Source organism: Bifidobacterium thermophilum (genome assembly GCF_002846655.1).
Lineage (GTDB): Bacteria > Actinomycetota > Actinomycetes > Actinomycetales > Bifidobacteriaceae > Bifidobacterium > Bifidobacterium thermophilum.
The window spans coordinates 57672-115342 of the sequence record NZ_PCGX01000008.1; the positions used below are offsets into that span (position 1 = coordinate 57672).

Here is a 57671-nt window from a genome sequence, read left to right on the forward strand (position 1 = left end):
ACAGGCGTCTCCCGCCAGTCATCCCGAGCGTCAACAAGAGACGCGTCGGGCAGCCGCGCGCCCGGAGCTGCATGTAGTCAAAAGCGAGCAGGCCGACTCCGCGTCCTCGCAAGACCGGTTACGTAGCTTCATCGAATGGACACGCTCACATACTGTTCCGGTGATCCAGGTGGGCATCGCTATCGCGTTCCTTGGCGCGACCGCGGTGGGGTCGTTGACCTTGCGTACCCAGATGGCGGAAAACTCGTTCGATTCGCAGCAGACTGAGCAGCAGATCGAAAAACTCCAACAGGACATCCAGACGGACCAGACAAAACTCGACTCATTACAGGCGTCCTTGCCGCAGAAGGCCCAGGATATGGGTATGGTTCCGCAGCAGGATTCCGTCACTATTGATTTGAACGGCTACCAACCTAGCGACGGGAGCAAATGACATGCGAAGAATCAGGCGTTTCTTCGATGCGCTTGGACAGTTCGGTACGCGCTGCCTGCTGGTTCTGGTGGCATTCGCTGTGTTGTCCGCGGCTTGCGTCGGCAAGTTGACGGTTCTGCAACTGGTCAATGACAAGGGACTTGCCGTGGCCGCCGAGGAGAATCGTACGAAAACGGTGACGGTTCAGGCCAACCGCGGCAAGATCGAGGATACGAACGGCACGGTGCTCGCACAGAGTGTCGAACGCTACAATGTCATCGGCGACCCGGTGCTCGCACAGTCGTTCAAGCCGACCGATTGCACGACGAACAACAAGGGCTATTGCCATTCCATCAACGGCAAACCGGTGGGAACGACCGGTGCGGCGGCCGTCGCGCGACTGCTGTCCAGCGTGATTGACGTGGATGCGAAAACCTTGGGAGCAAAGCTCAGCAGCAATCTGCGGTACGTGGTGCTGAAGAAGAATGTGTCCCCGGAAGTCAAACGAAAAATCGACAAGCTCAATATCGGCGGGTACGTGACCACGGAACTGTCCAGCATCCGAGAGTATTCCAACGGTGCGCTGCTGGGCTCGTTGCTCGGTGGTGTGGACGGCAGCGGTAAGGGCGTCAGTGGTATCGAATTGCTTGAGGACAAGACCCTGACCGGCACCAACGGCTCCAAAAAGTATCAAAGTGGTGGCGGCGGCCAGGTGATTCCGGGTACGCTGGTTGATTCGAAAGATGCCGTCAACGGTTCGGATGTCAAGCTCACCATCGATTCCGATGTGGATTGGTATGTCAAGAAGGCGCTGACGGACGGCGTAAGCCAGTACCACGCACAGTGGGGTATCGCGGTTGTTCAGGACGTGCGGACTGGTGCGATTATCGCGCTTGATGATTCCGACCAGATTGAGGCCGGCAGCACCGAAGCGATGCAAACCGCATCCCGTGCCGTCGCGCAGACTTTCGAGCCTGGCTCGGTCGGCAAGGTGTTCGCAATGGCGGGCATGTTACAGCTTGGCTTGCACAAGATGACCGACCAATTCAGCGTGCCGAGCACCATCACCGTGGACGGTCAGTCATACAAGGATTCGCACGAGCATGCTACGACCAATTGGACGCTCGCCGGCATTCTGCAACAGTCCTCGAACGTCGGAATGATCATGGCTGCCGACCAGTACACCAGCGAGGAACGCTATGAGTTCCTGAAGAAATTCGGCATCGGTCAGGCCAGCGGATTGAATCTGCCGGGAGAGTCCAGCGGTTCGCTGACCAGCGCGAGTACCTGGGACGGCCGTACCCGCAACACCGTGCTGTTCGGCCAGGGCTACTCGACCAACGCCATGCAGATCACAAACGCGATTGCGACCATCGCCAATAAGGGTGTGAAAAACCAGCAGTACATCATCAAATCCGTGACCGACGCCGATGGGCGGACTACAACACCGAAACGCGGGGAAGCGACCCGGGTCATCGATGAATCCGTGGCGAGCCAGATGCTCAACGCCATGGAGTCGGTCGGTGAATACTACCAGGCGCAGGCCGGTATCAGCGGGTACCGCATCGCGGCGAAAACCGGCACCGCGCAAGTCGCCGGCTCCAACGGGGCACTCACGTCGATCATCGCCGACTGGGTAGGCGTGCTCCCCGCCGACAATCCGCGGTTCGTGGTCACTGTCATCCTCAAGGACCCGGAAGGCACTTATGGTGGTATGACGGCTGGGCCAATCTTCAAGACCATCGGTGAATTCCTTATGCAGAAGTATCAGGTGCCGGCATCCACGCCGCGTACCGATGCTATCCCGGTGACGTGGTGACCGGCATGGTATGGTATTCGGTCTGCCCGACGGTACCGTGCAAACAACCGGGCTTACAACAGGGCATACCAACAGAAAGGGGCGTGTGATGAGCGTGGTGACTGAGGCCGTAGGACGGCGGATGACGCTGGGTGACATCTGCTCGCGTTACGGTTTCGAGCTCGTTCCCCAATTCGCTGGCAGTGTAACCATCACTTCAATCAGCAGTGATATCGATTCGATTATGCCTGGAGCGCTGTTCACCCCGTTGCAGGATGTGGATGCAGAGACCTTGCACATCGCCCATACTCGCGGCGCGTATGCGGCTATCGTTCCCCACACGAGCGAGCAGGTGGGCAGGCAGGCTGGATATCCGGTGATCATTGCGCAGCCGACACCCGAACAAATCGGTGCCCTTGCGGCTTCAATCGCGGGGGAGCCGTCCCACGCGCTAGCGGTATTCGCGGTCGGCGGGCAGGACGGCGATGAGGTGCAGGCTACAGCCATCCGCCTCGCCACATTCCTGCATATGCTTGGCAATCCCGTCGGACAGGTCAACGCCGCCGGCTCATCATCGCTGGAACGGCAGCTCAACCTGTCCTATCCACTTGACATCTACGATATTCAACACACGATGGCGGTATGCGCCGAAGACGGTGCAGCTGCAATCATCATCGCCCTTGAACCGGGTACCCTCGCGGATCACGCGCTCGAAGGTACCAGTGTTGATGTCGCCGGCAGCTGCGATGCGTTGACGCCCACCTTGCTCAAGACGACATTGGCTGATTGGACGCAGCGCTACGGCCTGTCCCTGGAAGGCAATAACCAGATGATTTATCAGCGTGACGCTGAAACCGATGAAATCGCCGCTGAAGCGGTTGATGGGTCGGCCGGCGTCGGCGATGCGTCGAGACTGAGCCTATCCATCGCGATGGTTATGGCCGCAGGCGTGCGCAAATCCAATATCCGCAACGCATTGCGCGTATCGAGCGAGATGCAGTGAATGGCAGTGGCGAGATATGGACACTGCACCGATACATGTGGCAGTATGCATGGTTTTTCGAGGTCGGATGATTTGACAGCATTGCCATAATCGGTGTGTCGTAGACGGACAATAAAGACATGGGCAGGGAACAACTCGTGCAGACGAGCAGGAAGGAACGAAAGATGACGCAGGAGACGGGCATGATGCCGGTGACCCTTGAACAGATCGCCGACGCCGTGGACGGCAAGCTGGTGGTACCCAGCCAGGTGCAGGTGCCGCAGGGGCCGTTCGAACCCGCAGTGGTCAGCGATTCGCGTCAGGCGGGCGCCGGGTCGGTATTTGTGGCGATTCCCGGTGAGCATGTGGACGGCCATGATTTCGTGGGAAAGGCGGCCCAAAACGGTGCTGTGGCGGCCATCGTCGAGCATGTCGTGGATGCGCCGGTCGCTCAGATCCTTGTCCATGATTGCGTCGAGGCGTTGGGGCGTCTCGCCGCCTACAACCTTGCGGCCCGTCGCAAGGCGGAAGGCGATTTCACCATCGTGGGGATTACTGGTTCGGTAGGCAAAACCACCACCAAGGACCTGCTGCACGCTTTGCTGGAAGACATGGGACCGACCATTGCGCCGGTGGGATCGTTCAATAACGAAATCGGTCTGCCGCTGACCGCCCTCAAAGTCGGCAGGAGCACCCGGTTCCTAGTCGCTGAAATGGGCGCGAACCATGTGGGGGAGATCGCACACCTGACCACGATCGCACCGCCTGACATCGCCGTTGTTCTCAAGGTCGGCGTGGCGCATCTTGGCGAATTCGGTTCGCCGGAGCGCATTGCGCAGGCGAAAAGCGAAATCGTGCGTGGCCTGGTGCCCGGTGGCACCGCCGTACTCAACGCGGGGGACGTGCATGTGGCCGCGATGCAGGCCATCGCCCCGGCCGATGTGCTGTGGTTCGGCATCGAGGACGTCCGGAAGGACGCTTCCACGCCGAAAATCACCGCCCGTGACGTGACTCTTGACGATTTGGGCCATCCGTCTTTCGCTCTGGTCGATGCCGACGGGCGCACCGCCCCGGTGACGCTGGGCATCACAGGTCGGCATAATGTGGTCAACGCGCTCGCCGCCGCGACGGTCGCACGCCGGTGTGGCATGACGCTGGAACGCGTTGCTGAAGTGCTCGGCAGCGTGCGACGCATCAGCGCGCATCGCATGGCCGTGTCCACCGTCCGTCGTGGGGAAGTCTCGTTCACTCTGATCGACGACTCCTTCAACGCGAACCCGGATTCCATGAAGGCCGGCCTCGACGGTCTGGCCGCATGGCATGCCAAGGAGGCTGTGCAACCGTACCGCATCGGCGTGCTCGGGGCGATGCTCGAGTTGGGGGACAGCGAACGCGAACAGCACCGTGGCATCGGCGAATATGCATTGAGCCACGGCGTCGATGAGCTGATTGCGGTCGGCAGCGCCACGGACAAGCATTTCGACGCGCTCGCCGAAGCCATGTCCCAAGGTGCCCGCGAGTACCTTGAAACATCCGGCCGTGCCGACGTCCCGATACACTGGGTACATGACACAGCCGAGGCCGATCGTCTTGTTGTGGCCGCCGCGGCGCACCATCCGGACACGGTGGTGCTGCTCAAGGGATCGCATGTTTCCGGGCTGAGCGCATTGGCTGAACGTTGGTCCGATAAGGCTCTGTGAGTCGCGCAGGAAGTGGAGTAGACAGTGATTTCGCTAATCATCGGCATCGTGGTTTCGCTGCTGGTCGTGTTCTTCGGCACTCCGGTGCTGATTGACATCGTGCACAAGCTGCATTACGGCCAGTACATCCGGCAGGACGGTCCGAAATCGCATCAGGTCAAACGCGGTACGCCTACCATGGGCGGGCTGATTATTGTTCTTGCCATTGTGCTCGGGTGGGGTGCTTCCGCAATCTACCGCTTCTGCACGGGCGGCTCGGTGCCATCATGGTCCGCGGTGCTTGTGCTGTTCGCCATGGTGTCGATGGGCCTGCTCGGGTTCATTGATGATTTCGCCAAGGTCCGCAAGAAGCAGAACCTCGGGTTGTCGGTGCACGCCAAATTCATCGGCCAGTTCATCTTTGCGACCTGCTACGCGGTGCTCGCGCTGATCATCCCCACAAAATCAGGTTTCCCGAGCGCGCAGGCCGGTATGAGCTTCATCGAGAAGCCGTTCTGGAACTTTGAATCCGCCGGAAAAGTCGGTGCGATGATCTTGTTCATCATCTGGGTGAACTTCCTCATGACGGCGTGGACGAACGCTGTGAACCTGACCGACGGTCTGGACGGCTTGGCATCCGGCTCATCGATGATCGCCTTCGCCGGGTATGCGATTATCGCCTACTGGGAGTGCTACCATCTCAAGGGTGCCGGTCATGAGGGGTATGCATATGCGGTATCCGACCCGCTTGACCTGTCCATCATCGCCGTATGTGCGGCGGTCGCATGCTTCGGTTTCCTGTGGTACAACTCCAATCCGGCCACAATCTTCATGGGTGATACCGGCTCCCTTGCGTTGGGTGGCCTGTTCTCCGCGCTGTCAATCGCCACGCACACGGAGTTCCTTGCGATTATTCTGGGTGGCCTGTTCGTGATTGAGGTCATGTCCGACGTCATCCAGGTCAGCTGCTTCAAACTCACCCACAAGCGCGTGTTCAAAATGGCCCCGATTCACCATCATTTCGAATTGCTCGGCTGGAGCGAGGGCAAGGTCGTCGTCCGCTTCTGGATGATCGAACTGCTGTTCACGTTGGTCGCCATCATGATCTTCTATGGCGATTGGGTGACCCGTTCCGGATTGTTGCTGTAGCCTGCGTCCCGTAACCGGAAGGCGTTAGGGTCGTGTCGAAAACCTGCGGATTGCGCGCAAGCGCGGAAAAGAGATGACATGAACGACGAATTGAGCGGCGAGACAGGTAACGGCGGCGCATCGATTGCCGACAAGACGGTCCTGGTCGCGGGGCTTGGTGTATCCGGCCGCAGTATGGTCGAAGTCCTCAGAGGGCGTGCCAAGTCGGTGATCAGCGTGGACGAGCACAAGCCCGAAGCCGATCTGCATTCCTTCGACGATATTGATTGGGACCGCATCGACCTGGTGATGACCTCGCCGGTGTTCACACCGAGAACCCCGTTCATTCTTGAGGCGCAGCGCCGCGGCATCCCCGTATACTCCGAAGTAGAGCTCGCCTGGCGGCTGCGGGTCAATTCCCGCCGTACCGGCAGCCCGGCGCCGTGGATCGGCATCACCGGCACCAACGGCAAAACTTCGACCACCGAAATGACGTCGGCCATGCTCACGGCGTGTGGGCTCACCGCCCCTGCGGTCGGCAACATCGGCAAAGCCGTCTCGCATGCCGCAGTCGATCCTGACAACGACGTGTTGTGCGTCGAATTAAGCTCGTTCCAGCTGCATTTCACGGATTCCTTGGCGCTGGAGTGCGCGGCCATCACGAATATCGCCGACGACCATCTTGACTGGCATGGCGGCATCGAAAACTATGCTGCGGATAAAAGCAAGGTCTTCCACCGGGCACGCAAAGCGCTCGTCTACAATGCTGACGACGCTCGGGTGACCGCTTTGGCCCATGCCGCACAGACCGCGCCGGGTTGCCACAGGATTGGATTCACCCTCCATGCGCCCGAAGAGGGGCAGATCGGTGTGGACGAGGGATGGATTGTCGACCGCAGCGGTGTCGCCGGAGCAGTGCCGGGTGTCGCGTACCGAGTGGCTAAAATCACCGAATTCAGTCATTTGTGCGAACCGGACGGTACAGTCTACCCGCATCTGCTTGCCGACGCGTTGACTGCCCTCGCGCTAGTGCTCGGAGCGGGAGCAGACCTTAATACGGCTTTGGACGCGCTGCGGTCCTTCGCTCCCGGCGGGCATCGCATCCAGAGGGTCGCGACCGCTCACGTGGAGGGCGGCGACATCCGCTTCGTCGACGATTCCAAGGCAACGAACGCGCATGCCGCGCATGCCTCCCTGTCCAGCTTCGCCCCGAAATCCGTGGTGTGGATCGCCGGCGGACTTGCCAAAGGCGCCCGGTTCGAGCAGTTGGTGCGCGACCAGGCCAAAACCATCAAGGCGGCCGTGATTATCGGCGTAGACCAGGAGCCGATGATTGACGCCTTCAAGACTTCAGCACCTGATATTCCTCTCACCCTCATCGACCCTGCCGACGCGTCCACGGTCATGCAGCGTGCCGTCGAGGCTGCGGGGGCGTACGCCAAGGCCGGTGACATCGTGCTCATGGCGCCTGCCTGCGCTTCCATGGACCAATTCCGTTCGTATGCGGACCGCGGCGACCAGTTTGCCCGCTCGGCACAACAGTGGTCCGCACAACATCAGGTTGATGCGCATGGCGAGCACTGACCCCAAGCGACGCGGCGAACGCAAGGGGCGCACAGCCCAGTCCACCGTGTTTCCCAGGCAACGGCGGGATGACGCCCGCGGCGCTGAGGATTTCGACATTCTCGCCCCGACCGGGTCGCAACCCGCCCAGCGGGCGTCCCGGCGGCCGTCCCGCAAGCTGGCAGACGGTGCCAGCGCCGATCCATACCGCGGTAAGACGGCGGTGACAGCGCGCAATCGGCAGGCCATCCCGTCCGGGACACCTAAGTCCAAAAGCGCTAAAGACCCGCAGACGCGTCACCGCTTGTGGGAACAAGTCAAAGACAGTGTGCTCCCCAAGCGCATTATGGCGGTGGAAAAAACCACCGCGGCATGCAAGCCGGTCATCGACCCAAGCACCACCGGCGACGCCCACGGCATCCGTATGCTCAAAAGCCCCCTGTGGTGCTACCACTGCTTTTTCGGCGCGGTCATGTTCCTCACCTTCCTTGGCGCGGTCATGGTCTTCTCCAGCTCGGTTATCAGCAATATCTCCAGTGGGAAAAGCCCGTGGTCGCAGGCGCTGACCCAAGGCAAATTCTGTCTGATCGGCCTGGTGTTCTGCTTCGGCGCGTCACGCTTGAAAGCTCCCGCCTACCGCAGGTGTTCCGGCGTGATTCTCATGATTGCATGGGGATTCCAGCTGCTGACCATGTCACCGCTGGGCGTCAACTATCAGGGCAACACCGGATGGGTCAACCTCGGCATATTCACCATGCAGCCAGCCGAGTTCATGAAACTCGCGGTATGCCTGTGGATGCCGCTGGGCGTGGTTATCGCCCAACAACGCAGCACCGACAAAGATCACCGGCCGTACGCCGTGCCAATCATCATGCTGATCATCTGCTGCGCACTTGTTATGCTCGGCCGCGATATGGGCACCGATATGGTCATTCTCATCATCGGCTTGATCGCACTGCTGCTCGGCGGCATGCCGAAATCGTGGTTCGGCATCATGGGCGCCGTGGTCGCAGTACTTGCCGGAGTGCTGGTCATCCAAAGCCCGAACCGTCTCGCTCGCGTGCTTTCGGCGTACACCTCGTGCGATACCACACAAATGCAAGGCACCTGCTATCAGAGCATCCACGCGAAATACGCGCTCGCATCAGGTGGTTTCGCCGGAGTCGGCTTGGGCAACTCCCGCGAGAAATGGAACTACTTGCCGGAAGCGCACAACGATTTCATTTTCGCGATCATCGGCGAGGAACTCGGCTTTGTCGGCGCAATCGTTATCGTCATCATGTTCGTGCTGATCGGATGGTGCCTCGCATGCATCGCCCTGCAATCCAAGGACCGGTACACTTCGATTGCGTTGGTTTCCATCGCGGTGTGGATTGTCGGCCAGGCGATTATCAACATCATGGTCGTTATCGGCCTGTTGCCGGTGATGGGCGTGCCGATGCCGTTCGTGTCGGCGGGCGGCTCGTCATTGATCATGTGTCTGACAGCAGCTGGCGTGGCCATCAGCATGATGCGCCAGGAGACGCAGATTGCTTCGGCGACCAACCCGCTCAATTCCTAATGGTGCGACCATGCCCAGCGCCTGTGTGCGGATGCGGGAGCTTAATTTGCCCGGCTTCGACAAGCGAGCCTGTTGCGGCGGGCAAGCTGAGCGGTAGAGTAGTGAGGATGGCCGCGTGTGGTATCCGCGGCATCGAAACCAGTACTGTACAGGACCATAAGGCAACCCACGAGGTGAGCTGAAAGCATGACGAATATCGTATTGGCCGGCGGCGGTACCGCCGGACATGTGAACCCGCTGTTGTCCGTCGCGGACGCCATCCGGCGGATTGAACCCGATGCCGGACTGAGTGTCATCGGCACGGCGGTCGGACTTGAGCATGATCTCGTCCCGCAGGCCGGCTACGAGCTGGATACGGTGGAAAAAGTCCCGTTCCCGCGCCGCCCGAACAAGGACGCGCTCACCTTCCTGTGGCGGTGGAGCCGTGAAAAGCGCAAAGTGCGTGCGATTCTGGAGCGCCGAAAAGCGCAGGTAGTCGTCGGTTTCGGCGGGTACGCCTCCGCACCCGTGTATTCTGTCGCCCACGCGATGGGCATCCCCGTGGTGATCCACGAACAAAACGCCCGAGCGGGCATGGCCAACAAGCTCGGCGCCCAATGGGCGTCCTTTATCGGCACGGCATACGAAAACACCGGCTTGAAGCCTGGCAAAGGAACCACGATTGAGCGGGTCGGCCTGCCGTTGCGCCCCGCCATCGCGCAGCTCGCTGCTCGCATCAGAACCGACTATCCTGCGGTGCGTGCGCAGGCTGCCGCACAGCTGGGCATTGACCCCGGTCGTCCGGTCGTTGTGGTCACCGGTGGTTCGCTTGGCGCGTTGAGCCTCAACACGGCGGTCGCCGGTGCGGCAGCCGACCTGCTGAAGCGCGCGCAGGTCATCCATTTGACCGGCAAAGGCAAAATCGCGCAGGTCGAAGCCAACGTGACAGCCAAGGCCGGGGCGGACGCCTTGAACGACCTTGATCCGGCCCACGCCGGGCAGGGTGATTATCATGTCGCGCAATACTTGGAACGCATCGACTTGGCCTTCGCATGCGCCGATTTGGTGATTTGCCGGGCGGGGGCCGGCACGGTGTGCGAACTGACCGCGCTTGGACTGCCCGCAATCTACGTTCCGTTGCCGATCGGCAACGGCGAGCAGCGCTTCAACGCGCAGCCAGTTGTCGACGCGGACGGCGGCATGATGGTCAATGACAGCGATTTCACCGCTGCATGGGTACACGACCATATCGCCGGACTGCTGGATGATCCGCAACGTTTGCACGAGCTCGGCGACCACGCCTGGCAGTATGGCATCCGTGACGCGGCCGACATCATGGCCCGGCACATCCTCAGCCTTGCAGCGGCGCGCAGGTAGGTCCGGGATACCGACGGCGGCATACAGGCCGCTACGCCATCATCACACATAATCATGCCATAATAGGGACAGCAACCAAGAGAAAGCGGTGCCTTCCATCATGAATACAGAGCCTATCGTGCTTGACCCGACCGTCGCGGCCTTCACTGAAGACCAGCAAGTCAGCGATTTGGGAACAACCCACTTCATCGGCATTGGGGGAGCGGGTATGAGTGTTCTCGCTGAAATGCTGCATGAGCAGGGTGTGAACGTCACCGGCTCGGACAGGGAGCGCAACGCGAAAACCGAACGGCTCGAAGCCCTCGGCATTCAGGTTGCGATCGGCCAGCGGGCGGACAATGTGCGTGGCGCGTCAACCGTGGTGTATTCCAGCGCCATCAAGCCGGACAATCCAGAGATCGTCGCCGCGGCGGCCCAAGGCTCGCATATCGTGCATCGCAGCGATATCCTCGCACTGCTCATGAACCATCATGATGCGGTCGCCGTAGCCGGTGCACACGGCAAAACCACCACCAGTTCGCTGCTGTCCCATATTCTCGTGCACGCAGGCACCGGTGACCTGGCTGATCCCAGCTACGCGATTGGCGGTACCATCCAAGGCCCAGACGGCCAGACCCTTGACGGCGGACATGCTGGCACCGGGCGCATCCTCGTCGCAGAAGCCGACGAGTCGGACGGCAGTTTCGCCAAATACAGGCCAGCCATCGCCATCATCACCAACGCCGAAGCAGATCATCTTGACCATTACGGCACGCCAGAGCGCTATTGCGAAGCCTTCGTCGCCTACGCTTCGCACGCGCGAGGGCATATCGTCATGACCGCCGACGACCCGGGTGCGCTCGATGTGCTGCGCAGCCTTGATGATTCGGTCATGCACCGCACGGTCATCTACACCACGCACAGCGCGCAGATGGTGCTCGACGCCGTAGCCCAGGCGGCAGGCGCAGCCATCGTCACCATCACCTCAGAAAGCGAGCAGGCAGGCGACGGTGAGGAACGGTTCACCATCGACATGCCCGCCGCGCTCACCGGAGAAGCGCACGCCATTCCAGTCAGCCTCAAGATTCCAGGCATCCATAACGCCCGCAACGCGACCGCCGCAATCATCGCCGCCACGCTGCTGGGCATGGATCCCGATGCCGCCGCGCAAGCCGCGGGAAGCTTCCTCGGTGCGTCTCGCCGCTTCCAAGTGCGCGGATGTGAGAAGCAAGTCACCGTCGTGGACGATTATGCGCATCACCCCACCGAAATCACCGCTCTGCTTAACGCGGCGCGTCGGCGCTACCCGGATGCCGTCATCCGTGTACTGTTCCAGCCGCATTTGTTCTCTCGCACCAAATTCTTCGCACGCGAGTTCGCTGAGGCGTTGGCGCTCGCTGATGATGTGATTGTGACCGGTATTTACCCGGCACGAGAAAAGCAGGAGGATTTCCCGGATATCACCGCGCAGACCATCGTCGATGCCGCCAAGGGGATCGACCATGAGCCGGCGGACTGGATTCGTGCGGTCGACGACATGCATACCGCGGCACTGATGATGGCAATGCGCGCGCATCACGGTGATGTGGTCTTCACCGTGGGGGCAGGTGATATCACCGCCATGGGACCGGTGCTGTTGCACGCGCTCGAGGCGCATCGCGAGAACTGCGGGGATTGATATGCCAGGACGCGTGGCACGAAGCGGGTCTGTCGGCGGGTCATCGCATGACGGGCGGCAACACACTGGGCGCGAACCGCGTTCTGTCGCAGGCCGTGTTCAACCCGGCGCTGGGCGTGCTGGATCCGGAGCCGGTACCGCGGCATCGAGAACGGTGACAGGGAACGCGGCAGCGGGGAGTATAGCATCAGGAAACGCCGCGTCAGGGAACAAGATGCAGTCAGGCAACGTGTCACGAGATGCTCGGATATCGTCGAGCGGTACTTTTCCGCGCGTCGCAAGGCAATCCCGGAGTGTGCCGGGTCCGACCATCCCCGGTATGCCATACGGCGGTGCCAGGGATGCGAACTCATCCAAGCCAGTGTCTCGCAGAGCGGCTTCCGGCCGCGCCGCCTCAGACCGTGGGTCGTCGGGTCGTTCCGTAGCATCCGGACGCGCCACCGTACCTGAACGACGTCCATCGTCATCGGACAATGCAGACGATGTCGGCAAATCCAGTAATACAGGCAATGCCGCGGAGCCTGCCACGAGCCGCCGGAAGCGGTCGTTGCGCGCGATCGTGTCCCGAAATAGGCGCAAGAACGCGGATTCGGATGCTGCCTCCAAGAAGGGTGGAACCCCGAAACAAGGCCGTGTGGCGAGTTCGGCGAAACGCAACAGGATGAACAAATCCACGGATGGCGGCGAACAGGGGAGCGGTTCTGATCTTGTAAGTCCAACGCGACGCGGAAGGAGAGTCTCCGTCGGCGGTGTGTCTGGCACGGGTACGTCCGGAACTGGTGTGTCCAGAGCGACTGGATTCGTGGATGCCAGAGCGTTACAAAGTGAGGACTTGGTCGCCAAAACGCTGAGAGAAAGCACCGGGCCGTTGGGCGTCGCCGCGCGGCCAAAAGTCGTGGATTTCAACGCGCGTGTCAAGGAACGTCGGCATGCCAACACGCTGATGGTTGTCAAACGCGTGGCAATCACCATTGTGTTCATAGCAGCTGTCGTGGGTGTCGTGTGGGCGCTGTTCTTCTCGCCCTTGTTGCGGCTTGACTCCGCGCAAATCACCGTGTCCGGGGCCAACGAATGGGTCAGCGGCAGCAAAGTGGAGTCCATCGCCTCGGCTCAGGCAGGGAAATCCTTGCTTCTGGTGTCGACCAATGACATCGAAACGCAGCTTGCTGCCATTCCTGGTGTCAGCAAGGCGACGGCGACGAAACAATACCCTCACGGCATGCGGGTCGCCATCAGCGCGCAGGAGCCGGCCGCCATGCTGAAAACGCCCGACGGTTCGCTGACCGCGGTCGACGGCAAAGGTCGGGTGCTGAACTCCGTGAAAAACGCCTCGACCGACGGCATTCCGGTCATCGAAGTGAACGATGTAACCAAAAGCCTGAAGAGCCGGTCCGTGGTGACTGCGGTGAAAGTCGTGGATTCACTGTCCGACGCGATGCGGGCGCGGGTGAGCAAAGTCACCGCGCAGACGCAGGATTCCGTCACCACCGAGCTGGACAACGGCAACTACACAATCATCTGGGGGAATGCCTCGCAGATGAAACTCAAGAAAGCCGTGGTCGACAAGATCATCAACGACCCGAATGTGATCGGTGACAAGCATTCAGTGGACGTCTCGGCGCCGCTGCGGCCGATAATTAAGTAGCCGGTTGGCTGCTTCGCGAGCTGGTGTGCAGGCGTGGGGACGACTGTGCTTCGGTGCATCGGTGTGTTGGTGTGTCGGTGTGCCGGTGTGCGGTTGTGTGAGGCAGTGCGGGGTTGTGTGAGGATTCGCTCGCACGGTGACCCATTGGGCTGCGGGAATCACCCTCTAGGGTCGGCTGGGCCGTCATCGTGTGAGGATTGGCTCACACAGTCGCCTGTCGGGCCTGGGAATCAGCCATCCTGATTGGCCTGGCCGTCATCGTGTGAGGATTGACTCACACGGTGACCCATCGGGCCGCGGGAATCACCCTTTCGGGTTGGTAGGGTCGTCATCGTGTGAGGATTGGCTCGCACTCTGACGGGCCGGTAGGCCCCGGGGTGGAGTGGGGGATTGAATGCACTTGGTTGTGTGAAATCAGCATTCGAACCACACCGATGCAGAGCTTGGGGATTCTGCACCAGTGTGTGGCCTGCCCGGTTCAGTCCTCCCGACTGTTTTCAGCGGGCATCTGGAGCCGAAGACGGTATATGCCGTTTTCCCGGTCGGCCTTCGAATTGGGGATGTGCGCCACCATCACTGCGCCTTCAGGTGGAACTTGACCGCGGTGACGTTCTTCTTGGAGCGCGGGGATTCGTCCGATTTCAACACCGTCAAGGGCAACGCACAACGTCGGATGCCCGGTGTTCTTGCCGGATTCGATGATGCCATGGCTGACTGTCACCCACAGCCACGCGTCATACCCGTATCGGCTGAGCACGTCCTGATGCACGGTGTCACCGGAAACGGTGACACCGCTCACAAACTGGTCGATTACCATGCCGTCAGGCTTCGCGTTGACCGGAGTGGTGTTCCGGTTGCTTAGGTACGAGCTGCGCATATAGGCGTTGGTGCGGCGTCGCTTTGTCATGGCATGACGACGGCGCGACTCTTCGACTTCATCGTCGGGCAGCACCACCGGATCTTTCATGTGTTTAAGCTGCTGCAAACACTGCCATGTCTGCCGGGCATCCGAGATTGCACGATGCTCTTCGATTTCATTGATATCGAGCAGTCGCATTACTTCTTGCAACGAGCAGCTGGGAGCGTTGGGGAACATGCGGCGGGACATGGTCATCGTATCGAGAAAAGCGTTGGAAATTTCGCGGCAGCCCAGCAGGCCACCCTCAATATTCAGCATCCTGATATCGAACGATACGTTATGCCCGATAAGCAGCAACGGGCGGATTGCGGTCAGGAACTGGGGGATGACGAATCCGGCGTCAGGCTGGTCGGCGAGATCGGACTCGGTGATGCCGGTCAGTTCCGTGATGCCTGCTGGCAGTCTGGTGGGAGGCTGGATCAGCTGGTCGTATTCGTAGATTGGGGCGTCGTCGCCGATCAGCAGCGCCCCGATTTCGATGATGCGGGCGTCGGCGCCGATGCCGGTGGTCTCCGTATCGAACACGACGGCATCGGCGTTGCCAGCTGCAGCGACGAATGACCACAGTTGCTCAATCGGATCAGCCGTCGACATGCCCCTGTCGGCGGCATGACGTCCATGACGATGCGACGCGCGAAGCCCAAGAGCACTCATGACCTGCCCCTCCAATCATCGCACTGTGACCGGCGTAACCATCGTTGCGATCACAGTGCGATTCCTGTGCAAACGTACACACCGTATCGTGACAATCAGACACGGCATTCGGGCTACAGTGAGCGAGCGGCGGGTGCCGGCTGGGAGCGGAGTATGACGGCGGATTTGCATGGTCCGTGATGCACAATCGCGGAAGGGCTACTCGCGCGGTGCGTGGTGAGATGGTTACAGGTTGCTGATTCGATTGCGATCACACCTGTCATTGCTCGTCTGCAATCACCGCCGGGTGCCGCTTGCTGAACCGCAGATAATACAGCACCGAGCAGATGAGGATTGACAGCAGCGAGCCGAGTGGTGAGGCGCATCCCATGGGGAACAGGTTGTCCGGCCACAGCAAGGATGCCGCATACGCCCCGGGGATGCGCACGAGCAGCACCGACGCAATATTGTGAGCGAACGTGTACAGGGATTTGCCGTAGGCGCTGAAGAACCCGCTGAAGCAGAAGTGAACGCCCGCCAGAATACAGTCGAAGGAGTAACTGCTCAGGTATTGCGCCCCGTACCTGACCACCGCTTCGTCGTCGGGGGAGAAGACGCGCACGATGTCGGCGCCCCAGATCTGGCTCGCGACACACACAAGCGCACCGTACGCTATACACATGGTGATGCCGTATCGCAGCGCCGTCTTGCTGCGCGAATGTTGCCGTGCGCCGGCGTTCTGCCCGGCGACCACCGACACGGTGGACAGCATTGCCGAGGGCACGAGGAACAGGAAGGAGATGATTTTCTCGACGATGCCGACAGCGGCGGAGATTTCCAGTCCGCGCCCGTTGGCGATGGCGGTGATCACGATGAACGAGACTTGGATGCACAGTTCCTGCAGTGCGATCGGCGTGCCGATGGTCAGGATCTGCCGTGTACCGGCCCAATCGTAGGCGAGGTCGGCTTTCCGGACGCGAACGCCGGTGTTTGCGAACTTGAGATAGATGAGGGCCGCCACCACCGAGAACGCTTGAGAGATGACCGTGGCGAGCGCGGCGCCTGCCGCTTGCATGTGTGCGCCGCCAATAAACGCGAGGTCGAGTCCCACGTTGAGCAGTCCGGCGAGGGCAACGAAATACATCGGGTGTCGAGAGTCGCCGAATCCGCGGAATATCGCGCTGATCACGTTGTATGCGACGATGAACGGGGTACCGAAGAAGCAAATGGTCACGTAGTCGTGCGCCTGGCTGAAGGCTTCAGGCGGCGTGGACAGTAGGTGCAGCAACGGGTCGGCGCTCGCTGTCAGGGCGATGGTGGCGATGATTGCGACAAAGGCGAACAGGCGGATGGATTGTCCGATCTGGCGTTGCACCTTGCCCATGCGTCGGGCGCCGATCGCGTGGCTGATGGTCACGGTGATGCCCGTGGTCAGACCGACGATGGTGACGGTCACCAAGTGGGTCATCTGGCTGCCCGTGGAGACGGCTGAGACGGAGTCCGCGCCGTTGAATCTGCCGACGATGAGCAGATCGGCCAGTTCGTAGCAGCTTTGCAGGAAGCAGGTGATGAGATAGGGGATTGAGAAGCGCAGCATGGTGGGGATCAGCGACCCACGGGTCAGATTTCCTTTGAGATTTCCTGTGGTGGAGCGTGCGTCGGTGGTTGCTGGGTGTGCTGAGGCTGGCTGGATGGAGTTGCTGTTTGTGGCGTTCGTGATGTTTGAGGTGCTTGATGCGGCTGTGGAAATTGCGGTGTTTGTGTCGCTTATTGTAGCTTCGGGAATCGCATTGTTTGCAGCGCTATTGGTATCGCTCACGTCGGTTGCGGTATGCCGAGTCTCGCCGGCCTGTGCCATGGTTGCCCTCTCCTCGCGATTTCCGCAGGTCGCGTGGCATGACGGCATGCGGTCGGCCGGTTGAAACCGGATGATTCCATAGGTAACGCCGGCTGTAGACAGGGGAAGGAAGTGGAGTGGCATTATTAAATGCCAAGGCAGTTGACCAATCACTGTTCACGGTAAACAAAAACGCCACCCCTTGCGGAATGGCGTTCGTTGTTCAGTGTAGCTGCGGGGAATTGAACACAAAACCCGAAAACGCAACCGGCGCAACGGCTAACGAGACACACGAAATATCTTTACCACTCTATTTACCACTCATGCAAACCGGCAAACGTGGCGATATCGCAGCAGGGCCACCGTGCCAGGCGTTTATCCGTATTGTGAAATGAAAGCGATTTTAAGGACACGAATCTTAGACCCCGGCGCTCGCAGTATGCGGGCAGCCGGGGTCATTTTTGTTGTTAGTTTGATGATGCCGTGAATTCTGGTTTTTTGAACCGCGGTTCAAGGAATCCGTATTTACGGCCTTCTTCTTGGAGTCCGTCAGCCCAGATGTCTAGGTATCGGAATGGCACGCCCAGTTTATTGGATACAGCGAAACTGTCGATTCGTGATTCCGTTGGGGATACGACCGTTCCGTAGGCTTGTCCTATCATTTGTTTGAATAACAGCGGCGATTCGACGCTGACGGCTACTGGTTCGTGTTTTTTCCAACCTCGCATGCTTATCTGGACTTGAAGTGATTTGGCTCGTTTGGGTTCGATGAGGTTCAGGGCCGAGACTCGCATGACCAGCGCGGATATGGATATTCCCCATCCGGCCTTTGCATCCACGAACGTGCTGATGCTGTCGTTCTTGGCGAAGATTGCTCTTGCGTCGTCTTCCGGCATCAGGAACGCTCCGGCGAATTGGTGGGCTTCGTTTTCCATCTGCTGCCGTGTGAGATGGATCCTGTATTTATGCAGAATCATGTGGCCTAATTCGTGTACTTTGGTGAAGCGGAGCCGGTCCCCGGTGTTGTTGCGTCCGAGATACCCGATCACAGGCACTGGCGTATCCAAGGTCGGGTCCGACACTCCCTCGCTCGTTGTTTTGTATTCCGATTCCTCACCGGAACTATGCATGGGCATCACCGCAATGCCGACGCGTTCCAACGCTCTCGTCACGTTACGGACCGGGCCCGTGTCGGCAAGATTGAGATAACGTCTCGTTTCCTGCGCGATATGGTTTATTTTTTCCATGGAAAGCGGGGTTTCGTCTCTGGGGGCTATATCATCAATCCACTGCAGGTGCGATTTCATCCGAAGGCGCTCCGCTATGCGGCGCACCGTTCCCGCCATGATCTCATATTCAGCGGAAACTGCGTTGATTTCACGGACAAGGGTTTTTGAGGATCTACGATAGGTCAGTTCCGTCGGTGGGGTAGGTGTGTCATCCATGGAGAAGAACGACAGCGGATAGTCCACACACGTGGCGATTTTTTCGGCATCCTCCTTGGCGAACGGGACGATTCGATTTTGGATTTTGCTGATTTTTGCTGTCGATATTCCCGTTCCCTTTGTCAGTTCGGCTTGCGTCTTTTTTTCCAACCTGCGCATGAGGACAATCCGATCTGGATTGTATTCAACCATGGTTGGTTCCTTTCGTTTTATTTGGGCGGACCGTTTCCTTCTCGTCAACCCTTGTTCTCTGCTTCGGTCTTCTTTTCCGAGTGCTTGGTTTCCTCGTCGATCAGGTTGGGGATGAGCATCTCGTTCTCCGGAGCGGCCTCGTACCGTATCTTAGATTGGTCCTCACGATTTCCTAGGAGTGGAATGTCGAGACACGATTTGAGTTTCTTGGCGTCGATGATCTTATGCAGAGTGATGGTTGCATGACCATCCACGATGGTCCATGCAGCAACCAGGTTGACATTTGAGAGGTCAGGGACTAATTCGCCGTCCGGAGAGAAGTTCTTCTGGATTAATTCCGCCGGTAGGCATTTGTGCTGGTTGTATCTTGCCCATGCCGCGACCGTGTTCGCAGGTTTGGGAACGCCTCCGGTGCGGCTGTCGATTGGATGTATCTCCATTCGCATTCGCGTGACCTCGTCTTGCAGATGTGTGTAGTTCGGGTCCACGGCTTTCCAGGTGTTGTTCTCTTGTTCGAGGTTCCATCGGTTGCGGGTCCGCATGTTCACGTTTTCGGCCCGCTTGAGCCGGTATTGCTCTTGCGAGAAAAACTTGGTTTTCTCCATGGTGAGAACATCGGCATAGGACTCTTCCAGAATCCGGATCAGGGGAGTCAGCTCCATCACTCGATCCTTGATGATGTCTTTCTCGTCCTTGCCATACAGATATGAGTATTTGTCCAAGTCGAATCCTTCCGCTGGAAAAACGTGAAAAATAACTGCCGTGGAAAATTATACACCCATTTTATAACTACGGTGTTCGGCCAGAGCGAGGCCGCTGTCTTCGCGCCGGATGCCATGGAACCCAAGAAACCTCTGATGCTCGCGGTATGCGGGAGGCCGGGGGTCTTTCTCTATTGCATGCACACGCCGGAATCGTACAGCAGCTGCCGGTAGTCGTCGATGACCTGCGCGGTCGCCCCCAATTCCACGGCCATGAGCCATGTATTCCCCTCGTAGACCTGTTCGGCGGCCGCGTAAGCGACCGGGCTGACCAGTCGCAGGGCGGTGCGTCTGCGCGCCCTCGCCTCGCCCTTGCCGCCGCACACGCGGTCAAAGTGCCGCACGTGCTCGAGCTCGTGGCAGAGGGTGCAGCGGGCTTGTATGGGTGTGAGCCCGTCATGCAGGACGATCCTGCAGCGAGTCCAGTCGTACACCCCGCAATACCCGGCCGGCAGCTCCTGCCAAGTGACGCGCACGCCCAGACGCACGGCCTCGTCCTCAAGATCCGGCAGAGTAGGCGGGACACCATCCGACGATGACGCCGGACAGTGCCCCACGCCTGCGGTGAAACGCTCCACGACACCGTTCATGTGCGGGACAGTATTCCGCTGTCTAACTGTAAGTGTCCCGCTCATGCGCTCGCCGGATCCCTGCCCACTCCGATGATCTTTTTCCAATCGCCGGGGAACCCCATAGGCGAAAGACTGACACCGTGGTGCGAGTCAATCACCTCGGCGAGCCTGCGCGCCATGCCGGGCCAATCGTCCGGCCATGTGCGTTGGAAAATCCTCATGATGATGACGATGCTTGTGAACACCCTTTTCGATGATCCGCCATGCTTGGTGTTCAGCACCGCCTTGTCGCTGTCCAGTAGTTTGGGGAGCGTGGTCATCATGCGGTTATACACGCGCCTGTGATGCGCGCAGAGGTTTCTCACGTATGTCAGGTGGCGAAGCCAGCTTTGCAGGTGGACTGGCGAGATGTCGAAGTCGCCTGCGATGGCATCGCGAACGGTTCTCCCGTCCGGGTAGCGGGCCGCGTCCGACAGGTTGCCGTACATCCGGGAGATCATGCCCATGGACGTGATCTCGACAACCGCCCACAACGGGAGCATGTGATATGTGTCCATATTGTGTTTGACGCATGGGACGCCTTCGTCGTATGCGCGGTCACGTTCCTTCTCGATAGCCTTCATCGCTCCTTCATGACTGGAACGGTTCTTGAAATACACTGGATTTTCGTATGCCATAGCGGATCCGGTCGCCATGGACAGGTGATAGGCGAGCGAAGTGCGGGCCTTGATCTCGATGCGTGAGATGGCTGTCCACAGCCATAACCGCAATTCGGAGTCAAGACCATAGACCGACTGGATATCGTCAAGCGACGTGCCAGGTATGAACGTGTCGCCGTGCTTGAAGGTGAGCCAGTAGCCGCTGGCCCTGTAATAGTTGACGTCGGACAGCCATGAGGCAGCGTCCTCGGTGTCGCGGATATCCATGCCGCGCGAAGCCATGATGCCGGCCTGCTCGATGAACGTCTTCGGCGGTTTCGGATAAATCGGCGGCTTCGTGTGGTTATGAAACGACCCCGCCTGGTTCGCTGCGCCAGAGGCGCTCGCGTGCGGGGTACTGTCGAGTGTCATAGTATCGGCTCCTTCTCTTGCCTGCAAGCGGTTCGGCGTGTCCATGGCTGTTACGCGGAATCACTTCCTGCCTGTCCCAGTCTGTTGGGGTTTCGGCTTTCATTCAGCCGGCCGGTGTCATTTGGTCGTGTTGGTCTCGGTATAGTACCGGTAGGCCGAGTCGAAGGATTCGGTGAACAGGAGGTGGAGCACTTCCATTGCGTTCTCATATGCGGCCTTGGTGGATACGCGTGAGGTGCTCCAGAACAAGGCACGGTAGACGGGCGCCTTGCGTTTCTCGAATTCGGTCGGGTCGGCCGCGTACTCGTCGCCGAAGTATTTGGCGAACGCGACCTTGTCCGAGTCGCTGGTGTTGAACGCCGCGAGTTTCGCCGCGAGGATGCTGAGTTGTTGGAGGCGGGTGAGCGCGTCCGGTGTGGAGAAGTACCCCGGCGTGTGCAGGGACAGGCCGAACACGAGTTTGAGCAGCCGTTTCGGCGAGTGGATTCTGCCGACCGATCCGGGCAGGTTCGCGATGGCCGTGATGCCGGTGTTCAGGTCGTTGATGTGGCGTGTCTGGTCGGCGGTGAGCGGCGGCATGTTCTCCACGAAGGAGATGACGGCCTTGTCGCTGGAGTTGAGCTGGATGCGGTCGAACCATGTGCCGAGCACGGAGTAGTAGGTCTTTTCGAGTTCGGCGCGTTTGAATCCGGTGCACCCCGTCTTGGCGAGGAACCTGTCGGCGGGTATCCTGGCGAAGTACTCGTACATCGGGTTGTCGGGCAGCGCGTTGATGATTTCGCCGGCGCGGAGTTTCTCCTGGTTCTGCAGGACCTTGAAGTAGTTGCGTATCTGGGCTGGGTCGGCGGCCTGCATGGTGTAGACGGGGATGTTGTATGCGTTGAAGTTCATGCGGATGCTTTCGGGCAGTTCGTGGAAGGACAGTCGTTTCGACGTGTTCATGCGTGCGAGTCCGTCTGGGTCGGAGTCGCCGACGATCCGGGTGATGATCTCCTTGGCTTCGGTGGTGGCTTTCCTGCCGAGCCTGCACCAGTCGTCGTCGCTGCCGATGGATTCGTCGATGTGGCCTTCCTCCATGTACCGGTAGATGGTGGTGAGGCGTTGTTTCCCGTCGACGAGTTCCTGCCGGGCGTTGCGTTCGTTGGGGTGGTCGAGGTTGTTGATGACGATGTTGCCGATGGGGTAGTTGAGGATGATGCTGAGGATGAGCTGGTCTTTGTATTCGTTGGACCAGATGTATCCGCGCTGGTAGTCGGGGGCGAGGTCGAGCCCGTTGGCGCGGACGTTCTTGATGGATGTCATGAGTGACATGATGGGTAGTGATGACGGGGTGATGTTGAGTCGTTGGAATACCATGCGCGCTCCTTGCTGATTGTGTTGCCTGCATCCATGATAACACTATAGATTCTATAGGTTAAAACGTTTCAGAATCTACAGCATCCACACTGGGAACGCTGACAAGTCAACAGTTTCGCGATTACATGCGAGAACAAGCAACACTAAGAATCTAAAGCATCACGACATGTCCTAATCCCTCGGCGTCTCTGCTTCGATGTCGCGGTCGACGTCGGTGTTGGCTGCGAGCGTCATGATCTCGGCTGCGGTCAAAGGCGCATCATCGCCCGCCTGGCTATCAGTCGTCGGTCCCTCATCGACACCGGCAACAGGCCGGCGCTCGCCATCGATGGAGATCGACTCGTCCTGTATCTCTGGGTCATGCGATAGGCGTTCCGTGTCGGCGATTATTCGAGAGAGTGGCATCCTGAGGGCTGTGACGATCTACGTCCTGACGCTCATTGCCAGCGTCATCGACCTCGGATTCATGTGCTTCGGCCATCCCGACATCGGAGGGTTCATCTCGACCGCCGCCGGCATCATCGCCGCCGGATTCGGCGTCACCTACAATCCGGTTCGCATGCAATCATGGGCCGAACATCACGTGAAAACGGCTTAAATCGTTGAAAACAGCGAAAAACACTGTTTTTGCGCGACATTCATCAATCGAAAACGCCACGCACTCTCAAACATGAGGGTGCGGGGCGTTTTCGTGTTTTCTGCGTGTTTACTTGTCGAGCACATACCGTGACAACATTTTGGCAACATTTTTTAGAAAACGACGTGATTTCCGTAATCTCGATAAACGTCGAAAACAGTCGAAAACCGTTGAAAATACAAGAAGAGCCGCAATTTCTTGCGGCTCTGGAAAAGTGGAGCTGCGGGGAATTGAACCCCGGTCCGGTGACCGTACCCTCAGTCTTCTACGTGCGTAGTCTGCTGGCCGTGCGGCAGTTTTTCTGCCCCCATCGATGTCGCAGACAACTGATGGCGAGCATATCCGCAGAAAAAGTCCCCCAGCCACCCTGCGGTGCAGTAGCCGGAGCAAGTCTCCTAAACGACGCTCAACATCTCCCCGAAGACGAGGGGGAGTGAACGGAGCGGCTGCTCACTGGTTAATCCTGGCGCGAAGCTCAGGCAGCGAGAGCAAACTCAGTGCGGTTAGATTTAGCACTTATTTGTTCGCGGAGGGCATCACGAGTGGACTCCGCGTTCTCGGCACGCTTCCCTGCGACGAACAGGTCACCGTCGAAACCGATCAGCCCCTTTTGAATTATCAAACCCCGGATTAGACCGGACTTTTCAGTATACGACATATCGGCGTTCGGCTCAAATCGGCTGCGAGCCGAACAGGTGATCGTGCAAACGAGCGGGGGAACAGAACGCCGAAACCAAGCAATACACCGCACGGACGTGACATCCAGCCATGGCCGCGAGATAGAGTATCGGTATGAGAATCGTATTGCAACGGGTAAGCGAAGCCAGCGTCGACGTGATCGACCCTTCCACGAACAGCGTCGATCCGACGTTCGCCAAGCAAACCATCGGCACCGGGTATGTGTTGCTCGTCGGCGTCGCGGATGCGGACGGCCAGCGGGAAATCGACTGGCTCACCGGCAAAATCGCCCGGCTGCGCGTATTCGAGGATGCGGGTGGCTGCATGAACGAGTCGATCACGCAACATGACGGCGAAATCCTCTCCATCTCACAATTCACGCTCTATGGCAACATCCGCAAAGGCAACCGGCCGAGCTTCATCGCCGCCGGTGAGCCCGAACACGCCAAACGCGTTTGGCTCGCGTTCAACGAAGCGTTGCGGGCGCAAGGACTCACCGTCAAAGAAGGACGATTCGGCGCGCACATGCGGGTGTCGTTGGTCAACGACGGGCCGGTGACGCTCGTGGTGGACACGGCGGAGGTGTTGGGGGAGTAGGGGGGTGTCCCTATGTAATTTGTCAAGTGCGTCTGATGCCGGGGTGTGTCGTGTCTTGTCGTGGTCTTGGGGCGTGTGCGGGGGTTGTCTCGGTTCGTGGTGGTGTCGTTGTGGTGGTGTGGGTTCCGCCGGGTTGGTAGAGCGTGCCGTTGCGCAGCATGCTGTAGATGACGTTGCATCGTCTGCGTGCCAGACACATGACCGCCGCGTTGTGGCGTTTGCCTTCGGCTCGTTTGCGGTCGTAGTAGGCGCGTGATTCGGGGTCCAGTCGGATGGCGACGAACGCGGTCTGGAACAGCGCGTTCTTCAGGCGTTTGTTCCCGCCCCTCGCGGGGCGTTCCCCGTGGATGGATGTGCCGGACTGGCGGGTGACGGGCGCGATGCCCGCGTATGCGGCGAGGTGGGCGGCGTCCTTGAACCGGCCGATGTCGCCGCCGATGGCGAGGAGTATCTGGCTTGCGGTCCTGGCCGCTATCCCCGGCATGCTGGTCAGGACCGTGAGAAGAGGGGCGTCGGCGAGCAGTTCCTCGACCTGCCGGGAGATGTCCGTGCGCCTGTCGCGCAGCCTTCTGATATCGGAGGCGAGTTGGGGGATGAGGGATTCCGCCGCCCGCGTGCCGGGCACGGTGACGGTCTGCTCGCCGACGGCGTCGGCGACCGCGTCGGTGATCGCCGTGCCCTTGAGCCCGTGCCTTCGCGCGTATTCGCGGATACGCGCCGCGCCCGCCCGGCGCAGCCCGTCGGGGCCTTTGTAGTGTTCGAGCAGTCCCAGGGCGGTGTCGCTCTTGACGCGGTCGCCGGCCAGCGCGCGTTCGAGCGCGGGGTGCAGGTGCAGGAGCAGGCCGCGCAGCCGGTTGACCGTCCGGGTGAGTTCGTGCGCGGTGTCCTCGTCCCAGCCGGACAGCAGGCGGAGCGCGGCCATGGTCTCATCGTCGGGTTCGCAGTCCCGGAGCGTTTCGGGCATGCGCAGGGCGGTGGACGCGATGACGCGGGCGTCTCTGCGGTCGGTCTTCGAGCCGCCCGGCAGCAGCTGGGCGGCCTTGCGCATCGCGCCCCCGGGCAGGTATGCCGTGCGGGCGCCCATGTCCCTGGCGACGGTCAGCGGGAGCGAGCCTATCGTGTTGGGCTGGTCCACGATCACGAGGACCGTGCCCCTGCGTTGCAGTTTGGCGATGGTCCTGCGCAACTGCTTTTCGTCCTGGTCGACCGGCGTGTCGAGGACGGTGTTGCCGTCGTGGTCGAGGGCGCATGCGTGATGCGAGCTTTTGCCTACGTCGAGGCCGAGCCAGACATCGATGTCTCCGGGTTGCATGTTGGTCTCCCGTCTGTCGGTTCGTTCCGGCCGCCGCGTCCCTGTCGGGGGACGGTCATGACGCCCGGCGCCGGCATCCACATTACAAGGAGGCCTCATCCGCGTCCCGTTGCCGTTTTCCTTCGGATGGGTCGTGTCCCTATCAGCGGTCGGGGGCGTCCCGTGTGCGGCGGCAACACCCCCCGGATCATGAACGACAGGGCAATTCGGCCATACCACACTCGGCGACCGGGCCCCGCGGCGCGGGACCCACTAACCAATGTAATGGGCAAGGCGTTTGAGTTGGCGGCATGTGGATTGTTACTAATGTGTTCATAGCGTCTCGTTTCTTGAACGGCGTTCCGGAATGAGGCAATGATGGGCTGACTGGAGCAAACGCAAAGTAAAAGAGAAACGTTGAACAATGCTATAGTGATTGGCGGGAATCCGCGCTTTCTGTAGTGTGTTCCCCGCGCATGCGGGGATGATTGCTTATCATCACGATGGGTGAAATCTGCGGAAACGACAAGAAAACGAGGAACGGGAATAACGGCAAGGGCTCCGAATAGACCAATTATCCGGAGCCCCCGGCCCCCGACCATACTGCACGAGGCGATATGAACAAGCAATCAAAGACATGGTGCACGCTGTCGGCCGTCGCCGGCGTCGTTTCCCTGCTCGCGGGCATCGGTGGCAACCCGATTGCAGCGGGGCTCGCCGGGCTGTCAGCCGGACTGCTGGCCGCCACCGCCATCATCACCGGGCGTAACGCATGAAACGGTATCTCAGCCTGACCGAGGTGGCGCAGCGGCTCGGCGTCACCAAAGGTGCCCTGGCACGATACAAGCTGCCGGAGCCGGATGTACTCGTCGGCAGCATCCGCGGGTGGAGTGAGCAGACCATTGACGATTGGAACGCAGCACGCCCCGGACATGGCGGCAGACCACGCAAGACCGCGTGACAATGCATGAAACGCCCCGCATTTGGTGAGCGTCACGAGAGGAAGTATTAGGAAGTATTCCCACGCGTGCGGAGATGGCACAACGTATGCAGCGTATGTTCTTTCCCTTGGTGTTCCATAGATAGAAGGACGTGCTCGTTGATGCGCCCAGGGATAGACGCTGTGATTGATTCGCTCGTTGCCGGTGTCGTTTTGTGTGATACTCACCGCATGTGCCGATTCATGAACCCACAGACCGGAGATTACAATGTGGCACGGTATTTCTTCGCCCCATGGTGGGGAAGGCAACTATGATTGAGAATCGATGATTGCGAGATGAATATCCCGGTCATCCGCAAGCTATGCGAGGAAGCGACGTAGATGGTCACATACGAGCAGGCGTGCGATATCGTCGCGGCAGTTTTCCCGGGTCACCATTATCCGATGCCTTTGAGTATTCAGATGGCTGGGTGTTCAACACGCAGGCTTCTGGCTGGATGGAGGGTCAGCCGAAAGACGAGTTCGGCGTGTCAATCATCGTACACAAGGCCGACGGCGAGTGGAAGTACTGCGACGTCGGTAACCCGGAGTTCTTGGATATCCTTGGCATAATGAAGCGTATCGCCTTGCCTGACAAGTACGCGCGATGATCCGCCCCAAGCACAATGCAGGATAGACAACCTGCAGAACCAATATCTCTATCCGCCTACGGGTGGCTTTTGCATTACTCGGCCCAGTGCAATGCGCTTGCATACTCATGCTGGGGAGGATGAAAAATAGCCCGCTTCAATACCACCATAGGGTGGTACCGAGACAGGCTCTAGCTGAAGGATATCAAATATTCGCATGCTTGCCAAACTTCCCGTTTCAACGTGAAAGTGTGATATCCCGGTCAGGGGTTGTGGGTAGAGGGAATGATTTCTCAGGCCCCGGGAAGATGTTGTGCTGATGCCGTATCACTGCCGCCTGATGGCGAGCAACCTGATTGTAGTCGGCAGGCTCCGTTTCCGTGGAGGATTGGATAATCTGCCGGTTCCCGGGGGTGTTGTTGTTATTTCATCAGTGACCGGGTGTTCCTGTGGATTCGTCGCGGAACCTGACGATGCGCTCGCCGCTAGGGCCGTGTGTACAACAATGACAGCTAGTCCGTGCTCCGCCGGCCGGTTGACGAGCCGGTGGGTAGGTTGACTTTATGACGATTCGCGTAGCTCGTGCTGGTGGGTGGCAACGGGAACCGCAGTGGTCTATTGTCCGCTGTTGTTTGCTCAAAGTGTATGCCCGAGTGACATGGACGCAGGAGGGGTTCGACGAAATCACCCGGCTGGTCGATTGCACGCTATTGAGAGTCCTCGGATGTCTTCATGCCGGCTCAATCGTGGGGCGAGCAGATGAAACGACTCACTGTCAAGGGGATGCCTGCCCAATGTGGATTCTGCATGATCAGCCGCAACTGACGATCCCGAGCGGTGTCGCACCTCAAACTAGAAAACGGGCGGCGGCCGCATCTGAGTGAACGGCTGTTATCTTGGTGAGGCGGCCGCGCCCGCCACCAGATGCAGGAACATACTCCGAATGCCGGCACGGCGAACAGTCCCGCCGTGTATCGAATGCTTTTTGGGAGCAGCCCCGTGCATTACAGAACCCCTTCGACTCTCCGATTGTGATGCAACCCGGCCATCGCCCGGGCTCCATAACAATCCCCGCGCAACCCACCACACAGGGCACAAACCCACGCCAGCAAGACTCGACATGACGCAGCACTCGCCCCGCGCGAGGTTCCTGGCTGGGATACGCGGCAGACCAACCGCTAATCACTCCATTGGCGAAGGGCATCTTCGAGGAAGGCAAGGAAGTCCCCATAGCGTACGGCATCGTCGAAAGTGCCACCTTCACGGTTATAGACCACCGTCGCCTCACCCGTCAGACTCACAAGCACGAGGTCGGTATCCGGCATCATTCCGACGACAAGCCAGCCGTCCTCGGGCGTATAAGGATCATCGAGCTCCAGCAGCGGCGGATGGACGACGCCATACAGCTCGATGCCCTCCGGAAAGAACAGACGCCCGCCGTCGCTGATTTCCAGCCAGCTTCTGAACGACACGGGAAGCACAACGCCATTGCTGCGCTCGAATTCGGAAATCTCCGCATCGGTCGCACCGGGATTCAGCTGCGTCCCATCCAGCTGCGTCAGATCCGCGGCGATTTGCCGCACCTGCGTCCTCTCCCTGTCGGTGAAGCCTTCCTCTGTGACCATGTCTGCTCTCCTCAAGACGCAACGAATCAGATTAGGATTACGTAACGCTTCCAATGGTACATGAGCGATGTCGTTCCAGACGTCATCCCGTTTTCAAAGTGCAAGTCAAAGTGCAAGTGCGACATCCCGATCAGGGGTTGTGAGTTGAGGGAAAGATTACGGGTCCCGGAGAAAGTTGCATTGATGTCGTTCTGCAGCCATTTGTTGGCGGACGAGCGGATCGTGATTTCCGGGCTGCGTATCCGCGAGAACCGGATGGTACGCCAGATTGCAGCGGTAATCGGTTGCAGCGCGTCCGTTGCCCGCCGCGAATTGAGATGCTACCTGTGAAATCCGTTCGATGAGGGCGAGTCGTGTCGCTCGTACTGTTCTGCGCGTCTGGAGACCGTTCAGAATGGATGATGAAACTGTCCAGAAAAAGTGACGACACCGTACAAGTCAAGTTGATAACAAACAACCTAGGAATGATGAGCTTGACGAAATTACCCTGCGGATCGGCACCACATCTCTGACGATTCTTGGCTGGCTCATGTCCGCAGAGGCGTGGAACGAGCGGATGACACGACTTGCCATTATCAGAACGCCTGTCCCCGGATACCACGTGCGATCAACCTCAGACTACAACCACGTGCAACGTTGCATTGCAAACTAGAAAACGGAGCCGGCCTGTCACAGACGTTGGGGAAAGACGAATGCGAGTCGAGTTTCATGGTTACGAATATTGACGATTGCGTTGATGCGTTCTCGCTTGGGAGCAGCGACAGTTAGGTGAGGTGGTCATTCGGCGATCAGCGCAGACAATTTCCACGGAGGATATGCCGGCCGTTGAGTATGAAGATGTGGAAGCTGGCAGAGGTGCTCTCGCAACAAGCTTTACCTTCAAAGAGGGGAAAAGTGGTATTCGTTTCGAGCCTGGTGATGTTCTGTACGGGAAGCTGCGCCCGTATCTCGGCAATCGATTGAAGCCCGATTTCCGTGGTGTTGCCGTTGGCGATTGGTGGGTTCTTGCACCTTCGAGTGTTGCCAGCTCTTTCTTGTTCTCTCTGATTCAGAGTCCCTGGTTCGTTACGGTTGCCAACCAGTCCTCCGGTTCCAAAATGCCTCGTGCAGATTGGAAATTGGTTGGTTCCGCTGCCTTCGGAGTTCCGTCTCTTCCCGAGCAGCGCCGCATCGGCGAGTTCTTCTCCGCCATCGACAACCTTATCGCCGCCGCCGAGCGACAAGAGGACCTCCTCAGGCAGAAGAAACAAGCATATCTGCAGCTCATGTTTCCGCAGGATGGTGAGACCGAACCGCGGCTGAGATTTGCCGGATTCAGTGGAGAATGGGAACGGCGACAGTTAGGAGATGCTATTTCTGCTGCTGGCATCAAGAATAAAGAGCGGCAGAATTTCCAAAGCTATTCCATCTCAAACCAGTCCGGATTTGTCCCGCAATCAGAACAATTCGATAATGGTGGGAAACCTCTCGACGCGGACAAAAGTTCATATTGGATAGTCGCGCCTCGTTCTTTCGCATACAATCCCGCCAGAATTAACGTAGGATCAATCGGATACTGGGACGGCGAAGAGCCTGTTATTGTCAGTTCGCTATACGAGGTATTCCAGACGCATGAGTCCGTGGATGATTCTTTCCTTTTGAACTGGTTCCAGACATGCTTGTTCACAAATCAAATCGCAAAACGACAGGAAGGCGGAGTACGACAGTATTTCTTCTTCGACAAACTCCAAGAAAGCCTGATCTCTATTCCCTCACTCCCTGAGCAGCGTCGCATTGGCGCTTTCTTCTCTGCCCTCGACAATCTCATCGATGCCGCCGAGAAACGAACCAAGTCTCTTCATACGCTGAAGTCCGCCTACCTGCAGCGCATGTTCGTATGAGGAGATGGTCTCTATCGTTTCTTTCCGGCCCGTTTCAATTCGAACCCATGCGGGTCGGAAAGGATTCACAATGTATCGCAACCAACTCTTGTCCAGGTTCTTCGCCGAATGGGTGGACACCTACAAGAAAGGCGCTGTCACACAGGTCACTCTGTGCAAGTACCGTATGACCCAACGTCAGCTGGAACTCCTTGCTCCGGAAACCACGCTCGCTGATTTGACGCGTCTCGAATACCAGCGCATCCTCAACCAGTATGCCGCCGACCACGAGCGGCAGACGGTGATGGACTTTCACCACCAGGTGCGTGCCGCTGTGCTGGACGCTGTTGAGGACGGTGTCATCAGACATGATCCAACACGCAAGGCCGTCATCAAAGGAAAAGACAAGGCTGAACGTAAGCCCAAGTTCCTCAATCAACATGAGCTTGCCAATCTTCTTGCTGCTCTAACGGTGGACGCTGATCACCCGACGGATTCGATGCTCATGCTGATTGCGAAAACCGGACTGCGTTTCGCCGAGGCACTTGGCGTGACACCTGGGGACTTCGACTTCCATCACCAGACGTTGAAGGTGTCGAAGACATGGAATTACAAGAGCCCCAATGGTGGTTTCGCACCAACCAAGAATGTGTCGAGCAACCGACTTGTGCGGCTCGACTGGATGCTGTGCATGCAGATGAAACAGCTGTGCGAAGGCCAATCCCAGGAAGAGCCCCTGTTCGTCAAAGAAGGTGAGCGGGTCTTCAACGCGACTGTTAACGATCGCCTCGCAGCCTTGTGCAGGAAGAATGAGATACCCGTAATCTCCGTGCACGGTCTGCGTCACACACATGCCTCGCTGCTACTGTATGCTGGGGTCTCCGTTGCCTCGGTTGCCAAGCGACTGGGGCATTCCAACATGACAACGACGCAGACCACGTACCTGCACATCATCAAGGAGCTTGAATCCCAAGACAATGACAAGGTGATGCAGTTCCTCAGCACGCTGTAAGAACTGTATGAGAGATGATTGTTTTGCCCCTGCAAAGCAGGGGCAAAACCTCAGGCGAACATGCGCTGTAGATAGGCGGACTTCAACGCACGGAGGGATTCGGCCCGCTGCTCGGCAGCGGCGATGAGATTGTCGAGGGTGGAGAAGAACCCGCCGATGCGGCGCTGCTCGGGAAGGGAGGGAAATGAACAATGTTGTTTTTTCAATATCGAAAAATGCCTCTTGTAACCTTCATTCGATGGCTTGTATCTCTCAAGCATCGCATATAGAAAATCATTTCCAGGAAAATCGCAAGAAAGTACTTTCAATCCGTCAGAGGCAAGCAGGAAAGGTGACTCCGGTCGGTACAACGAAAGTGTGTGATCTCCAAACAAAACAACATTTGAATACTGAAAATACGGTTCATCGCTCGAATAACCGGCGATCGGATGGTCACCTTGTTGAATAACAGGAAACCGTCCATGACGAGAATACCTTGAGACCGGTATGACCTTGATAGGTCTGATTACTTCTCCTAACTGATGCCGCTCCCAGCTATCGCTAAATTCTTGAAATCTCAGCCGCGGTTCGGTCTCACCATCCTGCGGAAACATGAGTTGCAGATATGCTTGTTTCTTCTGCCTGAGGAGGGTCTCCTGTCGCTCGGCGGCGGCGATAAGGCCGTCGAGGATGGAGAAGAAGTCGCCGATGCGGCGCTGTTCGGGGAGAGAGGGGAAGCATAGCGGTAGTTGCATGACTTGCGTTTTCGAGATGTTGAAACGTGATATTCCCTGTGCAAGAAGAATGATTCGAGAACGCATCTGGGGGCTTCGAAGAGATGACGCGAGGAAAAGCGAATCGAGTTGTTTACTGGGGCGGTAGCCAAAGCAGAAGCTGTTCAAGTATGTATCGGTTGAATTTCCAAGCCATACGGAAGAAAGGCCAACCTCATCAGGTGTCTCTGAACTACCGGTGAAGAACACGTCACCGTTCATCACCTCGTGCTGCCGATCATCTTTCTCAATCGCTTCGACTCCATCTGGATTCGCCACAGCATTCGAATACACGTTCATGTAGGTTACGAATCGTGCGTCGCCATGTCCGAAATCTTCCTTGGTTTTCCCCGAGAGCCCGGGATATGTCAATCCAACTTCCCCCAACTGTCGCTGCTCCCAAGGGTCAGTGAAGCCGCGGAAACGTAGATCTGGCACCGTTTTCTTGCTGTTCTTCTTAGCCATTATTACCTCGTATTCATGAAAATCAATGCACATTCTTGGGTGTGCTAAACCCGGTCGGGATGGAAGAAATCGTCATCAAGCACCCATGCCGTGACTTCTTGGGCGTGCAGATGGTAGCGCCTGACGAGTTCGGCGATTTTCGCGCCGTTGATCAGCGTGACCATCCGTGTGTAGGAGCGAGATGCTCTAACGGCATCCTGCGAAAAGTCGGACGTGGTGATGAAGATGCCGTATTCGGCATTGAACTTGTCCATCGCACCACGGAATCGGTCGATCTCCGGGCTAGACACTGTTCCCTGCCAACGCTTCGCTTGGATGGCGACGCGAGTGGTCCGAAAATCGTCGCCCGTCACGTAGCCGAAGCCGTCAATCCCGCCATCACCCGTTGCTCTGATGCCGAGGTCGGGGTCAATGGTGACGCCCATTTCCTTCACCAGCTCGCGGGCGAATTCCTCGAATCGTATCGGCGTCAGGCCCATGAGTGCGTTGTGCAACCTGGACTGGAACTCGGTTTCGGGGTCTTCGGATTCGGGAAGCGGCATCTCGGTTTGTTCGATGGTGTCACCGGTGCCTTCCGCCTGTTCCACGGTAGGCACAGGTGCTTCGGTCTCGACGGGTTGCGCGGAATTCTCCGAGTTGGCTTCGCGCAATTGCTTGTTGCGCTTCGCACGGCGGTTCCACTCCGCACGAGCCGGCTTGAACACCTCTTCCGTGAGATTCCACGAATCCATGTCCACTTCTCGTCCCTTGTCCGTCAGGGCAACCGTATGCCTATCTTCGTCACGCAGGTATCCAGTGAAAACGAGATCCTTGATGCTTATGTAGAAGGGGAAGTCGAATGGGCGGAACGTCTCACCGGGTCGGTTCGGGGAGTCCTTCTCCGCAGTGATTGTCTCCACGTCGATGACGCGTGAGGAATTCTTCAATTCCTCACGAATCTGAGCGCGCGTCGCACGTCCGCCCAACAGGCGAACGACGCGGATGATCTCCGGGTAGAGCAGTCTGCTCATTTCCGGGTAAGTCAGTCTGTGCTGTTCGTCTTGCTGCAGATTGTGGAATTCGGTCATTCCTGTGCCTCCGGCTTCGCGTCGCCGGCATGCTCCGACCCGGTGCCATTCATCGCCGACGTCGGCACGAGCTGGTCGATCATGGCCTGGAGCTCCTTCTGAAGGCGTTCCATCTCCTTGGCGTTGCTCTCGAGCTCGCGGTTGACCTCGTCGAGGTCGATGGGCTCCTCTTCCTCGAAGGTGTCGACGTACCGAGGAATATTGAGGTTGTAGTCGTTTTCCTTGATTTCGTCGAGTGTCGCCACGTGAGCGTACTTATCGACATCCTTGCGGGCAGCGTAGGTGTCAATGATCTTCTGGATGTCCTCATCGCGCAGATGATTCTGGTTCTTGCCTTTCTCAAAATCCTGAGACGCGTCGATGAACAGGATATCGTTTGTCGTCCTGTCCTTGCGGAATACCAGCACGACGGTAGGGATTGAGGTGGAGTAGAACAAGTTCGACGGCATGCCGATGACCGCATCGAGATAGTTCTTCTCGATGATTGCCTTGCGGATGGTGCCTTCGGCGGCACCTCGGAAGAGCACGCCGTGGGGGAGCACAATGGCCATGCGTCCGGTCGGCTTGAGATGGTAGATGCAATGCTCCACGAAAGCGTAGTCGGCCTTGGACTTGGGTGCAAGCTTGCCGAACGGCCTGAACCGCGGATCTTTCAGCTTGGCTTCCGCATTATCCCAATGCTGCGAATATGGTGGATTGGCAACAACTGCGTCGAAGGAATGCGGATGGTCGATGCCGTTGGCATCGCTGCCATCGGGCCAATCCTGCTCCAGTGTATCCGCATTGCGCAAATCCATCCACTGGTAGTCCACGTCGTGCATCATGAGGTTCATGCGGGCGAGATTGTACGTAGTGCGGTTGAGTTCCTGCCCATAGAAATGCACATGCTTATCTGCTGGCATGGTGCCGCCGTTTGCATTCTCCAGCTCCTGACGTACCGTAAGCAGCAAAGACCCTGAGCCACAGGTCGGATCATACACTTCGAAATCCTCGCCGGGCGAATGCACGGCGTCCTTCTCCTCGTCGCTTGAATCATCTGGGGTGTAAGTGACAAGCTTCGCAAGCACTCGCGAAACCTCGTGCGGAGTGTAGAACTCGCCTGCCTTCTTGCCGCTGTTGCCAGCGAACTGAGCAATGAGGTACTCGTAGACGTTGCCTAGAATGTCATGCCCGGATTCGTCAAGGAAATTCACCTCGTCGATGCGTTCGACGAGGTCGGCAAGGGCCTTCGTGCGTGCGGCGGTGGAGTTGCCCAGAGACGAGTTCATGAGATTGATATCATCGAACACATCCCTGAAGTCGCGGCTTGCATTTGCGTTCAGCTGTGCGTTCTGCTTGAAGTGATCGAAGATGTTACCGAAATCTTCAGGTCGTACCTGCTGATCCTTAACCTTGCGCACGAGTGTCGTCCACGTGTCATCCGGGTCAATCGCGTAACCCAGTTCTTCGGAGAGCGCTTGATGCCACTCGTCGATTCCTTCTTCCTGCACGTCGCGTGCGAAGGCGTCGTTGACAGTCTCGCCGTCGTTGATGATAAGCAATCCGGAGTCTTTGAGGAAGCGTTCCTGTTTGGCAGAAAGATAGCGGTAGAAGATGAAACCGAGGATATAATCGCGAAACTCGCTGGCATCCATCTTGCCGCGTAACGAGTTCGCCATCGCCCACAATTGGGATGTGAGTTCTTTCGCCTTGCTTTCGTCTGTTTTTACTGCGGCAGAATTGGCCAGTGTTGTTTCTTTCGAATCTGTCATGATGTTCCTTCTCATGTTTGATGCATGAACAATGAATGATTGTTACGCTGTTATCAGTAATCCCGAACCATTCGGTCGGCGAATTCCCGCAGCGCCCCGCTGAGCTTGTTGCGATATTGCAATCTGGAAAGGGAGCGGATTTCAGGATCTTCGGCATCATGCTGGTAGTAGCATCCGTTACCGTCGCGTGTGAGTGCGCCTTTGAGGAGTTTTTCCAGTTCGCTGCCTTGGTTCAAATCGTCGTTGCCTTCAACATGCCGATCGATGATATGGTCAATGAGAATCTGTGCTGTAGTAACATCGACCAGGCCCCATTTCTTCTTGAACTCAAGCACTTCATGGCGTCGGGTTTCCTGAGTGTGTTGGTTGATGACATCGTCCATATCTTCGGGTTTCGCCGGATAATTGACAATGCCATTATCGAGTTGTCCACTTATTGCTGCCTTCGCCGTGCTCAGCACACGGGTTGCCTGATGGCGATTGTCCATTGCGGCAGTCTGCTGTTCGAGTTCGTTATAACGTTGCTGTACGTCATCATCCCCGTTATGGACAGCATTCAGCAGGTCGGCTAGTAGCTTGGTGATGTAATCGTAGTTCACACGGACATCGGTGATATGTTCAACACGGAATACCAATGAGGGCATGACGGGATTTGGAGATGGCGGCTCTGGTGCAACCATCCGCCACAAGGTTGATACCGTCCATTCGTATTGTTCTTTTTCTACGTCGAGCAGATTGTACAGCTGTTCCGGATGGTCATAATCGAACTCGGGATACTGTTTCAATGCGGCGACGTCATCGCTGACCTGCATAATCAGCTGAGCGAGATGTTCCTTCTCGTTCTCGCTTGGCGGGCAAATCCGGAATCCATCGGTCATGTTGCTGATTTCAGCGAGCAAACCTGCTGTCTGCTTTGTTTTTTCCTTGAAGGCAGGCATGATGATGGGGTTGGGTTCAGGTGTCGGAGGTTCCGGTTCGGGCAGCGTATCCTGGACGACAACAGAGTCGCGGTTGGCATACACGCTGATTGCTTCGTCCATGAGTTTCTTCGCAACTACCGGATAGCGGTAGTTGACGATATGCCCGAATGGCTTGAGATGTGGGTCTTCGATGCGATTAGTGCGGGAATACGCTTGAATGAGGTTAGCGCCGGCGAGCAAGCGGTCGACGTAGAGCGTGTTGACTTTGGGGGCATCATATCCGGTGAGCAGTTGATCAACCACGATGACCAAGTCAAGCTTTTCGCCATCGCGCTGTTTGTCTGCGAGCCTTTCCATGATGTCAGTGAAATAGTCGTCTACGTTCAGCTCGTCGCCTGCAAATGAGGTGTTGAACAGACTGTCGTAATCTCGAATGGCTTCTCTCAATCCCTTATTGTCATCGAATTGGCGAGAGCTGTTGTCCGTTGCATATGAGAACGTCACCGCCACTTTGATAGTGCGTTTGCCTTCGGACGCAAGTCGGTTATTTGCCTTCTTGAACTCCCGGTAATAGGCGAGTGCCATAGGAATGGACGAGCCACCGCTACGCACATGCGTGGTCAGGATTGCATCATAGCGGAAGTTTTCAGACCGGTTGCGCCACTTCTTGACGATGTCCTCGACGACCTTTTCGATATGTTGTGGATTGTTGTCATAGACTCCGGAATCCACATAATCCTCCGCCTCGTCATTCGACATGCGGGCAATGGCATTGTCTATTTCTTTATCGGTCCATGACGGATACTTCTCTTTGAGAACGACAGGCAGTACTTTCTCACGGATTTCAGCATCCGGAAGCGTGTGCTCGAAATCAACATGGAAACCAAGAACATTCTTATCTGCTATCGCTTCGCGAATCGTATATGCGTGGATGAGATTGCCGAAAGCTGCTTGTGTGAGACCGCCGTCGAATGCCGGGGTACCCGTGTACCCGACCCATGCCGAGCGCGGGAATTTTTTCTTGATTTGAGGGAGCATTTCGCCGTTCGTTGAGCGGTGTGCTTCGTCCACGATGAAAACCACATTCTTATTGTCTTGTGCAGGGAACGCATCTGATTTGCAGAGTTTCGCGAGCTTCTGTATCGACGTGACGATGATTGAATGCCGCGTCGAGTTGCTTCTGAGCTTTCGCCTTAGATCGTTGACATTGGCGGTATCGGATATGATGCCCTGCTTGTCGTCGCTGCCTACTGCCTGTTCGGGATCATAATCGGGGTCATACGCCTGATAGTTGTCGAATGTCTGTCTGGTCAGTGCCCTGCGGTCAACAACAAACACGACCTTGTCAACATTCGGCAAGCGCGAAGCGAGCCAAGCAGTTTTGAAACTGCTGATGGTTTTTCCCGAGCCCGTGGTGTGCCAAATATAGCCCACCTCTTGGTTGTCGGTTCCGAATGTATGGTTGCGCAGACGCTCCAGTACGCGCTTTGTTGCATATACTTGGTAAGGGCGCATAACGATGAGATTCTTGTGATTCTTGGCATTGTCAAGAATCATATAACTTGTCGCCATTCGATGCGCTTGCGGAATCGACAAGAACGAGTTGCAGAATTCCTTCCATCCAAATACGGGTGTGCTTCGTTGCTCATCCTGCCAGTGGAATGCGAATGCAGTGTTGAAGGAATCGGCGTCGGTGTTTGCCATATATCGCACGTCCGTGGGCGTCATGCCGATAAGAATTTGAACTGTTGAGTAGATATCCCCGTACAGACCGCATCCGATATATTGGCGAATCTGGTTCAGCCCCTCAAGTGCATCGTGCGATGAGGTCTTTTCCTCGATTTGGATAATCGGCAGCCCGTTGATGAGTAGCGTGGTGTCGAAGCGGCAGTCTTTCGTTCCTGCTTGGACGTGGTGCCGCTGCACTTGGTTTACTATCTGGTAAGTAGTATTTCCGGCGCCGACTTGGTCTTGGTCGAACACCGTCAGATAAATGACGTTGCCACCATTGACGTCATCGCGTTGAACGGTGACCTGTGTTACGCCACCAACTCCGTAAATCCATTGTCCTGCTTTGAACGGTGATGAAAGGGCTTTGATCTCCTTTTGAATCTGGGCGAACTCCTGATCGCTCAGCGGTCGTCCTTGAAGCTTATCTGCATTATTGCGTTCAAGGATTTCGCGAAAATTCTTCCACAGCCCCGGAATGGTTTTGATATCCGGCCGATACTCCCACTGCTTGCTACCACCGATATGCTGCAGATAATCAATGAGGTTCTGTTCAAAATCCAGTTCGCTCTGTGGCTTTTCGATGAACTCCATAGTTCTGATGCCCTCTCCTCAGCATGACGATTCATGTCCGCTGTCGCTTCAAATAAGCGACAATACTGAGAAAAGCTTAGCACCGGTGCTTAGCGGCTTGGAGGAAGAAAGAAGGGGAATGACGATGACAGAGTGATACTTGGTCCATCGGAAAGGCAAGTACGATGTTTGGCAACATCTGATCGGGCGATATTTCCAACGCTGGTTGCGCCGGTGTAGGGATCACGGGCGGCAGCTGTCATTCTGAGCTGCCCGCGCCGAGTGATGACGGTATTTCATCTATCTGTGGTATCGAAGAGCGAGTATCTCGCCTATCTGTAGTACCTCGCGAACCGTATCTCCACTATCTGTGTTCATGCGTGCCCGATACCGCGAGCATGGCCCGCGGAATATCAACGACTATACTCGCGGTATCGCAGGTCGGCGAACCCCGATAAGCGAGATAGCCTCCGGCAGGTACTACAGATACCGCAGATACACGCAAATCGGCGTACAGTGTTCCGGTGTCGCAGCGCCAGTTCTCACTGTCAGCCGCGTCACTGGCTGCATCTTGATATGCTCGCGGCGGTAAGGGCGCAACGCCAGTGCCTCACTGTGAGCCGCGCCTGCCGCGTTCCTGCACGGTTGCCTGCCATGCCCAGTCGTATGGCCCAGGCAGACGATTATCGTAACAGCGTATGTCTGGAGTTTTTGCCTACGGGACAGGCAGATGGAACCATTGGCCGGTGTGATACACCCCACACTGCTGGCTCCAATTTCCCGTTGAAAAGTCTTGAAGTGTTGCGCTGCCATTGTGATAATGAACCTGCATTCAGCGTTTCTGCGTATCGCCGGGACGCGACTCGTGCAAGATTTGTCTCATACCGAATACAGAAAGAGAGGCATTATGGCCAAAACAACTGTTTCCGAATCTGTCGTGAGTACCGGAATCAACGAGAATCTTCCCATTCTTGATGACACGACCACCTCCCGCGTCGTGGTGAACAACCCGTTGTTGCGACACGTGTTCTTTACGTTCGGTGAAGGGCAGGTGCTCACTGATCACGCGTCAGCGCGCGCGGTGATTGTCAATATTCTTGAAGGCAAGTTTGATTTCACGGTCGGCGGGACAAAGAATATCGTCACTGCGGGCGACGTGATTTATCTGGCGCCGGGGGAGAGGCATGCATTGACCGCATTGGAGCCGAGCCGTATGTCGTTAACGCTGATTGACGTGGAATCGATGCGTCAGACGCAAGATGGCGATGCTCGCGATACGCAACCGGATTCGTGTGACCCGTCTCACCGGGGCCACCATGGAAGCTGCGGATGCCATGGGCATGAGGGTCATCACAGTGAACATCTTCAAGAACAAGGAGATTCACGACTCGAACAGCAGGACGGTGATCGGTGATCACTTCGGACATGTCCAACAATCCACATGCTTCGGGCACTCCTTCGAACAAGCAGAGCGTCATCGGCTCGCGGCATGCCCAAATTGCGCAAAGTGTCCACGGCCAGCGCTCCGGCCCCGAGGAGCAGCGCCTGCAAGGGCACTGGCTGCTCGCCAAGATGGGCAAACGCGTGCTGCGCCCCGGTGGCATCGAGCTGACTCGTGCCATGCTTGATGCCGTTGGCGTGAACGCTGACGATGACATTGTTGAATTCGGCCCCGGAGTAGGCAAGACCGCAGCGTTACTGCTCGCGGCGAATCCCCGCAGTTATACGGGTGTCGACCCGAATCCGGAAGGTGAAACGGCAATGGGTGAGATCGTCGGTGAACACCGTCAGGCGAGAATGGTCAAGGCGGATGCGGCGCGTACCGGTCTGCCGAACGCATCTGCGAGCCTTGTCGTCGGCGAGGCTATGCTGACCATGCTCCCACTTGAACGCAAGCGTGCCGTAGTGCGTGAAGCCGCGAGAATCCTCAAACCCGGGTGTCGCTATGCGATCCATGAGATGGGATTGAAACCGGAAGATGCCGACCGGCAATTGCGCAATGACCTGGAACGTGGAATCTCGCGGGCGATTCATGTCGGGGCAAGACCGTTGACGCTCCCCGAATGGGTGGACATGCTCGACGGCGAAGGATTTGACGTCACCGCCACATTGGAACGTCCGATGCACCTACTGGAGCCCGCCCGCATCGTCAGTGACGAGGGATTCGGCGGCGCGATGCGGTTCGCCGGCAATATGATACGCAATTCGGCGGGTAGAAAGCGGGTTCTTGCTATGCGCAAGGTGTTTCGCCGGTACGATGCGAACCTGTGCGCGTATGCAATCGTCGCCGTGAAGAGGCGTAAGACGGAAGGACGGTAATTCGCTGATGGTCGGATGATGACTTGCCGGGGGATGATTTGCCGGGTGATGCCGGTCGTATATCTCTCTTCAGCTGACATGTAGCTGATTGCGGTGATTGTGGTTTGACCGGTTACAATCGCTTTGCTTATTGTCATGGCCCGTTTGATGGTCATTGGCTGTCTGCTGGGCAGCGCATGGATTATTCTTGATGCTTGGATTACGCGAAATGTGACGGCGGTCACAATCAGCTCGTTGATTGTGCACTATCCGATGTACATAAGCTGTGAATCTGCGTCCGGTCAATCGCTGACCGGTCGGTCGAGGAATTCACGCGAGGGCTTCTGCGGAAACGCCCGAGGAATTCTTCCAAGGAAGTTTCAGGAAGCCCCGACGGAATTCATTCAAGGAAGTATCCCAAGGAAAGTCAATATCGAAGGAGATTGACGTGTCATCAATCATTCGACCATGGTCGCGGGTGTGCGCGGCGATAGCAGCCGGTGCAATGCTGGCCGCTGGGTGTGCGACAGGCGTTGCAACCGTGTCTGCACAGTCAGCTGCCGCAGCGCAATCCGCCGCAGCAAGCAGTGCGGATTACGCGCAGGTGATGAAATCCTACACCGCTGATGCCAGCGGCGACAGCCTCGCCTACCCGGTGACCGGCACGTTGAAGGACGTAGCCTACAAAGACACTCCGGTCGGCCAGCACGGCAGGCTGTCCATCGGCAAGGCGGCAGGATTCAGCGCGCCGACCGTACTCGACGAGCACGGCCAGCCCTTCCAGCTGCGCGGAGCGAGCACACACGGCGTGCAATGGTTCCCCCAGTACATCAACCGCGATGCATTCCAGTCGTTGCGCGACGAATGGGGCATCAACATGGTGCGCCTGGCGCTCTACCCGCGTGAAGGTGGCTACCTGCAGGGCTCACAAGCGAAGATGGATGCCAAAATCGAAGAAGCCGTCACCGCTGCCAACGAGCTCGGCATGTACGTCATCCTCGACTGGCATGTCCTCAACTACAACCCCAACGAGGACGCCGCCAAGGCAGAAGAGTTCTTCACCAAATATGCTGCCAAGTACAAGAATCTGAAGAACGTCCTGTACGAAATCGACAATGAGCCGACATCAACCTCCTGGTATGACGGGTCAGGCAACGACCTGTACACCTACAGCAAGCGTCTCACCAAGGCGATTCGCGCCACCGGCAACCAGTCCATCGTCATCTGCGGAACCAACACATGGTCGCAAGACGTGGACGCGGTCGCAGCCAAACCACTGTCCGCAGACGGGCTCACCAACGTGGCATACACGCTGCACTTCTACGCGGGCACGCATTACGACAACATTAAGAACAAGCTGCGTACGGCTTTGGCGGCCGGCACTCCGGTGTTCGTCACCGAGTTCGGCATCACCGACGCATCCGGCTGGGGCGGAATCGACATCGCGAACGCGAACGATTGGATGACGCTGCTGACGCGCAACAACATCAGCTACGCCGCCTGGTCGCTGTGCAACAAGGGGGAGGGGGCCTCCTACCTGAAGGAATCCACGAGCAAGACCAGCAAGTGGACCGGCAGCGAGCTGTCCACCAGCGGCATCTGGCTGGTCAACACCAGCCGTCGCATCCAGGCCATGGTCGATGGCTTGAGCCAATCAGGCGGCAGCGGCAGTGGTGAGACGCCAACCGATCCGACACCTGATCCGACGTCTGACCCCACGCCTGATCCGACGCCTGACCCAACGCCGAGCGAACCGACTGACCCAACCACCCCGACCGACCCCACCGAACCGAGTGATCCACAGACCACAACCACCGGGCTGACCGTCGAAGCGAAAGTCAGCAGCGATTGGGGTATGGGTGCGAACGTCAACGTGACCGTCAGCAACCCATCCGACGCCATGTACAAGGGCGGCTGGAAGGTCGAGTTCGACCTGGCAGGCACCATCACCAACCTGTGGTGTGGCAAAGTCGTGAGCCATACCGGCAATCATTACGTTGTCTCTGATGCCTCGTGGAACGCTTCGATCGCCCCGAAGCAGAGCACTTCCTTCGGATTCGGCGTGTCGAAGACACCGACAAGCAGTGCGTTGCCGACGAATCTGACGGTGAACGGTGTTGCCGCGGGTGCTTCGGGTGATTCCTCGAAGGTGTCGGGATCGACTGATTCGTCAGCGGATTCGTCCAAGGATTCGTCGAAGGATTCGTCGAAGGATTCGAACGGTCAGAAGACCTCCGATGATCAGAAGAACGATTCCTCGGATACCAAGCCTGCGGATACCAAGCCGTCCGACGGGCAGTCTTCCGACGGGCAACCATCCGATGGGCAGCCTTCCGACGCGAAGCCTGCCGCCTCCGCTCTGGCCGCTGAAGCCAAAGTCAACAGCAACTGGGCAGTCGGCGCGACGGTTCAGGTCGTGGTCAACAACAAGACCGATGCCGCACATGAAGGCGGTTGGACCGTCGAATTCGATCTCGACGGCGATATCACCAACCTGTGGAACGGCACCATCGCAAGTCACAAAGGCAATCATTACGTGATTACCAACGCTTCATGGAACGGCACCATCGCGGCGAAACAAAACGCGACACTCGGATTCACCATGTCCAAGTCGCTGTTCGCCAGTGCTGAACCGACGAACGTGACCGTGCGATAGGCGATTTCCTGGCCTGACGGAACCATTGGTGCGATGACGGCGGCAATGATGGTGGCGATTGCGGTGGCGGTGACGGGAAAAGTCATCGAATTCCGGGACGTCCCTGAATTCCCGTAATCGCGATGAAGTCTGCTTGGGAATGCTGACAGCCCGGGGTAACGCTTCTTGATGGGGCGTTCCCCGGGCTGACTTTTCGGCGCGACTGTCGTGGACGGTCTTCTCCGCCCATGTCGCTTACGTCGTTGCGAGACCGGACATACTGACCGGTCTGGTCGAACAAGCTGATCGTTGAGCATAGGCTAGAGAAGAGTGGACAGAGAGGAACCGACAAGAAAGGCGAATCATGGCAAGGAAACCTGACCCGGCTCCGGGGTGGCTGTTCAGATGCGACAAGCTGCAGTGGCAGCTCGAACTGCGTTTGTATGACAACCGCGTGGAGGCCGACATCCCCACATACTGGCTCCGCAGATACAAACGCACGGATGTGATATTCCTCAAAGACGTGCTCGGTGTGCAGGTACAGCGCAAGCAGGTCACCCTGTCGCTGTCCGGATGGCGGTCCTCGCTGTTCATCTTTCGACGTGCCGACGACGCGCTCGAGTTCTCACGGATGCTCAGCGGGCTGATTGGCCGTTGAATGCGATGGTGATTCAGGCTGGACATTCTGACCGGTCTGGCTGCGGGGGAGTGCCGATGGTCGTCGTGGCCTGTGTGGACGCTGTCGTTCCGGCTTGAACGGTGACGTTAATGGACGCGGGCTGCGTATGTTGTCGCGTGCGTATCGTTACGAACAGATGTCGCTCGGGCTTGGTCTGTCGCCGATTTGGCGGGTTGCTTATGTCGATACCTGCGTGGTTGGTCCTACCTCGTTCTTGCGGTGTCATCGTGTGAGGATTGGCTCGCACAGTCGGGGTGTGGTCATGTTGGAGGTGTCGGATTGTAAGTGCGCGACCGTCACTGTGTGAGGATTCACTCGCATAACGCCGGCCAGGGAACATCGGGGTGGTTGATTCTGGGTCGGTGGTCGTCATCGTGTGAGGATTGGCTCGCACAGTGACGGTCTGAGAGCGTCAAGACTATTGATTCTGTGCCGGGGAGCGTCACTTTGTGAGGATTGGCTCGCACAATGACACTATTCCCTGCACGGCCACAGCCACCCATCAGCCATCCACCCAATCCATATACAAAAAGGCCCGCTGCGCGAGCCAATCCTCGCACAGCGGGCCCTCAGACCGCGAGAAATCCCCGGACTCGGCCGAGTCACTGACCGGGCGGAACATTCGCCAACCTAGCGAACAGAGCGAATCGTCCCGCACAACCTCAAGCGGTTCCAGTCCGGGCGTCACGCGCGGTCATCACGCTCGGTCATCACTTACTTCTTCGCCGGCTCCATCGCCTTGTCATACGCCAGCGCAATCGCGAGCACGTAAATCGCGCCCACCGCAACGACGATAATCGAACCGGCTTGTCCCATCGCATCAGCGGCGGCACCCATGATCGGCGGGAAGATTGCGCCTCCGATCAGGCCCATCATCATCAGGCCAGACACCTCGTTCTGGCGGGACGGCAGGGTGTTCAGCGCATGCGACAGGCACAGCGAGAACACGTTCGCGTTGCCGAAACCAATCAACGCGACCGCCAGATAGAACAGCCACTGCGGCGGGTTTGAGGCGATGGTGGTGAACACGGCGAAGCACACAACGGACAACACCATAATCGCGCCGCAGATGCGCAACGCGGTCTTGTTATCCATCTTCTGCAGCACGATGCCGCCCAATCCCGTGCCGATAGTACGGAACGCGAAATACAGGGAGGTCGCCCCGGCGGCGGTGGCGAGCGGGACAGCGGTGTGCTCCATCAGGATGCGCGGCGCCTGCGCGTTGATGCCGACATCGATGCCCACGTGTGCGATGATGCCGAGGAAGCACAGCAGCACAATCGGGTTGCCGAGTAGTTTGAAGCAGCTGACGATGCTGGTCTGTCCGGCATCGGGCGCGGGCTCGTCGATTTTGTCAAGCGCCAGGGCGACCCCAACGATTACGCCAATCACCAGGTAAATGACATACAGCACCCACCATGCACCGAGCTTAGATGCACCCCATCCGGCAATCAGCGGCGCGAAGAACGAGGCGAACGCCTTGACGAACTGGCCGGTGGTGAGGGTGGAAGCGAGCTTGTCTCCATTCACGAACACGGTGAGCAGCGGGTTGAGCGACACCTGCATGAGCGTGTTACCGATACCCAGCAGCGAGAACGAGACAATCATGAGCACCAGTCGCGGGGTGCCGGAGGCCGCGGTGTAGGCGACGACCGGCAGCAGCATGGCCACGGCGGTGACGATCAGTGAAATCAGTACGGTTTTGCGGCGACCGATTTTGTTCATCAGTACGCCGGTGGGTACGGAGAAGATCAGGAACCAGAAGAACACCATGGAGGTGAACAGGTTCGCTTGGGAGTCGGACAGGTTGAATTCCGGCTTGACGTAGTTGGTGGCGGTGCCGACAAGGTCGACAAAGCCCATGACGAAGAACGTGGCCATCACTGGGACAAGCGCCCTGACTGTGGTTTTCTTCGCCGTCGCGGTGTTGTTGCTCATGATTTCCCCTTTTGATACAACGCGATTGGTGACGGTTGATGCAGTTGATGTGTGGGCTTCCGACAGTGCGTTGTTGCGCAAGAGTACGGAGTGGACACACCCCAGCCGTCACTGGTGATAGGCCGGATAACGGTTGGGGCGTGGGGAGCCGCACGCTATTGTGCGGTCAGGGAATCAGTTGTGGTGCGTCTGGGTTCACAGGCCGGCTTCGGCGAGATAATCCGGAATGTGCTCCGGATACTCGGGCCATGCGCCATCGTTCGTGCACACGAAGGCGGCGGTGTTCACAGCCGCGCGGTGAGCTTCCTCAAGGCTCGCGCCGGTGAGGATCTTAGCCGCGAAGGTGCCGGAGAACGAGTCGCCAGCGCCGACGGTGTCCGCGACCTCGACATGCGGGGTGGACAGCGTGGAGCTGTCGCCGGTCTTGGAAATGATCGTGCTGAAGGTCGATCCACCGGTCAGAATGATGTAATCCAAGCCGTACTGGGTGAGGAACCAGCGGCAGGCCTCGTCGTCGGAAGTGCCGCGGATGCCGAACATGTCGCGCAGCAGCAGGAGTTCCGCATCGTTGAGCTTGAACACGGTCGCGTAGCTGAGCAGCTCCTCGATCAGCTCCTTGGAGTAGTGGTCGCCGCGGATGTTGATGTCGAAGAACTTCATGGCGCCGGGCTTCGTGTGCTTGAGCAGCTCGACGATGGTGTCATGCGATTCGGGGGAGCGCAGGCCGAGCGTGCCGAAGCACACGCAGTCGGCTTTCCCCACCTGCTCGATCAGTTCGCGGGTGTACAGGATGTGGTCCCAAGCCACGCCGCGGACAATCGTGTACTCCGGGATGCCGTTCTTGAGGGCGACATCCACGGTGCCGGTCGGCCAGGCGTTGCGCTGGATGATCGCGTTGATGCCGGCGTCCTTGGTGACTTTGACCAGTTCGTCGCCGAGCTCGTCTTCACCGACCGCGCTGATCGCGTAGCCGTCCGCGCCGTTGTGCATGGCGTGGTAGATGAAGTTGACCGGGGCGCCGCCTGCGCGTTTGCCGCCGGGGAGCATATCCCACAGAAGTTCGCCGAGTGAGAGAACGATTGGCTGTGCCATGATGGTTCCTTTCGATATGTTGGTTGTTGTGGTTGGTTTGTTCTTTTTTCCGATTGGGAAATCTGGACAGTTATCGGGTCCCTAGGCGGGTGTCTAGGTGATGGCGAAGAACCTTGACGGATGTTCAAGGAACTGGGTCACTGCGACCGCGGCGGCGCCGATGACGGCGGCATCCGCGGGGAGTCTGGACAGGCAGATGGTGGTCGCCTTGTTGAGTTCAGGGATGACGCGCTCGTCCACGACCTCGTGCACTGCGTCCAACAGCGGTTGGCCGCCTTCCGCGACGATGTCGCCCAGGACGATGCGCTCGGGGTTGAACGTGTTGAAAATGGTCACGCAGCCGTAGCCGACGTACCGGCCGATCTCATGGACGAGATGCTGTGCCGCGCGATCGCCTTGGGCGGCCTGCTCGAACAGCGCGTGGCAGGCTTGCTTGTGCGTCATGGTATCGCTGTCGGCGACGATGCCGGTTTCGCTGAGCCGGCGGTGGATGGCTACGGCCGAGCAGTAGCGCTCGAGGCATCCGCGGTTGCCGCAATCGCAGGGCAGGCCATTGACGTCGATGCTGACGTGCCCGATTTCCGCGGCTCCACCTTGGGCTCCGTTGACAAGCCGGCCATCATCGATCACGCCGAGGCCGACGCCTTCGCCCAGCAGATAGTAGGCGAGGTTTCGGCAAGTGCTGCTTGTCGGGTCAAGCAGGTACTGGGCGAGTACGCCGGCGCGGGCGTCCTGCTCGACGAACACGGGGACGCGGAATGCGTCTGAGAATTCGTCAAGGAAATTGAACGTGCGCCAACCCTGCATCGAGGAAACAACGGCCGTTCTGCCTTCATGACGCAGGTAGGGGCCGGGGACTGCCATGCCGATAGCGACGATTGAAGAGTCGTTGCCAAGCAGGGTGTTGATGGTCTTGTGGATGCTGCGGATCGTGTCGGGAATCGTGTCGTTCTGAACGGGTGGAAGGTCGGTGAGGCTTGATGTCTCGCCTTTGAGATCGAATACGCCGATTTCGACGAGGCTGCGTGCGAACTTGACGCCAATGAAATGGAATTGGCGCGGGTCAAGCTCCAGCCCGATGGACCGGCGATTCTTGCGACCTTCGATGCCGCCGACTTCGTGGATGATGCCGGCGTCGATCAGGCGGGCGGTGATTTTCGTGATCGCCGCCGCGGACAGGCCGAGCGCCTGGGCGATGCTGGCGCGGGAGCTGATGCCGTGGGTGTACAGGTAGTGCAGCACGCGCGAACGGTTGGTCTCCGATACGGTGGACCGGGTTGCTGGGGCGGCGGACTCTGTGTTCATGGCACCTCCTTGCGTCTGTTCTCCCTGCTCCGCTGATGGGCGGACGGTTCGTCTTTGAATCTGAACTTGATTAAAAGTTTAACTCGGTTAACACAAACCGGCAAGTGAGGGTGTTGGCGTGTCGCAGGGTGTTTGGAGATTGCCGCGGTTAGGTGCGTATTGAACGGGTACGCAAGGAAAGATCATCGTAGCGGCAACTTTGCCCTGGCGCTGTGGTGTCTGTTGCTTCGCGTATGTGATGACATACGTGATTCTGCGCGAGTTGCAAGTGCTGGAGTCGGTGTAGACGTCTGCTGCGCTGTGCGTATGCTACGACATGCGCAATCGTCTGTTGACGCCGTGATTTTTCGTGGCGGTGGGGGCATCTGTAGTGTTACGTATGCACCGGTATACGTTAGCTTCCATTATCGAGATAGTGCCCGTGGAACTTGGTGGGTTTGTCATGTTGCGTATGTCTTGGTATACACGGCCATGACCGAGTTGTGCCGTGATTGTTCGGGCGGGTGGATCGTCTGCCGTGTTGCGTATGTCGGGACATACAGGGTGGTCGGGTTGTGCCGTGGTGATGCAGGCGGGGCGGGTTGTCTGTCATATTTACGTATGCGAGGGCATGCACGATTGCCGATTGTTGCCAAGTCTGGCTGCGTTGATGGGGACGTTTGCTGAGCTGCGTATATCTGAGTATGCGCAGACTGCTGTGTATTGCATTAGCCGCGGGGAAGGAGCGTTATCTGTTGCGTTGCGTATGTGAGGACGCGCGTGATTTTGTGGTTGCGCTGTGATTGCGCGAGCGAGTGCGGGCATCTGTTGCGGTACGTACACCTTGGGATACGCCGTTGATCGGTTGCTGGAGATTATGGTGCGCTTGCCTGATTGTTTGCAGATCGTGCATGTCGGCACATGCACGCTGTCTTGGTTGATTCATTGTGCCCCCGTGTTGCCACCCGACTGATTGCGGGATTCGTCAGCGGATTCCGTGGTGTGAGATGCATCGGCTTTTGCGCAATATAGCTTGATTCAACTTTTATCCACATGTTCTGGTTCATGATGCGCGACGGCATCTGTTCATATACGGTCGAATCATGACAGATATACGACAATGCTCAAAACTTGTTGAACGCGCCCACAATCTCGGTTCGGGGGAATTCTTTGAATCCACGCGTGCCAGACTGATACGCGTTCGTGCAGTAACGATGCAACGCTGCCGTGAAGCCCAGTCACGCAGCAGTAAACACCTGATATTCGGCTTGGAGACTGCACTGAAATTGATGTGCGTGGAAGTGCCAGCAGAGATTGATGTTGACGACTTGACTGTGGTCGCTCCTGATTGTCCCAGCAGACCGCAGCTTCATGGTGTTCGGTCGATTGTCTGGCAGTATGAATTGCCGACGCTGACCGTGGACAGCATTACGTGCGTGACGCCGGTCATGACATGGGTCATGTATGCCGGCAAGGTAGGGTTACGGGAAATGATTTTGCTTGGCGATGCGCTCATCCGTCGTGACACCGAGCAGAAGTACTATTCCATCGGGCAGCTGGAATCAGCTGTCACGGATTTTCTTCGGATGACGGGCTTGCGCAATCGCAATCGATTCCAAACATGTACACGTGCGCTGAAGCTGATGCACGAGAATACTGATTCCTTCCCTGAAACCCTTCTGCGGTTGGTACTTATGCAACACGGATTGCCGTGCCCACAGGTCAACTATTGTCTGGAATTGCCTGACGGGGCCAGCGGCCGCGGCGAAAGGTTGTTCTTGGATTTGGCGTATCCGCAAGCCCGCGTGGCAATCGAGTATGACGGGCGCCAGCATGCTTGGCAGTGGGATCGTGATCAACACCGGCTGAAGATGATTGGTGACGCGCATTGGGTGCACGTCGCGGTGACCAGTGCTGACTTGTGCGGTGAGCAGTCTCGCACGGAGTTAGCGGCGAGTGTCGTCGACCGGTTGGAACGCCAGCTGGGTCGCCGGGTGCGAACGGGAAAGACGTTGACGCTTCGCCAGTTGTCTGATCCGCGGCGCGCTCCTGCCCGCTGAGCCGCGCAAAGTGTGGGGTTGTATATCCGCCGGGATACACCGAATGATGGATAGTTGTTGCGGGGACGATGCTCGGCTGCTTCTGTCGGCAGCCGTATGTCCGGACATACGTGGCTTGCTAATAGATAGGGAAAGCGGGGGATCAGGAAATATCTGTTGAGTTGCGTATGCCGTGGCATGCGTAACTTGCGGTTGGGGTGGCGGTATTGCGATGATGGTGGTGGTTTTGTTGGGTTGCGTATGTCGTGACATGCGTGGTTTGCAGGATGGGTCGGAGATTGTAGGGGTTATGGCGATCGGGTGAGTTGTGTATGTCGGGGGATACGTGGTGGGTGGGGCGAGTCAAAGATGGCATGGCCAAGATGGGGATCGGTTGGGTTGTGTATGTCGGGGCATACGGCCCGCCGCGGAACGTCTGGTCTTTGAAACGATTCCCGGTCGGAGCGGACACTTGCGCATGTCATCGCATACACGCGCGACCATACGGTGTCCAGCCTTGCCTCTCGATGACAGGGAACGATATATGTGAGCCAGAGCCGCCCTCCCCGGCGTTTGCGCCCACCTCGGTCAACGGGTATGCGGGTATGACTAGAGTGACAGTGATTGAAGACAGGAAATTCCCTTGTGCGGCAGCGCGCCGACACGCGTGGCTGGACCATCGCGCAACGTGCATGACCGGGCGTCACGCAATACGCGTGACTGAGGCATCGTGCGACACGCGCTGGGCCATCGCCCACAGCCACGCGCGTGAGGAAAAACAATAGGACAAAATGGAGGCATCATGGATTCGGTGATCACCGAAGCAGACAAGGCATACGAGGCTGAAGAACGCAAGAACGCCCCGGGCCCGGACCAGCCGATGGCAGACCGGGTGAACAACCGCTCGCTGCGCCCGAACAGCGAGACGTTCCGCCAGTTCATGACCACCGGCTGGGACAACGCCGAGCCGGCGGTCGAGCCGTTGGAATCGAGCAAGTACATCGGCAAGCGTCTTGAGGCGCTGGGCAAGCGGTTCCCAGGTGAGCGCATTGTCATTCCCGCGGGTCAGCCGAAGGTGCGCAACAATGATTGCGATTACGCCTTCCGCCCGGATACGGCGTTCGCGTACTATACCGGATTGGGCTGCGATTACGAGGCGGGTGCCGTGCTCGTGCTCAACCCGCTCGATCCGAACAGCGCGGAGGCGAAGGCCGGCAAAACCCATACGCCGGAACTGTTCGTCGCCCCTCGTGCCGATAACAGCACGGCTGATTACTACCGCGACACCCATTACGGCGAGTACTGGGTCGGCCCGCGTGCCGGCCTGCGTGAGCTCAAGGCGATGACGGGCATCGAGACCCATGACATCGCCACGCTTGAGGACGCAATCAGCAAGGATGTCGGCGCCGAGGCGGGTGCCGTGCAGCTGCGCGTGGTGCGCACCACCGATCCGTCAATCACGCAGATGGTCGAACGGGTGCGCGAGGCGAACGGTTTCGGCGACCCGGATGCCAATACGAAGGCCGATGAAGCGTTGGCAGAGTTCGGTTCTGAGCAGCGCATGGTCAAGGACCAGTATGAGATTGGCGAAATCCGCAAGGCTGTCGAGGCCACGAAGCACGGTTTCGACCGTATGCTCACCCACTTGCCGCGTGTGATCGGCCGCCCGCGTTCCGAACGCATGCTGGAGGGTGCGTTCAATTCAGTGGCACGCGAAGAGGGCAACGCCGTCGGCTATGACACGATTATCGCCTCGGGCAAGCATGCGCCGATCCTGCATTGGATGCGCAACACCGGCGTGGTCGGCGACGGCGAACTGCTGCTCGTCGATGCTGGTGTCGAGGTCGATAGCCTGTACACGGCCGACATCACGCGCACTTTCCCGGTCAACGGCAAGTTCACACCGTTGCAGCGCAAGCTGTATCAGGCGGTGCTGGACTCCCAGCAGGCCGGTTTCGAAGCCGCGCAGCCGGGTGCCACGTATTCGGATATCCATCATGCGTGCATGCGCGTGATCGCCGAGCGCCTGCACGAGTGGGGCATTCTGAAGGTCCCCGTTGAGGAATCCCTGTCCCCGCAAGGACAGCAGCATCGTCGTTGGCTTGCTTGCGGTGTTGCGCACCATCTGGGGCTTGACGTGCATGATTGCGCGCAGGCCCGCTACGAGTCGTATCAGGGCGCGAAAATCACGCCGGGCATGATTTTCACAATTGAACCTGGCCTGTATTTCGCGGCGAACGATTTGCTGCTGCCGCCTGAGCTGCGTGGCATCGGCATTCGTATCGAGGATGATGTACTCATGACCGAACATGGCCCCGAATGGATTTCAGCCGGCATCCCCAAGCAGATCGACGAGGTCGAGGCTTGGCTTGCCGAGCGTGCCGCGGCGCGTGAGGACTGAGATCCTGCGTCCCTGAGGCATCAATCCGTTGCGATGACCATGCCGGAGCAAGTCATCGCAACGGATTGACGTATCTTTCGGCACGTTTCGGCACGTTCCAGTACTGACGGTACGGTCCAGTACTTTTCGACACGTTCGGATGCGTTCCACGCGTTTCTGTACGTTCCGCACATTCCGCACGTTTCGACACGTTCCAAACCCCGATTTCCACATCCTGCCTCCACGCCCAATCCTTCCCTACACTCAACCTTCCTATACCCCGCCCCTCAAGACCACCGACAAACACCGCCGACAACAAGCATGGAGCATCAATGCCGACACCTGATTTCATCATCGAATTGCGTAAATCCATCGGTCACAGCCTCCTATGGCTGACCGGCGTCACCGCCTATGTGCGCGACGATGCCGGTCGCGTGCTGCTCGGCCGGCGTTCGGACACCGGGCAGTGGGCGCTCGTCTACGGGATCGTCGAGCCGGGGGAGGAGCCGGCGGATACCGCGGTGCGCGAAATCAAGGAGGAAACCGGCGTGGACGCGGTCGTCACCGATCTGGTGGCGGTCACCAGCAGCGACCGCATCATCACCTACGGCAACGGCGACCAGGCGCAGTACATGGATCATTCTTTCCTGTGTTCACTACGCCCCGGCGGCAACGCGAAGCCTTTCGTGGGCGATGAGGAAAGCCTCCAGGTCGGCTGGTTCGCTGTGGACGACCTGCCCAGTCCGCTCGCGGCGAGCACCGTGGAGCGCATGGCCGTGTTCCGCGATTACCTTGAACGCCGCGAGCATGGCGACCGTGCCGCGGTTTTTCGCGGTGGGCGCTGATTGCGGATTCCCCATGGATTTCGCATACAATTCGCATAGAATAGGAACAAAGTGCCCCCATTGGCCTCCAGACGGCAATCCGGGCGCGCGAATGCGGTCTGCCAGCGCCGGCCGCATGTCCCCACAGCACAGCAATAGGCATAGGAAAGAGACCAGCGGGTATGTCGTTTGAACATCCGAATCGCAGCGGTGAGAACATCCGTGACGTTGAGCGCGAAATCATGAAGCGCCCACCGGAACATAACAAGACGAATCTCGACCTCGACCGCATGAACATGATGGTCGATTTGCTCGGCGACCCGCAGGACAGCTTCCGCGTCATCCACATCACTGGCACGAATGGCAAGGGGTCCACCGCGCGCATGGCGGAGGCGATCTGCCGTTCGTATGGCATGCGTACCGGTCTGTATACGTCCCCGCATCTGGAGAAGATCAATGAGCGGATCGCCATTGACGGCCAGCAGCTGTCCGATGATGATTTCATTGATTCGTGGGACCAGATCAAGGATCTGGTTGCGCTGGTGGACCGCAAGATGGAGCAGGAGAACAAGCCGCCGATGAGCTTCTTCGAGGTGCTCACCTCGATGGCGATTTGGAAGTTCGCCGACGCCCCGGTTGATGTCGCGATTTTCGAAGTCGGCATGGGCGGCGCTTGGGATGCGACGAACGTGATGGATGCGGATGCCGCGATTATCGGCCCGGTGGACATGGATCACATGCAGTGGCTGGGCGATACGGTCGAGAAAATCGCTACCGAGAAGTCAGGCATCATCAAGCCCGGCTGCACGGCGATTATCGGCCGTCAGCCGCACGCCGAGCAGGTCATGCCGATTCTTGAAGCCGCAGCGAAACGCAACAACGCCACGCTGGTTCGCGACGGCGAGGAGATGGAAGTCGTCTCCCGCGTCCCTGCAGTAGGCGGCCAGATGGCGACGCTGCGCACGCCGGAAGGCGAATACCGTGACGTGCCGATCGCGAAATTCGGCGAACATCAGGCGCATAACGCACTAGCTGCCCTTGCCGCCGCGGAAACCGTGATTCCGGTCAACGGCCAGCTTGACCAAGATCTGGTCGATGAGGCGCTCGGCAGTGTGAAGGTACCCGGCCGCATCGAACAGGTCCGCACATCCCCGACAATCATTGTCGATGGCGGGCACAACGTGAACGCCGCCCAGTCTTTGCGCGCCGCAATCGAGGAGAATTACAGCTTCCAGCAGCTGGTCGGCGTGGTCGCCATGATGGGTGACAAGCAGGTCGAGGAATATCTTGGCGTGCTTGAGCCGATTCTGAGCGAGATCATCGTCACTGAGAACTCGTGGCGTGACCGCGTCATGCCAGTCGAAGAGCTGGAGAAGGTTGCGGTGCGCGTGTTCGGCCCGGACCGCGTGACCGTCATCAAGGATCTTCCGGACGCCATCCAGGCCGCTGTCGACAAGGTTGACGCTGAAGATGACCTGGGCGTCGGCTATGGGCATGGCGTGCTGATTTGCGGCAGCTTCGTCACTGCGGGCGACGCGAGGACATTGCTGACCGAACATATGGCCACCGATCTGGCCAAGCCGAAGGCCGAGCGTGTCAATCCGCCCGTTGTCTCGCCTGAGGACGCGAACGATGCCGGCAAGAGCGCCGACACTGCTGACACCGACGGTAAGCCGGAAACCGACGATGTGATCAACGAGATCCTCAACGCCGGCGAGGAAGGGCTGAAGTTCACCATCGACGCACGTACGTCAGGCAATACGGACAAGTCCGCCGGTAACACATCCGGAACCAGTAACGCCTGACCGGCCAGAACCCCGCCACGCCCATGTATCTCAAGGAACTCACCCTCCGCGGATTCAAATCCTTCGCGAACCCGACGACGCTGCGCTTCGAGCCGGGCGTCACAGCCGTCGTCGGTCCGAACGGGTCAGGCAAATCCAACATCGTTGACGCCCTGACTTGGGTGATGGGCGAGCAGGGCGCCAAAAACCTTCGTGGCACGTCGATGGAGGACGTGATTTTCGCGGGCACCTCCACCCGGCCGCCTGCGGGACGCGCGCAGGTCTCTCTGACCATCGACAACACCGATCACGCGCTCGACATCGACTACACGGAAGTGACCATCAGTCGTACGCTGTACCGCAACGGCGGGTCGGAATACGCAATCAACGGGTCGGCGTGCCGGCTGCTGGACATCCAGGAACTCCTGTCGGATTCCGGCCTCGGCCAGCAGATGCATGTGATTGTCGGGCAGGGCAGGCTTGACGCCATTCTGCGCGCTGACCCGAGCGGACATCGCGCGTTCATCGAAGAGGCCGCCGGCATTCTCAAGCACCGCAAACGCAAAGAACGGGCGTTGCGAAAGCTGGCGAACACCGAAGACAATCTCGCCCGTCTTGACGATTTGCTGCGCGAAATCCACCGCCAGCTCGGCCCTCTGGGGCGTCAAGCGCGCGTTTCCCGGCGTGCAGACACCATCCAGATGACCATCAGGGACGCCCAAGCCCGGCTGTTCGCCGATGACGCATGCCAGTTGCGAGATAAGCGCGACCATCTGCGCGGCGATCTCGCCGACACCCGCCGCCGGCTCGCCGTGTTGCAACAGGATCTGGCGAAAGCCAAAGTGCGCATCGAGCAGGTGGAGGCCATCACCTCGGGATCTAACCCACAGCTCGCCCAAGCGAATCAAGTGTGGCACGATTTGTCACGGCTTGAGGAACGATTCGGCTCTCTCGCTTCTGTGGCCGCAGAACGCGCTGCCTCCATCCGCTCGCAGATTGTGGCCGATACCGGCGAAAACCCCGACATGCTCACCAAACGTGCCGACGAACTTGAGCGGCAGGTAGCCAAGCAGCGGGGTGCGGTCGATGATGCGCGGCTCGCCTATGATCAGGCGACCGAAACACGCGCCGACCATGAACGGCGTCTCGCCTCGATGCGCCAGACCCTGACCGAACTACGCAAAACCGCGAAACAGCGCGACGCGCATATCGCCAATCTGCGGGAACTGGTCGCTCGCGAGGAATCGGCGGTGCATGCGGCGGACACCAGAATCGCCGACCTGTCCACACAACTGTCCGATATGCGGACACAAGCGGAGCAGGCGCGCACGCGCGTCGCTGAACTGGAACAGGAACGCCAAGACGCCGATGACGACGGGGGAGCGGCACTCGACGCAGCCAGAACAGCCCTCCAACACAGTCAGGAGGCGCTTGATGAGGCGCTTGCCCGGCAGCGGGAGCTCAACGGGAAAATCATCTCCCTGCAAGCCAAGGCGGATGCGCTCGCCGATACTTTGGACAGCCGCAATGCCGCCGGGGAGCTTGAAACCGACCAGGATATCGCCGTGATGGGGCGGCTCGCGGATTTCATCCGCATCGAAGACGGGTGGGAGGAAGCCGTCGCGCAC

43 protein-coding genes, 1 other RNA gene and 1 pseudogene (2 of these 45 cut by a window edge) are annotated in these 57671 nt (G+C 58.4%); 27 read left to right on the forward strand and 18 right to left on the reverse strand.

Annotated elements, in window-relative coordinates:
• The 10 genes from ftsL to CQR48_RS03050 all read left to right on the forward strand — a co-directional run.
• A protein-coding gene (gene ftsL, locus CQR48_RS03005; protein ID WP_015450134.1) for a cell division protein FtsL crosses the window boundary here: on the forward strand, nucleotides 1-433 show its 3' portion. It extends 29 nt beyond the left edge of the window; 433 of the gene's 462 nt are visible here — the last part of the coding sequence; its start codon lies off the left edge, out of view; it ends in the stop codon at nucleotides 431-433.
• Nucleotide 434: 1 nt separating this feature from the next.
• Nucleotides 435-2231, forward strand: coding sequence for a peptidoglycan D,D-transpeptidase FtsI family protein (locus CQR48_RS03010; RefSeq protein WP_033492181.1), 1797 nt, complete (start codon nucleotides 435-437; stop codon nucleotides 2229-2231).
• 88 nt (nucleotides 2232-2319) lie between these two features.
• Complete coding sequence (locus CQR48_RS03015) at nucleotides 2320-3213, forward strand: hypothetical protein (protein ID WP_015450136.1); 894 nt, start codon at nucleotides 2320-2322, stop codon at nucleotides 3211-3213.
• Nucleotides 3214-3395: 182 nt separating this feature from the next.
• Nucleotides 3396-4892 carry a UDP-N-acetylmuramoyl-tripeptide--D-alanyl-D-alanine ligase gene (locus CQR48_RS03020; RefSeq protein WP_180334533.1) on the forward strand — a complete coding sequence of 499 codons (1497 nt, stop codon included), beginning with the start codon at nucleotides 3396-3398 and terminating at the stop codon, nucleotides 4890-4892.
• 24 nt (nucleotides 4893-4916) lie between these two features.
• Nucleotides 4917-6020, forward strand: a complete 1104-nt coding sequence (mraY, locus tag CQR48_RS03025; RefSeq protein ID WP_015450138.1) for a phospho-N-acetylmuramoyl-pentapeptide-transferase — start codon at nucleotides 4917-4919, stop codon at nucleotides 6018-6020.
• 78 nt (nucleotides 6021-6098) lie between these two features.
• Nucleotides 6099-7583 carry a UDP-N-acetylmuramoyl-L-alanine--D-glutamate ligase gene (gene murD, locus CQR48_RS03030; RefSeq protein WP_101451969.1) on the forward strand — a complete coding sequence of 495 codons (1485 nt, stop codon included), beginning with the start codon at nucleotides 6099-6101 and terminating at the stop codon, nucleotides 7581-7583.
• Nucleotides 7570-9123: a peptidoglycan glycosyltransferase FtsW gene (locus CQR48_RS03035; protein WP_244898920.1), complete on the forward strand. Its 1554-nt coding sequence runs from the start codon at nucleotides 7570-7572 to the stop codon at nucleotides 9121-9123. Before murD ends, CQR48_RS03035 begins: the two co-directional genes overlap by 14 nt.
• 186 nt (nucleotides 9124-9309) lie before the next feature.
• Nucleotides 9310-10479, forward strand: coding sequence for a UDP-N-acetylglucosamine--N-acetylmuramyl-(pentapeptide) pyrophosphoryl-undecaprenol N-acetylglucosamine transferase (locus CQR48_RS03040; RefSeq protein WP_101451970.1), 1170 nt, complete (start codon nucleotides 9310-9312; stop codon nucleotides 10477-10479).
• Between the two features lie 100 nt (nucleotides 10480-10579).
• Nucleotides 10580-12136 carry a UDP-N-acetylmuramate--L-alanine ligase gene (gene murC, locus CQR48_RS03045; protein ID WP_101452185.1) on the forward strand — a complete coding sequence of 519 codons (1557 nt, stop codon included), beginning with the start codon at nucleotides 10580-10582 and terminating at the stop codon, nucleotides 12134-12136.
• Nucleotides 12137-12917: 781 nt separating this feature from the next.
• On the forward strand, nucleotides 12918-13781 hold the full coding sequence (locus tag CQR48_RS03050) for a cell division protein FtsQ/DivIB (RefSeq protein ID WP_244898921.1): 864 nt from the start codon (nucleotides 12918-12920) through the stop codon (nucleotides 13779-13781).
• A gap of 478 nt (nucleotides 13782-14259) precedes the next feature.
• Here CQR48_RS03050 and CQR48_RS03055 read toward each other — a convergent pair whose 3' ends face one another.
• Both CQR48_RS03055 and CQR48_RS03060 read right to left on the reverse strand, forming a co-directional pair.
• Nucleotides 14260-15354 carry a 3'-5' exonuclease gene (locus CQR48_RS03055; RefSeq protein WP_101451971.1) on the reverse strand — a complete coding sequence of 365 codons (1095 nt, stop codon included), beginning with the start codon at nucleotides 15352-15354 and terminating at the stop codon, nucleotides 14260-14262.
• 259 nt (nucleotides 15355-15613) lie between these two features.
• Nucleotides 15614-17191: an MATE family efflux transporter gene (locus tag CQR48_RS03060; RefSeq protein WP_101451972.1), complete on the reverse strand. Its 1578-nt coding sequence runs from the start codon at nucleotides 17189-17191 to the stop codon at nucleotides 15614-15616.
• A 116-nt stretch (nucleotides 17192-17307) separates the two neighbouring features.
• Here CQR48_RS03060 and CQR48_RS08990 point away from each other — a divergent pair, with 116 nt between their 5' ends.
• Entirely contained in the window at nucleotides 17308-17565 is a 258-nt protein-coding gene (locus CQR48_RS08990) for a hypothetical protein (RefSeq protein WP_143252464.1), read from the forward strand.
• Nucleotides 17566-17637: 72 nt separating this feature from the next.
• Here the strand turns inward: CQR48_RS08990 and CQR48_RS03065 are convergent, their stop codons facing one another.
• The 6 genes from CQR48_RS03065 to CQR48_RS09110 form a co-directional block, all read right to left on the reverse strand.
• Complete coding sequence (locus CQR48_RS03065) at nucleotides 17638-18807, reverse strand: XRE family transcriptional regulator (protein ID WP_101451973.1); 1170 nt, start codon at nucleotides 18805-18807, stop codon at nucleotides 17638-17640.
• Nucleotides 18808-18851: 44 nt separating this feature from the next.
• On the reverse strand, nucleotides 18852-19529 hold the full coding sequence (locus tag CQR48_RS03070) for a hypothetical protein (RefSeq protein ID WP_101451974.1): 678 nt from the start codon (nucleotides 19527-19529) through the stop codon (nucleotides 18852-18854).
• A gap of 170 nt (nucleotides 19530-19699) precedes the next feature.
• Nucleotides 19700-20158 (reverse strand): ImmA/IrrE family metallo-endopeptidase, encoded by a 459-nt coding sequence (locus CQR48_RS03075; RefSeq protein ID WP_101451975.1) that lies wholly within the window; start codon nucleotides 20156-20158, stop codon nucleotides 19700-19702.
• A gap of 41 nt (nucleotides 20159-20199) precedes the next feature.
• Complete coding sequence (locus tag CQR48_RS03080; RefSeq protein WP_180335106.1) at nucleotides 20200-21210, reverse strand: Abi family protein; 1011 nt, start codon at nucleotides 21208-21210, stop codon at nucleotides 20200-20202.
• 117 nt (nucleotides 21211-21327) lie between these two features.
• Nucleotides 21328-22566: a DUF262 domain-containing protein gene (locus CQR48_RS03085; protein WP_101451977.1), complete on the reverse strand. Its 1239-nt coding sequence runs from the start codon at nucleotides 22564-22566 to the stop codon at nucleotides 21328-21330.
• A 171-nt stretch (nucleotides 22567-22737) separates the two neighbouring features.
• Nucleotides 22738-22971 (reverse strand): hypothetical protein, encoded by a 234-nt coding sequence (locus CQR48_RS09110; RefSeq protein ID WP_101451978.1) that lies wholly within the window; start codon nucleotides 22969-22971, stop codon nucleotides 22738-22740.
• 10 nt (nucleotides 22972-22981) lie between these two features.
• Between CQR48_RS09110 and CQR48_RS03095 the strand changes: the two genes are divergently transcribed.
• Nucleotides 22982-23164, forward strand: a complete 183-nt coding sequence (locus tag CQR48_RS03095; protein WP_244898922.1) for a hypothetical protein — start codon at nucleotides 22982-22984, stop codon at nucleotides 23162-23164.
• A gap of 251 nt (nucleotides 23165-23415) precedes the next feature.
• Here the strand turns inward: CQR48_RS03095 and ssrA are convergent.
• Nucleotides 23416-23811, reverse strand: a transfer-messenger RNA (tmRNA) gene (gene ssrA / locus CQR48_RS03100).
• Between the two features lie 184 nt (nucleotides 23812-23995).
• On the opposite strand from ssrA, the gene dtd reads away from it, so the two are divergent.
• A complete protein-coding gene (dtd, locus tag CQR48_RS03105; RefSeq protein ID WP_101451979.1) occupies nucleotides 23996-24478 on the forward strand; it encodes a D-aminoacyl-tRNA deacylase in 483 nt (160 codons plus the stop codon).
• 133 nt (nucleotides 24479-24611) lie between these two features.
• Here the strand turns inward: dtd and CQR48_RS03110 are convergent.
• Nucleotides 24612-25790, reverse strand: a pseudogene (locus tag CQR48_RS03110) (IS110 family RNA-guided transposase); the annotation flags it as partial.
• 596 nt (nucleotides 25791-26386) lie between these two features.
• Between CQR48_RS03110 and CQR48_RS09115 the strand changes: the two are divergent.
• The 3 genes from CQR48_RS09115 (at nucleotide 26387) to CQR48_RS03120 (ending at nucleotide 27359) form a co-directional block, all read left to right on the forward strand.
• Entirely contained in the window at nucleotides 26387-26545 is a 159-nt protein-coding gene (locus CQR48_RS09115; RefSeq protein WP_015450151.1) for a hypothetical protein, read from the forward strand.
• On the forward strand, nucleotides 26542-26730 hold the full coding sequence (locus CQR48_RS03115; RefSeq protein WP_015450152.1) for a helix-turn-helix transcriptional regulator: 189 nt from the start codon (nucleotides 26542-26544) through the stop codon (nucleotides 26728-26730). The genes CQR48_RS09115 and CQR48_RS03115 overlap by 4 nt, the downstream gene beginning before the upstream one ends.
• 449 nt (nucleotides 26731-27179) lie before the next feature.
• Nucleotides 27180-27359 carry a hypothetical protein gene (locus tag CQR48_RS03120; protein WP_101451980.1) on the forward strand — a complete coding sequence of 60 codons (180 nt, stop codon included), beginning with the start codon at nucleotides 27180-27182 and terminating at the stop codon, nucleotides 27357-27359.
• 1157 nt (nucleotides 27360-28516) lie between these two features.
• Here CQR48_RS03120 and CQR48_RS03125 read toward each other — a convergent pair.
• Entirely contained in the window at nucleotides 28517-28963 is a 447-nt protein-coding gene (locus CQR48_RS03125; RefSeq protein ID WP_101451981.1) for an SMI1/KNR4 family protein, read from the reverse strand.
• Between the two features lie 815 nt (nucleotides 28964-29778).
• Here CQR48_RS03125 and CQR48_RS03135 point away from each other — a divergent pair.
• The gene (locus CQR48_RS03135; protein WP_101451983.1) at nucleotides 29779-30843 is read left to right on the forward strand and encodes a restriction endonuclease subunit S; all 1065 of its coding nucleotides are present in this window, start codon (nucleotides 29779-29781) and stop codon (nucleotides 30841-30843) included.
• 70 nt (nucleotides 30844-30913) lie between these two features.
• Nucleotides 30914-31834 carry a tyrosine-type recombinase/integrase gene (locus CQR48_RS03140; RefSeq protein ID WP_101451984.1) on the forward strand — a complete coding sequence of 307 codons (921 nt, stop codon included), beginning with the start codon at nucleotides 30914-30916 and terminating at the stop codon, nucleotides 31832-31834.
• Nucleotides 31835-31884: 50 nt separating this feature from the next.
• On the opposite strand, the gene CQR48_RS03145 is transcribed toward CQR48_RS03140, so the two are convergent.
• The 4 genes from CQR48_RS03145 to CQR48_RS03160 are packed head-to-tail and all read right to left on the reverse strand — an operon-like array spanning nucleotide 31885 to nucleotide 39111.
• Nucleotides 31885-33051: a restriction endonuclease subunit S gene (locus CQR48_RS03145; protein WP_180335107.1), complete on the reverse strand. Its 1167-nt coding sequence runs from the start codon at nucleotides 33049-33051 to the stop codon at nucleotides 31885-31887.
• Nucleotides 33052-33095: 44 nt separating this feature from the next.
• Nucleotides 33096-34118, reverse strand: coding sequence for a restriction endonuclease (locus CQR48_RS03150; protein WP_101451986.1), 1023 nt, complete (start codon nucleotides 34116-34118; stop codon nucleotides 33096-33098).
• Entirely contained in the window at nucleotides 34115-35869 is a 1755-nt protein-coding gene (locus CQR48_RS03155) for a type I restriction-modification system subunit M (RefSeq protein ID WP_101451987.1), read from the reverse strand. Before CQR48_RS03155 ends, CQR48_RS03150 begins: the two co-directional genes overlap by 4 nt.
• Before the next feature lie 53 nt (nucleotides 35870-35922).
• Complete coding sequence (locus tag CQR48_RS03160; protein WP_218971679.1) at nucleotides 35923-39111, reverse strand: type I restriction endonuclease subunit R; 3189 nt, start codon at nucleotides 39109-39111, stop codon at nucleotides 35923-35925.
• Between the two features lie 799 nt (nucleotides 39112-39910).
• Between CQR48_RS03160 and CQR48_RS03165 the strand changes: the two genes are divergently transcribed.
• From CQR48_RS03165 to CQR48_RS03180, 4 genes are all read left to right on the forward strand, one after another.
• Nucleotides 39911-40504 carry a cupin domain-containing protein gene (locus CQR48_RS03165; RefSeq protein ID WP_218971680.1) on the forward strand — a complete coding sequence of 198 codons (594 nt, stop codon included), beginning with the start codon at nucleotides 39911-39913 and terminating at the stop codon, nucleotides 40502-40504.
• An 11-nt stretch (nucleotides 40505-40515) separates the two neighbouring features.
• Nucleotides 40516-41409 (forward strand): class I SAM-dependent methyltransferase, encoded by an 894-nt coding sequence (locus tag CQR48_RS03170; protein WP_244898923.1) that lies wholly within the window; start codon nucleotides 40516-40518, stop codon nucleotides 41407-41409.
• A gap of 520 nt (nucleotides 41410-41929) precedes the next feature.
• On the forward strand, nucleotides 41930-44044 hold the full coding sequence (locus CQR48_RS03175) for a cellulase family glycosylhydrolase (RefSeq protein ID WP_244898924.1): 2115 nt from the start codon (nucleotides 41930-41932) through the stop codon (nucleotides 44042-44044).
• 343 nt (nucleotides 44045-44387) lie between these two features.
• On the forward strand, nucleotides 44388-44681 hold the full coding sequence (locus CQR48_RS03180; protein ID WP_101451990.1) for a hypothetical protein: 294 nt from the start codon (nucleotides 44388-44390) through the stop codon (nucleotides 44679-44681).
• Between the two features lie 735 nt (nucleotides 44682-45416).
• Here CQR48_RS03180 and CQR48_RS03185 read toward each other — a convergent pair.
• From CQR48_RS03185 to CQR48_RS03195, 3 genes are all read right to left on the reverse strand, one after another.
• Nucleotides 45417-46640 (reverse strand): MFS transporter, encoded by a 1224-nt coding sequence (locus CQR48_RS03185; RefSeq protein ID WP_101451991.1) that lies wholly within the window; start codon nucleotides 46638-46640, stop codon nucleotides 45417-45419.
• A 195-nt stretch (nucleotides 46641-46835) separates the two neighbouring features.
• A complete protein-coding gene (locus tag CQR48_RS03190; RefSeq protein WP_015450175.1) occupies nucleotides 46836-47732 on the reverse strand; it encodes a carbohydrate kinase family protein in 897 nt (298 codons plus the stop codon).
• A gap of 93 nt (nucleotides 47733-47825) precedes the next feature.
• Nucleotides 47826-49037: an ROK family transcriptional regulator gene (locus CQR48_RS03195; protein ID WP_101451992.1), complete on the reverse strand. Its 1212-nt coding sequence runs from the start codon at nucleotides 49035-49037 to the stop codon at nucleotides 47826-47828.
• 1082 nt (nucleotides 49038-50119) lie between these two features.
• Here CQR48_RS03195 and CQR48_RS03200 point away from each other — a divergent pair.
• The 5 genes from CQR48_RS03200 to smc all read left to right on the forward strand — a co-directional run.
• Nucleotides 50120-51076, forward strand: a complete 957-nt coding sequence (locus CQR48_RS03200; protein ID WP_143252466.1) for a hypothetical protein — start codon at nucleotides 50120-50122, stop codon at nucleotides 51074-51076.
• A 781-nt stretch (nucleotides 51077-51857) separates the two neighbouring features.
• Nucleotides 51858-53456, forward strand: a complete 1599-nt coding sequence (locus CQR48_RS03205; RefSeq protein WP_101451994.1) for an aminopeptidase P family protein — start codon at nucleotides 51858-51860, stop codon at nucleotides 53454-53456.
• A 311-nt stretch (nucleotides 53457-53767) separates the two neighbouring features.
• Entirely contained in the window at nucleotides 53768-54280 is a 513-nt protein-coding gene (locus CQR48_RS03210; protein WP_101451995.1) for an NUDIX hydrolase, read from the forward strand.
• Nucleotides 54281-54441: 161 nt separating this feature from the next.
• Nucleotides 54442-56064, forward strand: a complete 1623-nt coding sequence (locus CQR48_RS03215; protein ID WP_101451996.1) for a bifunctional folylpolyglutamate synthase/dihydrofolate synthase — start codon at nucleotides 54442-54444, stop codon at nucleotides 56062-56064.
• Between the two features lie 23 nt (nucleotides 56065-56087).
• Nucleotides 56088-57671: the 5' end (the start) of a chromosome segregation protein SMC gene (gene smc, locus CQR48_RS03220; protein ID WP_101451997.1), read on the forward strand. It continues 2082 nt past the right edge of the window; 1584 of the gene's 3666 nt are visible here — the first part of the coding sequence; its start codon is at nucleotides 56088-56090; its stop codon lies beyond the right edge, outside the window.

Excerpts from the sequence above, each read along its gene's own strand:
- CQR48_RS03010 (WP_033492181.1), top strand. The coding sequence starts at position 435 with ATGCGAAGAATCAGGCGTTTCTTCGATGCGCTTGGACAGTTCGGTACG.
- CQR48_RS03015 (WP_015450136.1), top strand. The coding sequence starts at position 2,320 with ATGAGCGTGGTGACTGAGGCCGTAGGACGGCGGATGACGCTGGGTGAC.
- CQR48_RS03020 (WP_180334533.1), top strand. The coding sequence starts at position 3,396 with ATGATGCCGGTGACCCTTGAACAGATCGCCGACGCCGTGGACGGCAAG.
- murD (WP_101451969.1), top strand. The coding sequence starts at position 6,099 with ATGAACGACGAATTGAGCGGCGAGACAGGTAACGGCGGCGCATCGATT.
- CQR48_RS03035 (WP_244898920.1), top strand. The coding sequence starts at position 7,570 with ATGGCGAGCACTGACCCCAAGCGACGCGGCGAACGCAAGGGGCGCACA.
- CQR48_RS03040 (WP_101451970.1), top strand. The coding sequence starts at position 9,310 with ATGACGAATATCGTATTGGCCGGCGGCGGTACCGCCGGACATGTGAAC.
- murC (WP_101452185.1), top strand. The coding sequence starts at position 10,580 with ATGAATACAGAGCCTATCGTGCTTGACCCGACCGTCGCGGCCTTCACT.
- CQR48_RS03055 (WP_101451971.1), bottom strand. The coding sequence starts at position 15,354 with ATGAGTGCTCTTGGGCTTCGCGCGTCGCATCGTCATGGACGTCATGCC.
- CQR48_RS03060 (WP_101451972.1), bottom strand. The coding sequence starts at position 17,191 with ATGGCACAGGCCGGCGAGACTCGGCATACCGCAACCGACGTGAGCGAT.
- CQR48_RS03065 (WP_101451973.1), bottom strand. The coding sequence starts at position 18,807 with ATGGTTGAATACAATCCAGATCGGATTGTCCTCATGCGCAGGTTGGAA.
- CQR48_RS03075 (WP_101451975.1), bottom strand. The coding sequence starts at position 20,158 with ATGAACGGTGTCGTGGAGCGTTTCACCGCAGGCGTGGGGCACTGTCCG.
- CQR48_RS03080 (WP_180335106.1), bottom strand. The coding sequence starts at position 21,210 with ATGACACTCGACAGTACCCCGCACGCGAGCGCCTCTGGCGCAGCGAAC.
- CQR48_RS03085 (WP_101451977.1), bottom strand. The coding sequence starts at position 22,566 with ATGGTATTCCAACGACTCAACATCACCCCGTCATCACTACCCATCATG.
- CQR48_RS09110 (WP_101451978.1), bottom strand. The coding sequence starts at position 22,971 with ATGCCACTCTCTCGAATAATCGCCGACACGGAACGCCTATCGCATGAC.
- dtd (WP_101451979.1), top strand. The coding sequence starts at position 23,996 with ATGAGAATCGTATTGCAACGGGTAAGCGAAGCCAGCGTCGACGTGATC.
- CQR48_RS09115 (WP_015450151.1), top strand. The coding sequence starts at position 26,387 with ATGAACAAGCAATCAAAGACATGGTGCACGCTGTCGGCCGTCGCCGGC.
- CQR48_RS03115 (WP_015450152.1), top strand. The coding sequence starts at position 26,542 with ATGAAACGGTATCTCAGCCTGACCGAGGTGGCGCAGCGGCTCGGCGTC.
- CQR48_RS03125 (WP_101451981.1), bottom strand. The coding sequence starts at position 28,963 with ATGGTCACAGAGGAAGGCTTCACCGACAGGGAGAGGACGCAGGTGCGG.
- CQR48_RS03135 (WP_101451983.1), top strand. The coding sequence starts at position 29,779 with ATGCCGGCCGTTGAGTATGAAGATGTGGAAGCTGGCAGAGGTGCTCTC.
- CQR48_RS03140 (WP_101451984.1), top strand. The coding sequence starts at position 30,914 with ATGTATCGCAACCAACTCTTGTCCAGGTTCTTCGCCGAATGGGTGGAC.
- CQR48_RS03145 (WP_180335107.1), bottom strand. The coding sequence starts at position 33,051 with ATGGCTAAGAAGAACAGCAAGAAAACGGTGCCAGATCTACGTTTCCGC.
- CQR48_RS03150 (WP_101451986.1), bottom strand. The coding sequence starts at position 34,118 with ATGACCGAATTCCACAATCTGCAGCAAGACGAACAGCACAGACTGACT.
- CQR48_RS03155 (WP_101451987.1), bottom strand. The coding sequence starts at position 35,869 with ATGACAGATTCGAAAGAAACAACACTGGCCAATTCTGCCGCAGTAAAA.
- CQR48_RS03160 (WP_218971679.1), bottom strand. The coding sequence starts at position 39,111 with ATGGAGTTCATCGAAAAGCCACAGAGCGAACTGGATTTTGAACAGAAC.
- CQR48_RS03165 (WP_218971680.1), top strand. The coding sequence starts at position 39,911 with ATGAACCTGCATTCAGCGTTTCTGCGTATCGCCGGGACGCGACTCGTG.
- CQR48_RS03170 (WP_244898923.1), top strand. The coding sequence starts at position 40,516 with ATGTCCAACAATCCACATGCTTCGGGCACTCCTTCGAACAAGCAGAGC.
- CQR48_RS03180 (WP_101451990.1), top strand. The coding sequence starts at position 44,388 with ATGGCAAGGAAACCTGACCCGGCTCCGGGGTGGCTGTTCAGATGCGAC.
- CQR48_RS03185 (WP_101451991.1), bottom strand. The coding sequence starts at position 46,640 with ATGAGCAACAACACCGCGACGGCGAAGAAAACCACAGTCAGGGCGCTT.
- CQR48_RS03190 (WP_015450175.1), bottom strand. The coding sequence starts at position 47,732 with ATGGCACAGCCAATCGTTCTCTCACTCGGCGAACTTCTGTGGGATATG.
- CQR48_RS03195 (WP_101451992.1), bottom strand. The coding sequence starts at position 49,037 with ATGAACACAGAGTCCGCCGCCCCAGCAACCCGGTCCACCGTATCGGAG.
- CQR48_RS03200 (WP_143252466.1), top strand. The coding sequence starts at position 50,120 with ATGACAGATATACGACAATGCTCAAAACTTGTTGAACGCGCCCACAAT.
- CQR48_RS03205 (WP_101451994.1), top strand. The coding sequence starts at position 51,858 with ATGGATTCGGTGATCACCGAAGCAGACAAGGCATACGAGGCTGAAGAA.
- CQR48_RS03210 (WP_101451995.1), top strand. The coding sequence starts at position 53,768 with ATGCCGACACCTGATTTCATCATCGAATTGCGTAAATCCATCGGTCAC.
- CQR48_RS03215 (WP_101451996.1), top strand. The coding sequence starts at position 54,442 with ATGTCGTTTGAACATCCGAATCGCAGCGGTGAGAACATCCGTGACGTT.